This is a genomic window from Paraburkholderia rhynchosiae, assembly GCF_002879865.1.
Taxonomy (GTDB): domain Bacteria; phylum Pseudomonadota; class Gammaproteobacteria; order Burkholderiales; family Burkholderiaceae; genus Paraburkholderia; species Paraburkholderia rhynchosiae.
In genome coordinates, this window is sequence record NZ_PNXY01000001.1 from 1 (window position 1) to 56,630 (window position 56,630).

At 62.2% G+C, this 56,630-nt stretch carries 51 protein-coding genes, 1 tRNA gene and 1 pseudogene; 28 read left to right on the top strand and 25 right to left on the bottom strand.

What is annotated here, in order from left to right; genetic code table 11:
- The first annotated feature begins 277 nt into the window (after window positions 1–277).
- Complete coding sequence (locus C0Z16_RS00005) at window positions 278–541, top strand: hypothetical protein (RefSeq protein WP_102630202.1); 264 nt, start codon at window positions 278–280, stop codon at window positions 539–541.
- A gap of 144 nt (window positions 542–685) precedes the next feature.
- On the opposite strand, the gene htpG is transcribed toward C0Z16_RS00005, so the two are convergent.
- A complete protein-coding gene (gene htpG / locus C0Z16_RS00010; RefSeq protein ID WP_102630203.1) occupies window positions 686–2,584 on the bottom strand; it encodes a molecular chaperone HtpG in 1,899 nt (632 codons plus the stop codon).
- Between the two features lie 109 nt (window positions 2,585–2,693).
- The gene (locus C0Z16_RS00015) at window positions 2,694–4,145 is read right to left on the bottom strand and encodes an aminotransferase-like domain-containing protein (protein ID WP_102630204.1); all 1,452 of its coding nucleotides are present in this window, start codon (window positions 4,143–4,145) and stop codon (window positions 2,694–2,696) included.
- A 407-nt stretch (window positions 4,146–4,552) separates the two neighbouring features.
- On the opposite strand from C0Z16_RS00015, the gene C0Z16_RS00025 reads away from it, so the two are divergent.
- The 6 genes from C0Z16_RS00025 to C0Z16_RS00055 all read left to right on the top strand — a co-directional run bounded on the left by C0Z16_RS00025 (window position 4,553) and on the right by C0Z16_RS00055 (window position 12,453).
- The gene (locus C0Z16_RS00025) at window positions 4,553–5,260 is read left to right on the top strand and encodes a VOC family protein (RefSeq protein ID WP_102630205.1); all 708 of its coding nucleotides are present in this window, start codon (window positions 4,553–4,555) and stop codon (window positions 5,258–5,260) included.
- A gap of 75 nt (window positions 5,261–5,335) precedes the next feature.
- Window positions 5,336–6,532: an aminotransferase-like domain-containing protein gene (locus C0Z16_RS00030; RefSeq protein WP_102630206.1), complete on the top strand. Its 1,197-nt coding sequence runs from the start codon at window positions 5,336–5,338 to the stop codon at window positions 6,530–6,532.
- 55 nt (window positions 6,533–6,587) lie between these two features.
- Window positions 6,588–7,052 (top strand): RidA family protein, encoded by a 465-nt coding sequence (locus tag C0Z16_RS00035; protein ID WP_102630207.1) that lies wholly within the window; start codon window positions 6,588–6,590, stop codon window positions 7,050–7,052.
- Window positions 7,053–7,220: 168 nt separating this feature from the next.
- Window positions 7,221–8,123, top strand: coding sequence for a PhzF family phenazine biosynthesis protein (locus tag C0Z16_RS00040; RefSeq protein WP_102630208.1), 903 nt, complete (start codon window positions 7,221–7,223; stop codon window positions 8,121–8,123).
- Window positions 8,124–8,691: 568 nt separating this feature from the next.
- Complete coding sequence (locus C0Z16_RS00050) at window positions 8,692–11,046, top strand: bifunctional diguanylate cyclase/phosphodiesterase (RefSeq protein WP_102630210.1); 2,355 nt, start codon at window positions 8,692–8,694, stop codon at window positions 11,044–11,046.
- A gap of 198 nt (window positions 11,047–11,244) precedes the next feature.
- Window positions 11,245–12,453, top strand: a complete 1,209-nt coding sequence (locus C0Z16_RS00055) for a chromate transporter (protein ID WP_102630211.1) — start codon at window positions 11,245–11,247, stop codon at window positions 12,451–12,453.
- A gap of 49 nt (window positions 12,454–12,502) precedes the next feature.
- On the opposite strand, the gene C0Z16_RS00060 is transcribed toward C0Z16_RS00055, so the two are convergent.
- From C0Z16_RS00060 to C0Z16_RS00080, 5 genes are all read right to left on the bottom strand, one after another.
- Window positions 12,503–12,961, bottom strand: a complete 459-nt coding sequence (locus C0Z16_RS00060) for a CopD family protein (RefSeq protein ID WP_102630212.1) — start codon at window positions 12,959–12,961, stop codon at window positions 12,503–12,505.
- A 305-nt stretch (window positions 12,962–13,266) separates the two neighbouring features.
- Window positions 13,267–15,591 carry a DNA topoisomerase IV subunit A gene (gene parC / locus C0Z16_RS00065; protein WP_102630213.1) on the bottom strand — a complete coding sequence of 775 codons (2,325 nt, stop codon included), beginning with the start codon at window positions 15,589–15,591 and terminating at the stop codon, window positions 13,267–13,269.
- A 69-nt stretch (window positions 15,592–15,660) separates the two neighbouring features.
- Window positions 15,661–17,646 carry a DNA topoisomerase IV subunit B gene (locus tag C0Z16_RS00070; protein WP_102630214.1) on the bottom strand — a complete coding sequence of 662 codons (1,986 nt, stop codon included), beginning with the start codon at window positions 17,644–17,646 and terminating at the stop codon, window positions 15,661–15,663.
- Between the two features lie 413 nt (window positions 17,647–18,059).
- Entirely contained in the window at window positions 18,060–20,009 is a 1,950-nt protein-coding gene (locus C0Z16_RS00075; RefSeq protein ID WP_102630215.1) for an ATP-binding cassette domain-containing protein, read from the bottom strand.
- A 256-nt stretch (window positions 20,010–20,265) separates the two neighbouring features.
- Complete coding sequence (locus C0Z16_RS00080) at window positions 20,266–20,667, bottom strand: DUF4399 domain-containing protein (RefSeq protein ID WP_102630216.1); 402 nt, start codon at window positions 20,665–20,667, stop codon at window positions 20,266–20,268.
- Between the two features lie 233 nt (window positions 20,668–20,900).
- Here C0Z16_RS00080 and C0Z16_RS00085 point away from each other — a divergent pair, with 233 nt between their 5' ends.
- The 3 genes from C0Z16_RS00085 (at window position 20,901) to C0Z16_RS00095 (ending at window position 22,245) form a co-directional block, all read left to right on the top strand.
- The gene (locus C0Z16_RS00085) at window positions 20,901–21,080 is read left to right on the top strand and encodes a rubredoxin (protein ID WP_036024048.1); all 180 of its coding nucleotides are present in this window, start codon (window positions 20,901–20,903) and stop codon (window positions 21,078–21,080) included.
- A 413-nt stretch (window positions 21,081–21,493) separates the two neighbouring features.
- Window positions 21,494–21,916: a hypothetical protein gene (locus C0Z16_RS00090; protein WP_102630217.1), complete on the top strand. Its 423-nt coding sequence runs from the start codon at window positions 21,494–21,496 to the stop codon at window positions 21,914–21,916.
- Window positions 21,917–22,170: 254 nt separating this feature from the next.
- Window positions 22,171–22,245: transfer RNA gene (locus C0Z16_RS00095), tRNA-Arg, on the top strand.
- Window positions 22,246–22,302: 57 nt separating this feature from the next.
- Here C0Z16_RS00095 and C0Z16_RS00100 read toward each other — a convergent pair.
- The 4 genes and pseudogenes from C0Z16_RS00100 to C0Z16_RS00120 all read right to left on the bottom strand — a co-directional run.
- A pseudogene (locus C0Z16_RS00100) lies at window positions 22,303–22,729 on the bottom strand (YoaK family protein); the annotation flags it as partial.
- Between the two features lie 20 nt (window positions 22,730–22,749).
- Window positions 22,750–23,454 carry a glutathione binding-like protein gene (locus tag C0Z16_RS00105; protein WP_102630218.1) on the bottom strand — a complete coding sequence of 235 codons (705 nt, stop codon included), beginning with the start codon at window positions 23,452–23,454 and terminating at the stop codon, window positions 22,750–22,752.
- Window positions 23,455–23,625: 171 nt separating this feature from the next.
- The gene (locus C0Z16_RS00110; protein ID WP_102630219.1) at window positions 23,626–23,847 is read right to left on the bottom strand and encodes a hypothetical protein; all 222 of its coding nucleotides are present in this window, start codon (window positions 23,845–23,847) and stop codon (window positions 23,626–23,628) included.
- Window positions 23,848–24,082: 235 nt separating this feature from the next.
- The gene (locus C0Z16_RS00120) at window positions 24,083–24,274 is read right to left on the bottom strand and encodes a CsbD family protein (protein ID WP_102630221.1); all 192 of its coding nucleotides are present in this window, start codon (window positions 24,272–24,274) and stop codon (window positions 24,083–24,085) included.
- A gap of 179 nt (window positions 24,275–24,453) precedes the next feature.
- Between C0Z16_RS00120 and C0Z16_RS00125 the strand changes: the two genes are divergently transcribed.
- Both C0Z16_RS00125 and dcm read left to right on the top strand, forming a co-directional pair.
- Window positions 24,454–24,780, top strand: a complete 327-nt coding sequence (locus tag C0Z16_RS00125; RefSeq protein WP_102630222.1) for a hypothetical protein — start codon at window positions 24,454–24,456, stop codon at window positions 24,778–24,780.
- A gap of 330 nt (window positions 24,781–25,110) precedes the next feature.
- The gene (gene dcm, locus C0Z16_RS00130; RefSeq protein WP_102630223.1) at window positions 25,111–26,385 is read left to right on the top strand and encodes a DNA (cytosine-5-)-methyltransferase; all 1,275 of its coding nucleotides are present in this window, start codon (window positions 25,111–25,113) and stop codon (window positions 26,383–26,385) included.
- A 56-nt stretch (window positions 26,386–26,441) separates the two neighbouring features.
- On the opposite strand, the gene C0Z16_RS00135 is transcribed toward dcm, so the two are convergent.
- Window positions 26,442–27,137 carry an alpha/beta hydrolase gene (locus tag C0Z16_RS00135; protein WP_102630224.1) on the bottom strand — a complete coding sequence of 232 codons (696 nt, stop codon included), beginning with the start codon at window positions 27,135–27,137 and terminating at the stop codon, window positions 26,442–26,444.
- Window positions 27,138–27,287: 150 nt separating this feature from the next.
- On the bottom strand, window positions 27,288–28,214 hold the full coding sequence (locus C0Z16_RS00140) for a LysR substrate-binding domain-containing protein (RefSeq protein ID WP_102630225.1): 927 nt from the start codon (window positions 28,212–28,214) through the stop codon (window positions 27,288–27,290).
- Window positions 28,215–28,409: 195 nt separating this feature from the next.
- On the opposite strand from C0Z16_RS00140, the gene C0Z16_RS00145 reads away from it, so the two are divergent.
- The 6 genes from C0Z16_RS00145 (at window position 28,410) to C0Z16_RS00170 (ending at window position 34,271) form a co-directional block, all read left to right on the top strand.
- Window positions 28,410–29,732 (top strand): hypothetical protein, encoded by a 1,323-nt coding sequence (locus C0Z16_RS00145; protein ID WP_175130604.1) that lies wholly within the window; start codon window positions 28,410–28,412, stop codon window positions 29,730–29,732.
- 73 nt (window positions 29,733–29,805) lie between these two features.
- Window positions 29,806–30,741, top strand: coding sequence for a glutamate/aspartate ABC transporter substrate-binding protein (locus C0Z16_RS00150; protein ID WP_102630226.1), 936 nt, complete (start codon window positions 29,806–29,808; stop codon window positions 30,739–30,741).
- A gap of 65 nt (window positions 30,742–30,806) precedes the next feature.
- On the top strand, window positions 30,807–31,544 hold the full coding sequence (locus tag C0Z16_RS00155; RefSeq protein WP_102630227.1) for an amino acid ABC transporter permease: 738 nt from the start codon (window positions 30,807–30,809) through the stop codon (window positions 31,542–31,544).
- 1 nt (window position 31,545) lies between these two features.
- The gene (locus C0Z16_RS00160) at window positions 31,546–32,244 is read left to right on the top strand and encodes an ABC transporter permease subunit (RefSeq protein WP_102630228.1); all 699 of its coding nucleotides are present in this window, start codon (window positions 31,546–31,548) and stop codon (window positions 32,242–32,244) included.
- Between the two features lie 15 nt (window positions 32,245–32,259).
- Window positions 32,260–33,150: a LysR family transcriptional regulator gene (locus C0Z16_RS00165; RefSeq protein WP_102630229.1), complete on the top strand. Its 891-nt coding sequence runs from the start codon at window positions 32,260–32,262 to the stop codon at window positions 33,148–33,150.
- Window positions 33,151–33,320: 170 nt separating this feature from the next.
- Window positions 33,321–34,271: a LysR family transcriptional regulator gene (locus C0Z16_RS00170; RefSeq protein ID WP_102630230.1), complete on the top strand. Its 951-nt coding sequence runs from the start codon at window positions 33,321–33,323 to the stop codon at window positions 34,269–34,271.
- 117 nt (window positions 34,272–34,388) lie between these two features.
- Here the strand turns inward: C0Z16_RS00170 and C0Z16_RS00175 are convergent, their stop codons facing one another.
- Entirely contained in the window at window positions 34,389–34,964 is a 576-nt protein-coding gene (locus C0Z16_RS00175) for a hypothetical protein (protein WP_244201118.1), read from the bottom strand.
- 452 nt (window positions 34,965–35,416) lie between these two features.
- Between C0Z16_RS00175 and C0Z16_RS00180 the strand changes: the two genes are divergently transcribed.
- The 4 genes from C0Z16_RS00180 to C0Z16_RS00200 all read left to right on the top strand — a co-directional run bounded on the left by C0Z16_RS00180 (window position 35,417) and on the right by C0Z16_RS00200 (window position 39,183).
- On the top strand, window positions 35,417–35,680 hold the full coding sequence (locus C0Z16_RS00180) for a hypothetical protein (RefSeq protein WP_102630232.1): 264 nt from the start codon (window positions 35,417–35,419) through the stop codon (window positions 35,678–35,680).
- A gap of 796 nt (window positions 35,681–36,476) precedes the next feature.
- Window positions 36,477–36,923, top strand: a complete 447-nt coding sequence (locus C0Z16_RS00190; RefSeq protein WP_102630233.1) for a very short patch repair endonuclease — start codon at window positions 36,477–36,479, stop codon at window positions 36,921–36,923.
- Window positions 36,924–37,084: 161 nt separating this feature from the next.
- Window positions 37,085–37,588, top strand: coding sequence for a YbhB/YbcL family Raf kinase inhibitor-like protein (locus tag C0Z16_RS00195; RefSeq protein ID WP_102630234.1), 504 nt, complete (start codon window positions 37,085–37,087; stop codon window positions 37,586–37,588).
- A gap of 137 nt (window positions 37,589–37,725) precedes the next feature.
- Complete coding sequence (locus tag C0Z16_RS00200) at window positions 37,726–39,183, top strand: MFS transporter (protein WP_102630235.1); 1,458 nt, start codon at window positions 37,726–37,728, stop codon at window positions 39,181–39,183.
- A 129-nt stretch (window positions 39,184–39,312) separates the two neighbouring features.
- On the opposite strand, the gene otsA is transcribed toward C0Z16_RS00200, so the two are convergent.
- From otsA to C0Z16_RS00230, 6 genes are all read right to left on the bottom strand, one after another.
- Entirely contained in the window at window positions 39,313–40,740 is a 1,428-nt protein-coding gene (otsA, locus tag C0Z16_RS00205) for an alpha,alpha-trehalose-phosphate synthase (UDP-forming) (RefSeq protein WP_102630236.1), read from the bottom strand.
- Between the two features lie 225 nt (window positions 40,741–40,965).
- The gene (locus C0Z16_RS00210; RefSeq protein ID WP_102630237.1) at window positions 40,966–41,217 is read right to left on the bottom strand and encodes a hypothetical protein; all 252 of its coding nucleotides are present in this window, start codon (window positions 41,215–41,217) and stop codon (window positions 40,966–40,968) included.
- 155 nt (window positions 41,218–41,372) lie between these two features.
- On the bottom strand, window positions 41,373–41,600 hold the full coding sequence (locus C0Z16_RS00215) for a hypothetical protein (RefSeq protein WP_102630238.1): 228 nt from the start codon (window positions 41,598–41,600) through the stop codon (window positions 41,373–41,375).
- Between the two features lie 90 nt (window positions 41,601–41,690).
- Window positions 41,691–43,091: a sigma-54-dependent transcriptional regulator gene (locus C0Z16_RS00220; RefSeq protein WP_102630239.1), complete on the bottom strand. Its 1,401-nt coding sequence runs from the start codon at window positions 43,089–43,091 to the stop codon at window positions 41,691–41,693.
- Window positions 43,092–43,388: 297 nt separating this feature from the next.
- Complete coding sequence (locus C0Z16_RS00225) at window positions 43,389–43,655, bottom strand: hypothetical protein (protein WP_102630240.1); 267 nt, start codon at window positions 43,653–43,655, stop codon at window positions 43,389–43,391.
- A 115-nt stretch (window positions 43,656–43,770) separates the two neighbouring features.
- Window positions 43,771–44,088, bottom strand: a complete 318-nt coding sequence (locus C0Z16_RS00230; RefSeq protein WP_102630241.1) for a DUF883 family protein — start codon at window positions 44,086–44,088, stop codon at window positions 43,771–43,773.
- A gap of 308 nt (window positions 44,089–44,396) precedes the next feature.
- Between C0Z16_RS00230 and C0Z16_RS00235 the strand changes: the two genes are divergently transcribed.
- From C0Z16_RS00235 to C0Z16_RS00245, 3 genes are all read left to right on the top strand, one after another.
- A complete protein-coding gene (locus C0Z16_RS00235; protein WP_102630242.1) occupies window positions 44,397–45,455 on the top strand; it encodes a sigma-54 interaction domain-containing protein in 1,059 nt (352 codons plus the stop codon).
- Between the two features lie 243 nt (window positions 45,456–45,698).
- Window positions 45,699–46,313, top strand: a complete 615-nt coding sequence (locus tag C0Z16_RS00240; RefSeq protein WP_407070643.1) for a hypothetical protein — start codon at window positions 45,699–45,701, stop codon at window positions 46,311–46,313.
- A complete protein-coding gene (locus C0Z16_RS00245; RefSeq protein ID WP_102630243.1) occupies window positions 46,310–46,852 on the top strand; it encodes a hypothetical protein in 543 nt (180 codons plus the stop codon). Before C0Z16_RS00240 ends, C0Z16_RS00245 begins: the two co-directional genes overlap by 4 nt.
- Before the next feature lie 87 nt (window positions 46,853–46,939).
- On the opposite strand, the gene C0Z16_RS00250 is transcribed toward C0Z16_RS00245, so the two are convergent.
- Together C0Z16_RS00250 and C0Z16_RS00255 are read right to left on the bottom strand one after the other, a co-directional pair.
- The gene (locus C0Z16_RS00250; protein WP_102630244.1) at window positions 46,940–48,286 is read right to left on the bottom strand and encodes an ABC transporter ATP-binding protein; all 1,347 of its coding nucleotides are present in this window, start codon (window positions 48,284–48,286) and stop codon (window positions 46,940–46,942) included.
- A 19-nt stretch (window positions 48,287–48,305) separates the two neighbouring features.
- Window positions 48,306–50,057, bottom strand: a complete 1,752-nt coding sequence (locus C0Z16_RS00255) for an ABC transporter permease (protein WP_102630245.1) — start codon at window positions 50,055–50,057, stop codon at window positions 48,306–48,308.
- 736 nt (window positions 50,058–50,793) lie between these two features.
- Here C0Z16_RS00255 and C0Z16_RS00260 point away from each other — a divergent pair.
- Window positions 50,794–52,485: a sensor domain-containing diguanylate cyclase gene (locus C0Z16_RS00260; protein ID WP_102630246.1), complete on the top strand. Its 1,692-nt coding sequence runs from the start codon at window positions 50,794–50,796 to the stop codon at window positions 52,483–52,485.
- Between the two features lie 113 nt (window positions 52,486–52,598).
- Window positions 52,599–52,865 (top strand): double-stranded DNA-specific endonuclease, encoded by a 267-nt coding sequence (locus C0Z16_RS00265; protein ID WP_102630247.1) that lies wholly within the window; start codon window positions 52,599–52,601, stop codon window positions 52,863–52,865.
- Window positions 52,866–52,928: 63 nt separating this feature from the next.
- Here C0Z16_RS00265 and C0Z16_RS00270 read toward each other — a convergent pair whose 3' ends face one another.
- Complete coding sequence (locus C0Z16_RS00270; protein WP_102630248.1) at window positions 52,929–54,245, bottom strand: ATP-binding protein; 1,317 nt, start codon at window positions 54,243–54,245, stop codon at window positions 52,929–52,931.
- Window positions 54,229–54,954 carry a response regulator gene (locus tag C0Z16_RS00275; protein WP_013338547.1) on the bottom strand — a complete coding sequence of 242 codons (726 nt, stop codon included), beginning with the start codon at window positions 54,952–54,954 and terminating at the stop codon, window positions 54,229–54,231. Before C0Z16_RS00275 ends, C0Z16_RS00270 begins: the two co-directional genes overlap by 17 nt.
- Before the next feature lie 220 nt (window positions 54,955–55,174).
- On the opposite strand from C0Z16_RS00275, the gene C0Z16_RS00280 reads away from it, so the two are divergent.
- Window positions 55,175–55,711 (top strand): periplasmic heavy metal sensor, encoded by a 537-nt coding sequence (locus C0Z16_RS00280; protein WP_102630249.1) that lies wholly within the window; start codon window positions 55,175–55,177, stop codon window positions 55,709–55,711.
- A 204-nt stretch (window positions 55,712–55,915) separates the two neighbouring features.
- On the opposite strand, the gene C0Z16_RS00285 is transcribed toward C0Z16_RS00280, so the two are convergent.
- On the bottom strand, window positions 55,916–56,626 hold the full coding sequence (locus C0Z16_RS00285) for a pirin family protein (protein WP_102630610.1): 711 nt from the start codon (window positions 56,624–56,626) through the stop codon (window positions 55,916–55,918).
- Between the last annotated feature and the right edge of the window lie 4 nt (window positions 56,627–56,630).

Here is a 56,630-nt window from a genome sequence, read left to right on the forward strand (position 1 = left end):
GAACGCTCCACTCCATTGAGCATGTGATGTCGTGGTCAATCTGGCGGCGTCAACATCAATACCGCGCCCAGCAATGTCACTACCGGCGACGCGGTGGCGTGCCTCCGGCGTATCTACGGCTGTAGTACTAAGATAATGCCGCGCTTTGCATCTCATAAACCAATCTCAATTTATGGTTGTTGATTAGTTTTAGTTAGTTAACCATAATTAATTTCGCTCGACGTTGGGAAACGTCACAAGCATCGAGCAAATTTACAACTAGCAGCAGGGAGTCAGATTGAATAGTACTAACGTAAAGGAAACATCCGACCGCATCGCACATCTTGCGTCGGCCGTTTTGCATCGTCCGGGCGCCACGCATCTGGAGAAAGAGCTGGCCGGCTCCGCGCTGGCACAGCACCATACGTCGAAAGAAACCAGCACGGCAATCGGCAGCCTCGCGGCGAAAGTGCTTGGCGATCACGATCCCAGTTTCGAGGCCAAGGAACTGGCCGGCAGCGTGCTTGCGCAAGTGCGTCGTTTGCATGGGTTGACGCTCTAGCGCTGAAGTGCGTGGGAACGACGCATCGGGGTTTGTGTTCGTCGTGCCGCATGGCATCGCATAGTGCAAGGCTAAAAAAAATGCGCTGCCGAAGCAGCGCATTCTCACTATCCCATGCGTCGAAGTAACACTACGCGATCAAGCTCAATTCGCGCGCGCCAGCAACAACGCATTAGTACGCTTCACAAAGCTCGCTGGATCTTCCAGCGCGCCGCCTTCGGCCAGCAAGGCCTGGTCGAAGAGCAGGTGACACCAGTCGTCGAAATTGGCGCTGTCGGCATGCAGGCCCTTCACCAGCGCGTGCTCCGGATTCACTTCCAGAATCGGATGGAATGACGGCGCCTGCTGGCCCGCTGCCTTCAGCATGCGTTGCAGGTAGCCGCTCATTTCACCGTCGTCGGCAACGAGGCAGGACGGCGAATCGGTCAGGCGGAACGTGAGACGCACGTCCTTGGCCTTGTCCTTCAACGCTTCTTTCATCTTCTCGACCAGCGGCTTCAATTCTTCGCCGACCTTTTCCTGCGCCTCTTTTTCCTCGTCGTTCAGCGCGCCGAGGTCAAGGTCGCCGCGCGCCACGCTTTGCAGCGGCTTGCCGTCGAATTCGTTCAGGAACGACAGCATCCATTCATCCACGCGATCGGTCAGCAGCAGCACTTCGACGCCCTTCTTGCGGAACACTTCAAGATGCGGGCTGTGCGTTGCGGCCTGCCAGGTGTCGGCGGTCACGTAGTAGATCTTGCTTTGCTCGGGCTTCATGCGCGCGATGTAGTCGGCCAGCGACACAGTCTGCTCCGGCGTCTCCGTATGGGTGGACGCAAAACGCACGAGTTTCGCAATGCGCTCGCGATTGGCAAAGTCTTCGCCGATGCCTTCCTTCAGCACCTGGCCGAACTCTTTCCAGAAACCGGCGTATTTTTCGCGGTCGGCGTCGTTGTCCGAATTGGCCAACTCTTCCAGCATGGAGAGCGCGCGCTTGGTCACGCCCTCGCGAATCGCCTTGACGTCGCGGCTTTCCTGCAGGATTTCGCGCGACACGTTGAGCGGCAGATCGCTCGAATCGACCACGCCCTTCACGAAGCGCAGATACGCGGGCAGCAGTTGCTCGGCGTCGTCCATGATGAACACGCGCTTCACGTACAGCTTCAGCCCGCCGCGGTGATCGCGATTCCACAGGTCGAACGGCGCGTGGCTCGGCACGTACAGCAGCTGCGTGTATTCGCTGCGGCCTTCGACACGGTTATGCGTCCATGTGAGCGGGTCCTGATGGTCGTGCGACAGGTGCTGATAGAACTGCTTGTACTGCTCGTCCGTGATGTCGCTCTTTGCACGGGTCCACAGCGCGCTTGCCTGATTGACGGTCTCGTCCTCGTCCTTCGTGACCATCTCGCTTTTTTCCGCGTCCCACTCTTCCTTCTTCATCAGAATGGGCAGCGCGACGTGATCGGAGTACCGCTGAATGATCGACTTAAGCCGATGCAACGACAGCAGCTCGTCCTCATCCGCACGCAGATGCAGGGTGATGGTCGTGCCGCGCGCGGCGCGCTCGATCTGCTCGACCGCGAAATCGCCCTCGCCCGCGCTTTCCCAGCGCACGCCTTCCGACGCCGGCAAACCCGCACGGCGCGTTTCGACGGTGATCTTGTCGGCGACGATGAAGCCCGAATAGAAGCCCACGCCGAACTGGCCGATCAGCGCGGCGTCTTTCTGCTGGTCGCCCGACAGCCTGCCGAAGAATTCCTTCGTGCCCGAACGCGCGATGGTCCCGAGGTTCGCGATCGCTTCGTCGCGGCTCATGCCGATGCCGTTGTCGTCGATCGTGACAGTGCGCGCAGTCTTGTCGTACGACACGCGAATCCGCAGATTCGGGTCGTTCTCGTACAAGCCGCTGTTTTCAATGGCTTCGAAGCGCAGCTTGTCGGCCGCGTCGGACGCATTGGAAATCAGCTCGCGCAAAAAGATTTCCTTGTTGCTGTACAGCGAATGGATCATCAGGTGCAGAAGCTGTTTCACTTCTGCCTGAAAGCTCATGGTTTCTTGTGCCATGGTCGGACTTCCTCTCTGTTGCGAATGGGATTCGGGACAGGCGTGGCGCGGTCACCGCTATGCCGCGCCGCCGGTTTGTGCGCCTAAATGAGGGCGCCGCGGCGCGGTTTCAAGAGGCGCGCCGCGCGACGCCGTCGAGATAACGGCACAAAAACGTGGCGAGTTCGGGATCGCCGCAATTGGCGATATTGAAGCGCATCCACGTGGTGGGCGACTGCTGCGGCGAAAAAAGGCTGCCGGGCGTCAGCAGGAAGCCGGCTTCGTGAGCTGCTGCGGTCAGCCCGTCCGCGTCGACTCCGGTGTCTGCCCACACGAACATGCCGGCCGTGGGCGTCAGAAAGAGCTTGAGGCCGGTCTTTTCCAGCATCCGCACGGACTTTTCGCGCACACCGTCGAGCCGCGCGCGAAGCCGCTCGACGTGCCGCCGGTAATGGCCCTCAGTCAGGATCTTGTACAGCACGCGCTCGTTCAGCTCCGGGCTCGTCATGCCGACCAGCATCTTCTGGTCGCTGACCGCCTTCGCGACTTCCGGCGCGCACGCGATAAAACCGACGCGCAGATTCGGCGCGAGCGTCTTCGAAAAGCTGCCGAGGTAAATCACGCGCTTTAGCTGGTCGAGGCTCGCGAGCCGCGTGCCGGCATAGCTCGGCGGGCAGAGATCGCCATAAATATCATCTTCGACGACGATGAAGTCGTAGGCCTCGGCAAGCCGCAGAATGCGAAACGCCTGCGCGGCCGTCAGCGACGTGCCCGTGGGGTTCTGCAACACCGAGTTGATCACCAGCATCTTGGGCCGCCACGTTTGCACGAGCGTTTCGAGCGCGTCGAGGTCCGGACCGTCCGGCGTGTACGGCATGCCGACGAGCCGCGCGCCCTGCGACGCGAAACGCCCGAACATCTGGAACCACGCCGGATCGCCGACGATCACCGAATCGCCCGGCTTCACGTAAATGCGCGAGATCAGGTCGATGGCCTGCGTGATGCCCGACACCATCACGATCTGATCGGGCGACGCGCCGATCTCCAGTTCCTCGAGCCGCGTCTGCAACTGCTGACGCAGCGGCAGAAAACCGAGCGGCGTGCCGATGCCGAGCATCTGCGCGCCGCTTTGTCGGCCGAGCGTGCGCAACGCGTTGGTGATCAACTCGCCGTCGAGCCAGCGCGCCGGCAGATAGCCGAGCCCCGGACTGCGCTCCGGACGCGCGCCGGTGTGCAGCATATTGCGCAGCAGCCACACCACGTCGATGGTGGCCGGCGCGGGCGCCTGCATCACTGGACGAATTTCCGCAACGGGCGCGCCCGCGAGGCGCTCGCGCACGAAGAAGCCGGAACCGCGCCGCGACTCGAGATACCCCTGCGCGACCAGCCGCTCGTACGCCTCGACCACGGTGAAACGCGACACGCCTTTGTCGAGCGCGAGCTTGCGGATCGACGGCATGCGCATGCCGGGGCGAAACACGCGCTCCTCGATGCGGCGGCGGGCCCACTGGACGAGCTGCTCCACCAGCGTCAGCGACGCCGTGTCGTGCGGTGCGGGAATCTGCGTAAGCGGGACGGACATAGACGGGCTCCAACTGTACCGAACGGTATCGAGTCGATTGTACCGTTACTGTGCTGGTCGGCGCCGCTACATTTGAGACAGACAAAGCGCGCTCGCCGAAGGACGCGGCGTATTCGAGTTGGCGCACCTGGCGGCGGTGCCGCTCATCGGGTTGCCAGGGTCGCGGGCACTGTTTGCCGCGTTGCGGGCGAGCGAGCGAGCCGACAGGCGAGTCGGCGAGCGAACCCGCAAACAAACCCACGGCCAATCGCCGGCAACCAGCCGCAAATACGCCGCACCGCCTGGTAATCGCACGTTCGCGGGGCGCGGCCGACCCGCGAACGGTTATGCTTACGCCCCCGGCACCCGCATATCCTGCGCGCGCCGCGGTCCGGCTTACTGTAGAACCCCGTTTCCTCGATCCGCAAATGACCGCACATTCGCTGCATCTCGATCATCTCGTGATTTCCGCCCGCACGCTCGACGAGGGCACCCAGTACGTGGCCGACATTCTCGGCGTCGCGCCGGCCGGCGGCGGCGCGCATCCGCTGATGCGCACGCACAACCGCCTGCTGAACCTGTGGGGCGGCGTCTATCTGGAAGTGATCGCGATCGACCCGCATGCCGACGCTCCCCACGATTCCGCCGACGGCGCCGCGCCGCGCGCGCGCCTCTTTGCGCTCGACGACCCCGCGACCCACGCGCGCCTCGAAAACGGGCCGTACCTGTCGCATTGGGTCGTCCGGGTCGAGCGGCCGAAACACCTGCCGACGTGGCAAGCCCAGTACCCGCAGCGCATCCCGCCGATCGTGCCGATGACGCGCGGCGATTTAACATGGGGCCTGTCGGTCCCGGAAGACGGCACATTTCCCGCCTGGCAAGGCGCCGGCGACGGCGTGCTGCCCTCCCTGATCCAGTGGGACACGGCGCGCAATCCGTCGGCGGCCTTGCCGGAAACCGGCATCGCGCTGAAAGCGTTGAAAGCCGTGCATCCGCAAGCCGACACGGTGGCGGCGCAATTGCAGTGGCTGGGCGCGCGGCATCTGATCGAACTGCGGTCCACGGATGACGCCGCGGCCCCGGCGGCGCTCATTGCCGAGTTCGAAACACCCAACGGCCTACGGACCCTTAAATAACCAGCGCGCGCGGGTCGCCGACTCGCGCGATAATCGACGTTTTGACTCGTTCCAGAAATACCAGCAGAGGAGACCATGGACCAAAGCGACCTTAAAGCCCCCACGTGGCAGTTGTCCGAACGCGCACGCAAGCTCACGAGTTCGGCGATCCGCGAAATTCTGAAGGTCACGGAACGACCGGAAGTCATTTCGTTCGCGGGCGGCCTGCCCTCGCCGGCCACCTTCCCGGCTGAACGCATGCGCGAAGCGTCCGACCGTATTCTGCGCGACGCGCCCGCCGCGGCGCTCCAGTACAGCGCGACCGAAGGCTATTTGCCGCTGCGTGAATGGGTCGCGCAGCGCTATTCGGTGAACGGCGCGCAGATCCGTCCCACTCAGGTGCTGATCACCACCGGCTCGCAGCAAGCGCTGGATCTGCTCGGCAAAGTGCTGGTGTGCCCGGAGAGCCCCGTGCTCGTCGAAACGCCGACTTACCTCGGCGCACTGCAATCGTTCTCGATGTACGAGCCGCGCTACATCCAGGTGCCGACCGACGAGCAAGGGCTGATCCCCGAAGCACTCACGCCCGACCTCACCGCCAGCGCGCGCCTGTTGTACGCGCAACCGAACTTCCAGAATCCGACCGGCCGCCGCCTGCCGGTCGAGCGCCGCCGCGCGCTCGCCGAGTTCGCGAAAACCGCGCCGTTCCCCGTGATCGAAGACGATCCGTACGGGGCGCTCGATTACGCGGGCGAACCGCTGCCCACCATGCTGTCGATGGCGCCCGATCACATCGTGCACCTCGGTTCGTTCTCCAAGGTGCTGGCGCCGGGTCTGCGGGTCGGCTACATCATCGCGCCGGAAGAGCTGATCTTCAAACTCGTGCAGGCCAAGCAGGCCACCGATCTCCACACGCCGAGCTTCACGCAGCGCATCGTCCATGAAGTGATCAAGGACGGCTTTCTCGACGAGCACGTGCCGACCATCCGCGAGTTGTACCGCGACCAATGCGCGGCGATGCTGGCCTCGCTCGAACGCTATATGCCCGAAGGCGTGAACTGGAATCGTCCGGAAGGCGGCATGTTCGTCTGGGTGAATCTGCCCGCGCAGATCGACAGCATGAAGCTGCTGGAAGAAGCCGTCGCGCAGAACGTCGCGTTCGTGCCGGGCGGCCCGTTCTTCGCAAACGAGGCGCAGCACAACACGCTGCGTCTGTCGTTCGTCACGGTGCCGCCGGCGAAGATCGACGAAGGCGTGTCGCGTCTCGCGGCGCTGATTCGCGCAAAGCTTTAAACGCAGCCGGCCCGCTTTGCCGCTAGCGAACTCCACTACTGACCGAGGACACAACATGGCTCAAACGAATGTTTACGACAAGCTCAAGGAACTGGGCATCGAATTGCCGACCGCCGGCGCCCCGGCAGCCGCGTATGTGATGAGCGCGCAGAGCGGCAATACGGTGTACCTGTCCGGCCACATCGCGAAGAAAGACGGCAAGGTGTGGGCGGGCAAACTCGGCGCCGACCTCGGCACTGAAGACGGCAAGGCCGCGGCGCGTTCCATCGCCGTCGATCTGCTCGCCACGCTGCACGCGCATGTGGGCGACCTCAACCGCGTCACGCGCATCGTCAAACTGATGAGCCTCGTCAACTCCACGCTCGAATTCACCGAACAGCATCTGGTCACAAACGGCGCATCGGAATTGATCGCCGACGTCTTCGGCGAACGCGGCAAGCACGCGCGTTCGGCATTCGGCGTCGCGCAGATTCCGCTCGGCGCGTGCGTCGAAATCGAGATGATCGCGGAAGTCGAGTAACGCATCACGATGCAAAAAGGCCGACTCGTCCGGCCCGCTGCATGCAACGCGTCGCGAGGTGTCGATCACCCGCGGCGCGTTTTGCATTTGTGGCGAGGTGGATCGTTCCCTCGGCAGCGGATAGAATCCGCGAACCCATCAACCGCAGGAATCGCCGGACCTCGCCCGATGCCCGCCAACACCGTTCGTTTCAAACAGGTCGACGTATTCACGTCGGTGCCGTTCAAAGGCAATCCGCTCGCCGTCATATTCGACGCGGACGCACTCAGCGCCGATCAGATGCAGGCGATCGCGCACTGGACCAATCTGTCCGAAACAACGTTCCTGTTGAAGCCGACCGATGCGGCCGCCGACTATCGCGTGCGCATTTTCACGACTCACGGCGAATTGCCGTTCGCAGGACATCCGACGCTCGGCACCGCGCATGCGCTGCTCGAAAGCGGCTATCAGCCGAAGCAGCCGGGCAAGCTCGTTCAGCAATGCGGCGTGGGGCTCGTCGAATTGCAGGCCATTCACGAAGACTCCGGCGACGCACACGGCGCGTGGGCTTTCGCCGCGCCGCCCGCGCGCATCACACCGCTGCCGGAACAACAATACGCCGCGCTCTCTACGGCTTTACGTAGCGACGCCATTGACTTCAGCGCTCCACCGTGCGCCGTGGACAATGGCGCGCCGTGGCTCGTCGTGCGAGTCAATTCAGCGCGCGAATGTCTGGCACTCGAACCGGAGGCCGCCACACTAGCGGAACTCGTGCATTCCGTCGGCACGCACGGTCTTGCGGTCTATGGCCCGCACGACGCCGACGGCCCGGCCACTTTCGAAGTGCGGTGCCTGATGATGGGCGGCGGCTTCGGCGTCGGTGAAGATCCTGTCACGGGCAGTGCCAATGCGGCGCTCGCGGGCCTGCTCAGCGCCCAACATCTGCGCCCCGCTGCCCGCTACACAGCACGCCAGGGCACTGCCTTGGGGCGTGCGGGCAAGATCGTCGTGCGCTACGACGACACGAACGGCAAAACGTGGATCGGCGGCTCGTCGGTGACGGTCGTCGACGGCAGCTTCCGGATGCCGTAACCGGCCCGTCGTTTGCTTACACCTGGCCGCGTCTGCCGGGGCGATAGCAGGGCTGCCGCAACGCAGCCAGGATAAAAGCCGGACGCGACTCGTCCTGCTTGACCAGGTTGGCCACGTTTAACCACAAAATGCCGCTTTGTTCGCTAACCCCATGCGGTCGCATAACGAACGGCCTGTAAAAAGACCACGCACAGATCACGCACGTGAAAGCCGTCATGCCGGAGCGCCGAAACCCGATGGAATATTCAAAAACAATGACTGCGAGCGTACGATCCCACGCCTGCCCCGACTTGTGGCGGCACGGGCCACAAAACAGGCTGCAAAACCGCCCCGATAGGGCTGCGACCCACGCCCGCGTATACCCGATGCCGGGACTCTTCCTTAATCCAGTGGCATTAAGTAATATCGAAACGTCCCTGACAGATTGCGAACGATCAGGCACCAAGCCACGCCCCCTCTTCTTGCGCAGCAGTTCTGGCAACTTGGTCACCATGCAGCCATCCATGAAAACAGCGCAATCGATGCTCGCGCGTTCGCAACCGGCCGGCAGCTGGCTACGGGCCGCCTGATGAGCAAATCCCGCTTCTCCGATCAGCGCGAAGCCAGGAGCCGCCGCGATCCCGCCGTATCGCGACGGCGTGCTTTGCTCGCCATTCCCGCGCTCGGCGTATTGGTGTTGATCCTCCTCTGGACCGTGATCTTCGCGCGTCTTTCGGTCGAAAAAGAAGCTACTTATCGTGAAGCCATGGCGTCTGCCGCGATCCTCTCAGCGGCGCTCGAGCAGCATACGATCAAGGCGATTCACCAGGTGGACCAGATCACCCGGTTCGTCAAATTCGAGTTCGAGAAAACACCTGGCCGTTTCGATCTTGCCAACACGGTCGAAAAAGGCGTCGTGCAAAGCGAGACGCTCGTGCAGGTGTCGTTGATCGATGAGCGCGGCACGCTGATTGCCAACACGGCCGAGCTCAATCCGAAGCGCATTGATCTGTCGGACCGCGAACATTTCAAGGTCCACGAGCACGAAAACGACGACCAGTTGTATATCAGCAAGCCAGTGCTCGGCCGCGTATCGGGTCACTGGACCTTGCAGATGACGCGGCGCCTGAACCATCCGGACGGCTCGTTCGCGGGCGTCGTGGTGGTGTCGGAAGATCCGAGCTATTTCACGAGCGACTTTTACAACAATGCGGCCATCGGCCGTGAAGGCGTGATTGCGGTCATCTCCGACAACGGCGCGGTGCTCGCGCGGCGCACCGGCAGCACGGTGAACGCCAATGGCGCATTCTCGGCGAGCGGTTCTTATCCGACGTCCGAGCACGTGTCCGGCACGTATGTCGATTCGATCGACAACGTGACGCGCATCGTGTCGTACCGGCATATCGACGGTTATCCGCTCGGGGTGCTGGTGGGTCTGTCACAATCCGAAGAGTTCGCCGACTACAATCACACGCGCAACGTTTATCTGTTGATGGCGGGCTTCATCTCGCTCGCCATGCTGAGCTTTTTCGCGGTGGCGACGGGCCTGATCGGCAAACTGCTCGGCCGCGAGCGCGAAATGACGCATCTGGTCGAATACGATCTGCTGACCGGCCTGCGCAATCGCTATGCGACGCTGCGCACCTTGCGGCACGACGTAGCGCAGCCGGCCAACCTCGGCCACCTCGCGATTCTCTTCATCGACCTCGACAACTTCAAGACGGTCAACGACACGCTCGGTCATAACGCCGGCGACATCGTGCTGCAAATGACAGCCTCGCGGCTCGCCACGGCGATCGCCGAAGGCGGCGCGTTGAGCCGCATCGGCGGCGACGAATTCGTCGTCGTGATCAAGGGCGACGACGTCGAGAAGCGCGCCGTGGCGCTCGCCGAAGCGGCGGCAGAAGCGTTCGCGAAACCGTTCGAAGTGCGCGGCAGTTCGTTCGTGCTGCATGCGAGCATCGGCATTGCGCTTTACTCCGTGGCCAACGAGAGCGAGATCGATCTGCTGAAGAAGGCCGACCTCGCGATGTACAGCGCGAAAGACGCGGGCAAGAACTGCTACCAGTTCTATTCGCCGCAACTGTCGCATCGCGCGGACCATCTGATGAAGTGGGAACAGCAGTTACGAGTGGCGCTCGCCGAAGGCCAACTGTTTCTCGCCTATCAGCCGAAGATCGATCTCACGCGCCGCTGCATCACCGGTTTTGAGGCTCTGGTGCGCTGGAACCATCCGCAGCACGGTCTGATTCCGGCCAACGAATTCATTCCGGTCGCCGAGTCGACGGGCTTGATCGTGCCGATCGGCGACTTCGTGATAGAGACCGCTTGCCGTCAACTGGCGCAGTGGCAGCAGCAGGGCTACGACACGCTGTCGCTCGCGGTGAATATTTCGGCCGTGCAGTTCTGGCGCGGCGATCTGTACGAAACCATCTCGCACGCCATAGAGGAAAGCGGCATTTCCGCGCGCCGTCTGGAACTCGAAATTACCGAGACGGCGATGATGGAATATCCCGAACTCGTCTCCGAAAAAATCTTCGCGCTCAAGCGCCTCGGCGTGCGAATCGCGCTCGACGATTTCGGCACAGGCTATTCGTCGCTGTCGTATCTCAATCGTTTTTCCGTCGACACGCTGAAGGTGGACCGTTCGTTCGTGCAGGCCATTCCCGGCGACCGCAGCGTCTGCGTGATGGTCACCGCGATCGTCAACCTCGCGCGCTCGCTCGGGCTGACGGTGGTAGTCGAAGGCACGGAGACCGAAGAGCAGATTGCGTGGCTCGCCGCGCTCGGCCATATCGAGGCGCAGGGTTTCCTGTTCTCGCGTCCGGTGCCGGTCGACGCGATTCCGGCGCTGCTCGAACGCTTTGGCGTATGCGGCATGACGGGTGCGCGCGCCGCGCACGAAGCGGATAGCACGAGCGCCAGCACCAGCACGAATGGCTGAGTAGCTCAGGTGAAGACTCCGGCTGAGCGCTCACGCTGAACTTTGCGATTGAGCAAAGGCCGTCATATCGCAGCCGCCCAAAACGGGCTACATTCTCGCTGTATCGCATTACCGCGCCACGCCGCCGGACGGTCGGCCGCGCGCAACATCGAAATGATCCACAGGACGGGTGCCCGCTCAGCGGACGCCCGTGGCGCCATGCAAACGATAACAAGCCACGATTCTGCAAGACGAGGGGAACGAGAACCGCTATGGAAGCTGTTTCGGGTCGTATTCGGCCTGTCGGCGTTGTCATGGGGCGGCCTCGCGCTGATGGCGCAACTCGAGAACCACTACGTCGAGCGTGAAGGACGGCTTTCGCGGGTCGCGTTCTCCGATCTGATCGCGCTTGCATGGATGGTGCCCGGGCCGGTCGGCTGCAATGTCGCCGTGCAACTCGGACATGCGTTGCGCGGACGCGCCGGCGCGTGGGTGGCGGGCATTGCCAGCGTGCTGCCCTTCTTCATGCTGATGACGCTGTTCGCGATGTTTTATCGCACGCCGCTCGTGCGCGCCGCCGCGTCGCAAACTTTGCTCAATCACTTTAGCGTCGTGCTCGCCACACTGATCGGCATCACCTGGTACAAACAGACGCGCGCGCTCGTGCGCGGCAAGCTCGAATGGGCCGCGGCGCTGGTGGGTTGCGTCGCGCTCTTCTACGCGCACAGCCCCGCGGCCTATGTGCTGATGTTGAGCGCGGCCTTCGGCGCGGGGTGGGTCGTGAGCCCGGTGCGCCACACGCGGATTGTGGTGTCGTTCGCGCGCGGTGACTGGCAGATACTCGGCGTGCTGTGCGTGTTCGTGCTGCTGTTCGCGCTGCCGTTGCCGCATCGTTACGATCTCGCGCTGCTGTGGCCGCGGCTCGCGGGCGCTGGCATGACGCTGTTCGGCGGCGGTTTTTCCGCGTTGCCGGTGCTCAAGACGCTGTTCGTCACGCCGGCCATAGGCATATCGGACAACGACTTCACGCTGGCCTTTTCATTGTCGCCCTTATCGCCGGGACCGCTTTTGAACGTCGTGCCGTTCTTCGGTTACCTGATCGACGGCTGGGTGGGCGCGCTTATCGCCACGCTCGCGCTGTTCGTGCCGTCGGGCTGCCTCGTGGTGCTCGCGCAACGGCATCTGCATCAGTTAAAGATGAATCCGCGATTCGAGCATGGCATGCGGATTCTGCGCGCGGTCACCACCGCGTTTCTCGCGGTGGCGGTGCTGCGAATAGCCGGACGTGTGCCGATACAACCGGTCTATCTGATCACGGCGTTGTTTTCAGCCATGTGCTTCGCGAAACTCAAGGTGCCGGTGTACGTGGTGTACGGCACAGTGGCGGTGGGGTGCGGATTGTGGCTTGCGTATGGCGCGTTGCCTTAGCCACGCTTAGTCACGCTTAACCGCGCTTAGTGACCCGCAAGCGCCGCAATCAAAAGCCGCGCGAAAGCACCGCGACGCCGACCGTGACCACACCGAGCACGATATTGATCAGCACCAGACGCCGGATCGTACCGACCGCCTGCGCACCGTCAGGCCATTTCTGCGCCTGCACCGCGCGGCGAATGCGCGGAAATACAGCAAAGCGAATGTGCCCGAAGATCAGCATCATGACGATGCCGAGGCCGGCCATTGCATGCAGCGGCCATGTGGCGTGACCGCCGCCGAATTGCATCAGCAGGAAGCCGCCGGTCAGCAGAATCACCAGCACTGAGGCGGCGACCCAATTGAAGAAGCGGCCGAACACTGATTCCCACAACGGCAAGCGCAATTGCGGCGAAAGATCGGCAATTGCCGGACGCAAGCAGAAATGCGCGAAGACCATCCCGCCCACCCACACCGCGACCGCGAGCAGATGAAGAAAGAGCGCGAGTTCGATAGCCTTATTCATGTTGTTTTCCTCTCCCGACGACGCCGCACCGCTTATGACGAATGATATGAGCAGCGGCTATTGAGCGCGTTCGACCGCACGCCGTGCGTGCAGTTCCGGAACGCCTCAGGCTTTCCGTCGTTTTTCTTGTTGTTATTGCAGCGCGCCTGGTATCTCGACACAGTACCTCGATCAAGACCGCGGTACTCCGACTTGATACGGCAACGCCGCCCCCGAAATTTCCTACACAGTGCCCTACTGTTGCTGCGCACGGCCAGCGTCTTGCATGCTAGCAGACGCTTGCCGTGTTCCAACGTCAATCTTCGTCAAGCAGCCAGCACTGGACGCATGCTTTCGAGCTTCAGCTTGCTCTCAGGCGCGCGCCCCTTGCGTGCCCGCTTGCCGACATGCGGCGTAAGCGCGGCGCCGCTCAGCTTTTCTTCGTCCAGACGGCCGCCGCGACGCGCGCCGATCAGCATGACGCCCGCCGCGTTGATCGCCAACGCCTGCACCAGCGTTTCCTTATCGTCGAGCGCCATCAGCGTGACGCCGCGTCCGCCGCCCGAGAGCGTCTTCATTTCGTCGAGGCCAAACACAAGCAGGCGCCCGCCCGACGACAGACACGCGATCTGTTTCGCGTCCGGCAGCATCGGCATGGGCGCGAGCGGCGCGGCGCCGGCGTCGATCGTCATGAACGACTTGCCCGCCTTGACGCGGCTCACCATGTCGCCGACCTTCGCGATGAAGCCGAAGCCATTGCTCGACGCGAGCAACAAGGCCTGGTCCGCGGAAGCCGCGTAGTAATGCATCAGATGGCTGCCCGATTCGAGCTCGATCAGCGATGTAACCGGCACACCGTCGCCGCGACCGCCGGGTAGCAACGCCACCGCGACCGAATAGACGCGGCCATTACTGCCCCACGCGACGAGCGTATCCGGCGTGCGGCACTGGAACGCGGCGTAGAGACCGTCGCCGGCCTTGAAGGTGAAGCCGGCCGTGTCCAGCCCGTGACCCTTCAGCGCGCGCACCCAGCCCTTCTGCGACACGACCACCGTGACCGGTTCGTCGACCACGCGCGCTTCGTACGTTGCGCGCTTTTCCTGCTGGATCAGCGTGCGGCGCTCGTCGCCGTATTGCTTTGCGTCGCCTTCGATCTCCTTGATGAGCAGGCGCTTCATCGCCGATTCGCTGCCGAGCAGTTCTTCGAGCTTCGCCTTCTCGTCGCGCAGTTCGGCGAGTTCCTTCTCGATCTTGATCTTTTCGAGCCGCGCCAACTGACGCAGCCGGATTTCAAGAATGTCCTCGGCCTGGCGATCGGACAAGCCGAACGCGGCCATCAGCGCGACCTTTGGTTCGTCGGACTCTCGAATGATGCGGATGACTTCGTCGATATTCAAAAAGACGATCATCCGGCCTTCGAGGATATGGATCCGGTCGTCGACCTTCATCAAACGATGACGCGTGCGGCGCGTGACCGTCGCGAAGCGGAACGCGATCCACTCGTGCAGGATTTCGCTCAAGCCCTTCTGACGCGGCCGGCCGTCGCCGCCGACCATCACCAGATTGAGCGACGCATTCGATTCAAGACTCGTATGCGCGAGCAGCGTGGTGACGAACTCGGCCTGATCGATGCGGCTCGACTTCGGTTCGAACACGAGGCGCACCGGCGCGTCCTTGCCGGACTCGTCGCGCACGGCGTCGAGCAGTGCCAGCATGGTTTGCTTGCCCTGCAACTGTTCCGGCGTGAGCGCCTTCTTGCCGAGCTTGATCTTCGGATTGGTCTGCTCCTCGATTTCCTCGAGCACCTTTTGTGCAGCCGTATTCGGCGGCAATTCGGTGATGACCAGTTGCCACTGGCCGCGCGCGAGGTCTTCGATCTTCCAGCGCGCGCGCACCTTCAGGCTGCCGCGGCCGGTTTCGTAGGCCGCTGAGATTTCCGCTTCGCTCGAAATGATCTGACCGCCACCCGGGAAATCGGGACCGGGAATGTGCTGCATCAATTCCGCGTGCGTGATCTTCGGATTGCGGATTGTCGCGACCGCGGCGCCCGCGACTTCGCGCAAATTGTGCGACGGGATTTCGGTAGCGAGACCCACGGCGATGCCCGAAGCGCCGTTGAGCAGGACGAACGGCAAGCGCGCGGGCAAGAGCCTCGGCTCGTCGAACTCGCCATCGTAGTTCTTCATGAAATCGACCGTGCCCTGGTCGATTTCATCGAGCAGCAGCTTGGCGATCGGCGTGAGGCGCGCTTCGGTGTACCGCATTGCCGCCGCGCCGTCGCCGTCGCGAGAGCCGAAGTTGCCCTGGCCGTCGATCAACGGATAGCGCATCGAAAAATCTTGCGCGAGACGCACCAGTGCGTCGTATGCCGACTGGTCGCCATGCGGGTGATATTTACCCAGCACGTCGCCGACCACGCGTGCCGACTTGACCGGCTTCGCGTTGTCGGACAGCCCCATGTCGTTCATCGCGAAGAGGATGCGGCGTTGCACCGGCTTCTGGCCGTCGCACACATCCGGCAGCGCGCGGCCCTTGACCACGCTCACCGCATAGTCGAGATACGCACGTTCGGCATAGTTGCCGAGCGTCAAAAAATCGCCGTCCGGCGGCGGCGGCTCGGTGAAAAGGTCGAGAGTGTTATCGTCGTCCATCTAGATTCCGTATCGTGTTTGGCGTGAAGTTTCGTGCTTTCATGCGAAAAGCGAGCGCTGAAAAACCGCTCAGATATCCGCTTCCACTTCATTGCCCTTTTCTTCCAGCCAGCTGCGCCGCGATGCCGCTTCGCCCTTGCCCATCAGCATGGTCATGCGCGCGACCGTGGCGTCGTAGTCCAGTTCGCCGAGCGCCACCGGCGTGAGACGCCGCGTGTCCGGGTTCATCGTCGTGTCCCACAGTTGCTCGGCGCTCATTTCGCCGAGGCCTTTGAAGCGGCTGATCGACCATTGGGTATCGCGCACACCGTCCTTGCGCAATTTGTCGAGAATCGCTTCGAGTTCGCCTTCGTCGAGCGCATACAGTTTCTGCGCCGGCTTCTTGCCGCGCGCAGGCGCGTCGACGCGAAAGAGCGGCGGACGCGCGACGCACACATGCCCGCGTTCGATCAACTGCGGGAAATGCTTGAAGAACAGCGTGAGCAGCAACACCTGGATGTGCGAACCGTCCACGTCCGCATCCGACAAAATGCAGATCTTGCCGTAGCGCAGATTCGACAGATCGATCTTGTCGTCCGGACTATGCGGATCGACGCCGATCGCCACCGAAATGTCATGCACTTCGTTGTTCGCAAAGAGGCGGTCGCGCTCGGTTTCCCACGTGTTCAGCACCTTGCCGCGCAGCGGCAGGATGGCCTGATACTCCTTGTCGCGGCCCATTTTCGCTGAACCGCCGGCCGAATCGCCCTCCACGAGGAACAACTCATTGCGGCCGATTTCCGTCGACTCGCAATCGGTCAGCTTGCCCGGCAACACCGCGACGCCCGAGCTCTTGCGCTTCTCGACCTTTTGTCCCGCGCGCGTACGCGCCTGCGCCTGCTTGATGACGAGGTCCGCGAGCTTTTTGCCGTGCTCGACATGCTGGTTGAGCCACAATTCGAGCGCCGGCCGCGCGAACGACGACACCAGCTTCACCGCGTCGCGGCTATTCAGACGCTCCTTGATCTGCCCTTGGAATTGCGGATCGAGCACCTTCGCCGACAGCACGAACGACACGCGCGCGAACACATCTTCGGCGAGAAGCTTTACGCCCTTCGGCTGCAAGTTGTGCAACTCGACAAAGCTCTTCACCGCCTGATACAAGCCGTCGCGCAAGCCGGATTCGTGCGTGCCGCCCGCAGGGGTCGGAATCAGATTGACGTACGACTCGCGCGTGAGCGAGCCTTCTTCGCTCCAGGCGACGACCCACGCCGCGCCCTCGCCTTCGGCAAACGTCTCTTCGCTCGATCGCGAGTTTTCGGCGTAACGCTCGCCTTCGAATAGCGGAATCAGCAGGTCACTGCCGTTCATGCCTTCGAGCAGATAGCCGCGCAAACCATCTTCGTATTTCCAGCTTTGCTGTTCACCGGTTTTTTCGTTGATGAGCGTGACTTCGACGCCGGGCAGCAGCACTGCTTTCGAGCGCAGCAGCCGTTGCAATTCGCCGAGCGGCAGATTGGGCGAATCGAAGTACTTCGGGTCCGCCCACGCAGTGACGCGCGTGCCCGATTTCTTTTCGCCCTTCGCGGCGGCGCGCACTTCGAGCGGCTTCGCCACGTCGCCATGCGCAAAGCTCAGTGCGGCAACCTTGCCGTCGCGCCACACGGTGACGTCGAGGCGCGTGGACAGCGCGTTGGTGACCGATACGCCGACGCCGTGCAAGCCGCCCGAAAACGTGTAGGCGCCGCCGGCGGCTTTATCGAACTTGCCGCCCGCGTGCAACCGCGTGAACACGATTTCGACGACCGGCACGCCTTCTTCCGGATGCAGGCCGAAGGGAATGCCGCGGCCGTCGTCTTCGACCGACACCGAATGGTCCGGGTGCACCGTGACCGTAATTTGCCGGCCATGGCCGCCAAGGGCCTCGTCCGACGCGTTGTCGATGACTTCCTGAATGATGTGCAGCGGATTCTCAGTGCGGGTGTACATGCCGGGCCGTTGCTTGACCGGCTCGAGACCCTTCAACACCTTGATCGACGCTTCGCTATACGCGGCGCTTGGCTTTTTCGTAGACATGGTTGACTCGGGTGCGTCGGTTCATCGTTGTCCACAGCTCCTGTGGACAGGTCCGTGGACAATGCGTTGAGTTTTCAAAAAAAGCGAAACGAAACAACGTGGTTAGGTGGGGTGCCCGCAGCGCGGGCAAACTGTTTGTCGCATGGCTTGCGCGCGGTCCACTTAGTTTTCACGCGGGTTCTCGCACGCTTTCCCATTTAGGGCGCTCGACGGCGGCCCGTTGCCGGCACCTTGCCGGCACCTTGCCGGGCATTGTTGCCGCCGGTGCGAACGTCGGGGAAGCCTGTTCGCGGGGTATTTTACTGATTTCGAACCTGGCGGCAATTCACGACGCGCGCGATTGGCCATCCGGATAAGGCACGGCCCAGGCCGAGCGAAAGCGCCGACGGAACGAAACGCCGGCGCTTGCTGCCTCACTTGCGGCGGTTTTCGAGCTCGTCCCAGCGCTCTAGTGCGATAAGCAGCTCTGCGTCGATCGCGGCGTAGCGTTCCGAGAGACGCTTGCCTTCGTGCGCATCTTTGGCGAATACGGAGCCGTCTTCCAGTTGCGCACCAATGGCCTTCTGTTCGGCTTCCAACGCGGCGATCTTTTCGGGCAGCGCATCCAGCTCGCGCTGCTCCTTGAATGACAGCCTGGCAGCGCGCGGTGTATTGCGGCTAGCCGAACTGTCCTTGAGCGCCGCGGTGTCTTTGGCCGCCTCTTTGGCCGCGTCCTTGCTGGCTTCTTTTTGCGCTTCCTGCGCCAACTGCTGCGAGCGGTCGCTCTGGATCTGCCAGTCGGTAAAACCGCCGACATACTCGCGCCATTTGCCCCCGCCTTCCGCCGCGATCACCGACGTTGCGACGTTGTCGAGAAACGCTCGGTCGTGGCTGACGAGCAGCACGGTGCCGTCGTAGTCCGTGAGCAGTTCCTCGAGCAGTTCGAGCGTGGGAATGTCGAGGTCGTTGGTGGGTTCGTCGAGCACCAGCACATTCGCCGGCCGGGCGAAAAGACGCGCGAGCAGTAGACGGTTGCGTTCGCCGCCGGAGAGCGACTTGACCGGCGAACGCGCGCGCTCGGGTGCGAACAGGAAGTCGCCGAGGTAGCTCATCACGTGCTTCTTCTGGCCGTTGACTTCGACCCACTCGCTGCCGGGGCTGATCGTATCGGCGAGACTTTTTTCGAGGTCAAGTTGCGCGCGCATCTGGTCGAAATACGCGACCTGCAGATTCGTGCCAATGCGCACCGTGCCTTCGTCCGGCGGCAAATCGCCGAGGATCATCTTCAGCAGCGTGGTCTTGCCTGCGCCGTTCGGACCGACGAAGCCGATCTTGTCGCCGCGCATGACCGTTGCCGTGAACCGGTCGATCACCGTGCGCGAGCCGTAGCGCTTCGTGACGTCCGTCAGTTCGGCGACGATCTTGCCCGACTTCTCGCCTTGGCCGACGTCGAGCTTGACGTTGCCTTGCACATTGCGGCGTTCGGCGCGCTGGTTACGCATTTCCACGAGACGCGCAATACGGCCGACGCTGCGCGTGCGGCGCGCTTCGACACCCTTGCGAATCCACACTTCTTCCTGCGCGAGCAGCTTGTCGGCCTTGTCGTTTTCGACGCGCTCGATTTCCAGTTGCTGCGCCTTGCGCGTCCGGTAAGCCGAGAAATTGCCCGGATACGACAGCAGACGCCCGCGATCCAGTTCGACGATGCGCGTGGCAACCCGGTCGAGAAACGCGCGATCGTGCGTGATGAACAGCAGCGCCGCGCGCTGCGACACCAGAAGATCCTCGAGCCAGCGGATGCCGTCGAAATCGAGGTGGTTGGTCGGCTCGTCGAGCAGCAGCACGTCGGGCTGCACAACCAGCGCGCGAGCGAGCGCGACGCGCTTCTGCATGCCGCCCGACAGCGAACCGACGCGCGCTTCGCCATTCAGACCAATCTGCTGCAGCGTGGTGGCCACGCGGGTGTTCCAGTTCCATGCGTCCGCCGCGTCCAGCGACGATTGCAGCGTGTTCATCCGCGCCATCAGCGCGTCGTGTTGGGCGCCTTCGGGTTCGTCCGAGAGCTGATCGGCGACGACATCGAATTCATCGAGCAGCGCCCGAGCGTGCGTGAGGCCGGCGGCGACTGCGTCGAACACGGTGTCGTCGGTATCGAACTCCGGCTCCTGGGGCACGTACACCGTGGTCAGGTTCTGCTGGCGCGTGACGAGGCCGTCGTCGGGCTTCGCCAGTTCGGCGACGATTTTCAGCAACGATGACTTGCCCGCGCCGTTGCGGCCGATCAACCCGACGCGCTCCCCCGATTCGAGAGAGAAATCGGCGTGATCGAGCAACGCGACGTGACCGAACGCCAGTTGGGCTCCGGTAATGGTGTAAAGCGACATGGAGAATTGGAGAAAACAGCGATGGGTCGGAACTGCCCATTGTACCGGGCGCGCGAGCCGGTGCCTGTATGCCTGAAGAGATAGCGCCAGCAGCGGGCTTGCGAGGACCGGCGCACTGGCCGTTGTTCGGAGGATGCAAGCCAGAGACGAGCAGCGCCTGGCTCCTCTGGCTTGTATGGTTCATATGGCTTAGGCGAAAAGCGCGGCCGGGCACTGCCGATCGACGCCCGGCCATTTTCGATCTCGCGTGGCGCGCTTACTTCACGTGCACCGTGATGGTTTTGCTCAGCTCGGGACCATACGAACGATGCGCGCCGTCGCCGAATTGCAGCGTCAGCGTATGGTCGCCCGGCGGCAGCGTCAGATCCGTTTCGGTCTGGCCTTTGCCGAAGTGCAGCGACTTGTCGTTGGCGGGAATCACTTCGCCTTTGGGAAGCGGCTTGCCGTCCACCAGCAGATGATGATGGCCCGTGCCGTCCGCCATGGTGCCGGCCGGCGCGATCTTCATGCCGTCGAGAGCGAACACCACGTGAACGGGATTGCTGACGGTCGCGCCGTCCGTCGGCTTAACGAAGGATACGCTCGCCGCCTGCGCCACGCCTGACACCGCCAGCAATCCAGCCAGTGCCGCGCCGGTCAACCATTGGGTTTTAAACATCTTTTTCTCCTGGTTAGAAAGGGAAGCCACGCACGAAACGGAACGCCGATGCGAAGCAGAGCATACACGGTGTGTGTGACAAGGCTCGGGCGCCTCGCAATGTGGCGATATCGGCAATTTCAGGCGGATTTGACGAATTCCGGTAATATTGCGGCTCGCCGCCGTGCCCAAAAAAGGGGCAGACTGCGCGGATCATTGGATTGAAGAGAGAAGAGTGCGTCGTGAGCGAAGTAATGGAAGTCACTGAATACAAGAGCTGGGTTTGCCTGATTTGCGGCTGGATTTACAACGAGGAAGAAGGTCTGCCCGACGAAGGCATCGCGCCCGGCACCCGCTTCGCCGCGATTCCGGACGACTGGCGCTGCCCGCTGTGCGACGTCGGCAAGGCGGAATTCGCGGTCGTCGAGTTTTGACATTCTGAAGTGTTAAGGTTCCGAGCCGGCTCCTGTGAGCGCGACGCGCGAAGTCGATAATGCGTCCGTGGTTCGTACGGCCCAGCAGGTCTTGCCTGTTGGGCCGTTTGCTTTTTGGGGCTGGCTGAGAGAAGCGATCGCGCCTGATTCCTCGCGTTGACCGTGTTTCTGGGTAAGCACTCGCCTTCCTTTTCAAGTTCCCTTCCTTCCGGTTTCGCACCGCGCATGGGCATACGCCATGTGCCGGTTTGCCTATGTGGCGCACACCGCAGAGGTGGCGGACCGTTCGTGTTTGAGCGCACATCCCGATGCACGTCGCCTGCGTAAAACGTAGACCCATGGCGACGCATCGACGCGGATACCGGTCCGTGGGTGTCTCCATAAAAAAACGATAAACGAACGGGGATAACAACATGTCAACAACATGGAGACACGGCATTTGCGTTGCACTGATGCTGGCAGCGAGCACCGCCGCATATGCTGACGTGGACTGCGGCGGCGGCCGGGGCGGATTCCGGATGCAAACATCGGACGGCTGGTTTCAGAGTGACAAGGCGAAGCACTTCGCCGCCTCGGCGCCGTTCGGCGCGCTGGGCGCCTATCTCGCCCGCGACACCGCGCATCCGGTGATCTACGGCACGCTGATCGGCACGATACCGGGTCTGATCAAGGAAGGCATCGACGGTACCTGTCGAAGCAGCGGCTTTTCGTACAAGGATCTGGTCGCGGACGCCGCCGGCGCGCTCACGGGCGCGTTGCTTGGGAACTGGGCTATTACTTATAGCCGCGGTAGTCGGGGGCAGAGTGTGGGGATTGCTTATTCAGGGCGGTTTTGAGGGGTCGGCAGGGGTGATGTGTGGGAGATTGGGCCGGTGGGAGTTGGCGTTTGCCGGGTTTTACGGCGTTGCGCCGGTGACCGGCGGTTCGTCTCTTGCCTTTACACATGGGGCTTCGACGGCAGCGTTCGTTTCGAACGTTTTTGCTATACTCTTGCCCTCGCTCGCGTAGCTGAATACGCGAGCGGCTGCGGCGGAATTTTGGCGCAGTCATCGCAGATCAGGGGTCCGGTCCGCCCCGCTAAAGCTATCCTCTCCCTGTAGTTCAATGGATAGAACAAGTGCCTCCTAAGCGCTAGATGCAGGTTCGATTCCTGCCAGGGGGACCAACCAGCTTCCCGTCTTCCACGAAGCTTGCCGAAAAAAATCGCTGGCGAAATACGCCTCTAACGGCGCTCGCCTCGCATATCGTCGATCAGCGGTACAGCCGCCAGTATGAGCAGAACGATTGCGAGCGGCACCGTCGATACAAAGCCCAGTTTCTTGAAACCGATCGCGCCAGCCACGCCGCCGGCGACGAACGAAAGAAGCAGCGATCCAAGCAAAACAAGTTTTTCCCGATCCGCCTGGACGATGTCTTCGCCTGCAACCGGCCGCGTATTCCTGTTCCAATAGAACATCTTGCCGGGCTCGATTCCGACGTCCGTTACCAGACCGGTCACGTGAGTGCTGCGAATTTCCGCGCGCGATATCTTTGTGATCATCGCGTTCTGTAGCCCCATCACAAAGCAGAGCATGCAAACGGTCGTGGGCACAAACAGCACGCGATGATTGTTCGAGGCTTGAGCCGACAAGTCCAAAACAAAGCAGAAGAACCGTGCCGCAGTCCCGCCCTACCCCCGCTTCGGACTATCAAGCCCCCGAACCACCGCGGGACGCGCGACGAACGCCGCGAGCGCGCGCGTCACATTCGGAAAGTCCTCGATCCCCACCAGTTCCCCGGCCTCATAAAACCCGATCAGATTGCGCACCCATGGAAACGTCGCGATATCGGCGATCGAATACTTATCGCCGAGAATCCATTCGCGTCCTTCGAGCCGCTGCTCCAGTACGCCGAGCAGCCGTTTCGATTCGGCGACGTAGCGATCGCGAGGACGCTTGTCTTCGTACTCCTTGCCGGCGAATTTGTGGAAAAAGCCGACCTGGCCGAACATCGGGCCAATGCCGCCCATCTGGAACATTACCCACTGGATCGCTTCGTAGCGGCCGGCGGCGTCCTGCGGAATCAACTGGCCGGTCTTTTCCGCGAGGTAGATCAGGATCGCGCCGGATTCGAACAGCGGCAGCGGTTTGCCGTCAGGACCATTCGGATCGATGATCGCCGGAATCTTGTTGTTCGGACTGAGCGACAGAAATTCCGGCGTCAGCTGATCGTTCGTGTCGAAGCGCACCAGATGCGGCTCATATGGCAAGCCGGTTTCCTCGAGCATGATCGAGACCTTCACGCCGTTCGGCGTGGGCAGCGAATACAGCTGAATCCGGTCAGGATGCCCGGCAGGCCATTTCTTCGTGATGGGAAATGCAGACAGATCTGTCATGTGATGGTGTAGCCCCGTGGGTGTAGCCCTGTGCGGAATGGCGGATGGAATCGCATCGAGAGCCGCGAATCAGCCGGAGCCGGCGTCGCTGGCCCCAATGCGGACCGCCAAATATAAACCGAGTCGGCGCAACGCGTGCGGGCGCCGACACATCCGCGCGTCAGTCGTGGCTCACCACAAATCCTTCGTCGCGGTGCCAGCGCGCACGTTATAGCCTTCGCGCCACAGGGCAGCGCCGACCGTCAACAGCAACGTCCTGTGCTCGCCGTCGAGCTGCTCCCACGTCGACGCCAGCCAGCCCGCGAAATTCGCGCAAGTCTCTTCGAGATCGACGGGCGCTTTGCCCTCCAGGTACTGCCGTTCAAACATCGAAAGCATTTTTGCCGGTGTCATTGGCGCGGTCTCCATGTTGGATGTATTCAGTCTAAAGGTGCCGCTCCGCGCGCGGCACCTTCGACGCGCCGAACCCCGGGTTACTCCCAGGCGCCGCGGCGCTTGCACCGCGAATCGAACCGGACACCGGGAGGTCGGCGTGGTTCACCGCACCCGCGCCCGAACCGGCCTGGAACCGCACTGCAAACCAGAAAAGGCGCCGAAGCGCCTTTCCTTGAAACCGCATCAAGCCAGGTTACGGCGTATTGCGCTTGGCATCGTCCTTTGCGTCTTCTTTCGCGTCGCCATAGCCTTTCTGCACCTTGCCCGCGCCCTGCTGGAGATCGCCCTTCAGTTCCTTGCCAGGGTTATCGGTCGCCTTTCCCACGGCTTCGTTGACCTTCCCCTTCACCTGCTCGCCCACACCTTTGACCTGGTCCTTGTTCATGTTCGGCTCCGCTTATCTGGAATGCCGGCGCGACATTGCGCCAGTAATCGGATCGAGCAACGGTCATGCCCGCCATTTCGACGACTAGTTCACGCGACGGAACCCGCGGCGCCAAATTTTTTCCATGAAAAGCCTAAAGTTCCCCTTCAGCCTGCCGTAATAGCTGCCATGGAGGAGCCATGGACCGTAAACCCATCAACCTGTCGACATCATCGAAAGCTGCTTTCATCGACGGCGACATCACGCACATCGCCCGCGCGATGCGGCTGTCGTTGCAAGGCGATCTGGCCGGACCCATCCTGCCTGCGACCTACTGGCGCGAGCGTCTGTGGAAGCTGCTCGACAACAGCAGCCTGACGCATCCGCAACTGTGCGCGGTGGACAGTCTCCTGCTGCAGCTCGATCAGTTCGAGGCGCAGCCGCCGCTCGCGTGGGATGAACTCGCGCCCGCCACCGCCGCGCTTTTTCCGCCGACGCACGAGGCGGGCGCCGCGCATCGCGCGTAGCACGCCGTTCATCGCGGCGGGCGGTTAGCGGCCCTTAGGAGGGGTCCTAATGGCAAAAACTGGCGCGAAGTGACACCGAGCGGCACCAAGCCTCAATCCGCGCTCTGCCCTCATCGACATTGCCCCAAAAAACGGCCGCGAACCCTGTCGCGGCCTCAACACGTCGCAACGCAGGGACTTCGCGTCACACTGCAAGCGTACACATCCAACTGTGACAGGCGCATTTCGTCGCGAGCGGCTGCGACGCGACTATCGCGCCCCAAAATTCCTGGACAGGCGGTTATCGAACGGTCAAAATGTCCGCCAAAATTCCCAGCGAGAAAAAGCGACATGACAATGGCCCTCAGGCACGACCTGCTACTGCAAGCGTTGCAGGTTTACAGCCAAGGCGAAATCGCGGCACGCTGCGGAAAAAACGTCAGAACCATTCGCCGCTGGAAAACCGATCAGAGTTGCCCCCGAATTGCCGAAGCGGCCTTGCGTGAGATGCTGCAGGCGAAGGCCCGCAAGACGCTCGTCGGACGCCAGGCCGACTTCCGTTTCATCGACCTCTTTGCGGGCATCGGCGGCATTCGCCGCGGTTTCGAAGCGCACGGCGGACAGTGCGTGTTCACGAGCGAATGGAACGAGTTCTCCAAGAAGACCTACCAGCAAAATCATCAGGACGCCGATGACGCGCACGAGTTCGTCGGCGACATCGTTTCCTTTGCGGAAGATACCGTTCCGCCGCATGACGTCCTGCTCGCCGGCTTTCCCTGTCAGCCCTTCAGTATTGCGGGCGTGAGCAAGAAGAATTCGCTGGGCCGTCCGCATGGCTTCGAATGCACGACACAAGGCACGCTCTTTTACGACGTCGCGCGCATCATCGCCGCCAAGCGCCCGATTGCGTTCCTGCTCGAGAACGTCAAGAACCTGCTGTCGCACGATAAAGGCAACACCTTCAGGACCATTCTCGAAGTGCTGCGCGATGAACTCAAATACGACGTTCACTACAAGGTGATCGACGGGCAGCACTTCACGCCGCAGCATCGTGAGCGAATCGTCATTGTCGGTTTCCGGGAGAAAACCGGGTTTTCGTTCGATGATCTGCGCTCGCCCGAAAAAGGGCCGCGGCTGGCGTCGATCCTGCACAAGACCGACGGCACGGAGCCGGTGCTGCCGCACGACGGCGAGCGTTTCTTCGACCCTGTTCGTCGAAAGGTGCAGCCCAAGTACACGCTCACACCGAAGCTGTGGGCGTATCTGCAGGCGTACGCCGAGAAACATCGCGCCGCCGGAAATGGCTTCGGTTTCGGACTGGTTACGCCCGGGAGTGTCACGCGCACGCTCTCGGCGCGGTATCACAAGGACGGCTCGGAGATACTTCTGGCGCAAGGCAAAGGCGAGCGGCCGCGCCGCTTGACGCCCCGTGAATGCGCGCGCCTGATGGGTTTTCCCGACAACTTCGTGATTCCCGTAAGCGATACCCAGGCGTATCGCCAGTTCGGCAACAGCGTGGTGGTGCCGGTTATGCAGGAAGTGGCGCGCATCATGACGCCGCATATAAAAGCGCTGCTCGCGGAAGATGGTGAACCTCCGCGAGCAAAAATACTCTTACGCGCGTAATCATTAGAGTAACGAAGTTCCGGCGGGCAACGGCTTGCGCCAAGCTGTAGCGAGGATCAGCTCGCCGACGCGGTTGCCGCCTCATGAATTAGCGCCGCGACCTCCGCTGGGCGCGAAGCGAGCGACGCATGGCTTGCAGTCAGAGTAACAACCTTCCTGGCATTGAGCCGGGCAGACATCGTCTTCTGATTTTCTGGGTTAATCATCCTGTCTTCACTGGAGATCTGGTACCAGCATGGCTTATCGGCCCAGGCAGGAGAAGTAATTGGGTCTCCGAACGTTGTGGCGAGCGGCGCCTTCTGCGTCACCGCCATCACGAGCGCCTCATCAGGGCTCAGGTCCTGACAGAAGCTTTCATGGAACTTCCCGGCCTTAAGCCAAAGATAGCCGTCGCTGTCAGGCTCGAGATTGGGCGCCGCGTCCGGGAGATGCTGCTGCGTGATACCGCCGGGGCTCTCCCCCTTATCTGGAGCGAACGCCGCAATGTACACGAGCCCGATCACATTCGGCTGATTGCCTGCCTCCGTGATGACCGCACCTCCGTACGAATGTCCGACCAACAGAACCGGTCCGTTCAACTGCGCGATCATCTTGCGGGTACGTTCGACGTCATCCGCGAGGGATGTCAACGGCAATTCCACAGCGCGAATGGACTCGTGCCCCAGACGCGCCAGCTCGACGATGACCTTGCTCCAATGCGCGGCACCGCCCCAAAATCCATGCACCAGCAAAATTGTCGGCTGATTGCTCATTGCAGGACTCCTATTCTTTAAAAGGATTTTCCGTGGCTCACCGCAGCGTCGATCAGCCTGCGGCTTGCGCAACCGCGCTCCAACCGCTATAGCGAAAGAGACCGCGATCGCTATCATCCTAGGTGCAATAAGACGGAACAGCCAGAAAGATTATTGCTGCGGAGATACTTCAACCGCGGACGGACCGATTGCGTCCAGCTGTGACCGGAGAACCTCGATGAAATGGCGCGCCAATAACGAGGGCGCGGTGTGCGCGGGCATCGCCATGCGCACGGGCACATGGATCGTGGGTTCAAATGACTTCACCAGCAACTGCCCGGTAAAGGTACTCGCCACATACGGATTGACGATTCCGACGCCATTGCCCGCGCTCACCAGCGCACAGATCGTGATGGACGACGTGGTTTGAATCGCAAAGTCCGCCGGCATGTGGTGCGCATCCAGCACGGCCTTGATCGCGATGGTCAAGTCGTCCATTTCTCCGAGCGAGAGCAGACGCTCGTCGTGCAAAGCCTCCACGTGGACCGTGGACGCTGCTTCCAGCCGATGGCCGAATGGCAACACGCAGACAGCCGGCAGCGTCTTGATGATCTCCGTCTCGAAGTCCAGTTCATTGAGCTTGCCGGTGGTCAATATCAGGTCGAACAGATCCTGTCGCAGCAGATCGGTCAACTGCGGTGTGCCCGCCGTCTGCACGTTCAGATACGTTTGCGGGAAGCGGTTGCGGAACTCGCGAATGACATGCGGCAGCAGACCGATGCCGAGCGTGGGCGTGCAGCCGATTCGCAACGCCCCTGTGCCGGACTTACGCAGGATGGACACCACCGACTCGATGTTCTCCAAACCATTCAAGTGCTTCTGGACGGTCTTGTATAGCAGTTGGCCTTCGCTCGTAGGGCGCAGCCTCCCGTGGTGCATCTCGAACAGTTTCAGGCCCGTGAAGCTCTGCAGTTCCGCGAGGCGCCGGCTAATGGACGGCTGGGTCGTGTTCAGCACTGCCGCCGCGCCAGTTGTCGTGCCCATTTGCATGACGGCGCGAAACGCCTGGATCTGTTGAAAATTCAGTGGCCGGGTCATGGCGGCAAGTCCGTTCGGTATAAGCCAGAGAAGCACGACAAAGGAACGCGTTGTTGCGCGCGACTATATCAAACCTGAATAGCCATACCGCCACAATGAATTATCCTGCATTGGGGCGGAACGATATGCTTCAGTCATTGCTCGCGACGGCATCCCGCCGGCGCTGCCGTCGGCTCAAACAGAACCCGCCCGCTCATGACTGTTTCGTCCAGTTGCACCCTTCGCCGCCCAGCTCCGGCCGCGCGAACCATCAGCCGCCCGTGCCCCGTCCGCCGTCTAGGCTCACGCGAACAGCATCATTTCTTCGGCTACTACAACAAGACTGCCTGGGACCGAACTGGCCGCCGTGTGCTCGGCAACCACGTCGCGATGATGGATGCACGCCTTACGCCGGAATTGAAGGTGAATGTCGGCTACTTTGATCTTCAGGATAGCCAAACGTTCCGCGCCCTCGACACAACCACCGCATGGAACTGGCAAATGGGTTGCCAGTTGCAGTGGCTCGACGGCGAACCCGGCCGCAAGCTCATCTACAACACGCGCAGCGGCGACATGTCTGCGCGTTATCCCGGTTTCGGCTCGACCATCCTCGACGTCGACAGCGGCGCAAAAACGGCGCTTCCCATGCCGGTCTATGTCACTGCCCCCGATAGCCGCTACGCCCTTTGCGTCGACTACCGGCGCCTTTATGCGACGCACGAGACGATAGGTTATAGCGAGCACGGCGGCCCGTTCCCGTTGCCGCTCGCACCGGCGGACGACGGCATCAACCGCATGGACCTCGCCACCGGCGAAGTCACGCTGGTCGTGAGCTATGACGATCTGCGCAATTTCCAGCGCAAGGCGTCGATGGAGCGCGCCATCCACTGGGTGAGCCACATCGAGATCAATCCCGCGTCTTCGCGTGTGCTGTTTCTGCACCGCTGGACAGAGCGCACCGAAGACGAAACCTGCTTCCTGCACCGGCTCATCACAATGTACCCCGACGGGTCCGGCATGCGCCTGCTCGAATGCTCGGACCATCCGCTGCCGCAGCTAGCCGATGATTTCGATCCGTCCGCAGTCGGCACGTTCGATTACGAGAAGTCCGAATATCAGATCTCGCATCCGCTTTGGCAAGACGATTCGCACATCGTCGTCTGGGCTCCTCGCGCCGGCAGCATCCACTATCACCTGTATGAAGACCGCGATGACGGCCGCGTCGAGGCGATTGGCCGGGACGTGCTTACCGAGAACGGGCATATGAGCTTTTCGCCGGTCGATGCACGCTGGCTGTTGTCGGACACGTATCCCGACACGCGGACGAACACGCGCGCCCTTTTCCTGTACGACATGCAGGATGGCGTGCGCTATGACATCGGCGAATTCTATACACCGGCTGCGCTGAAAAAGGAGAACCGCTGCGATCTGCACCCTCGCTGGCGTCGCGACGGCCTTGCGGTGTGTATCGATTCCGTGCACGAGGGCGCGCGCCAGATGTATGTGATCGACGTCTCGACTATTACGGGTGCGCGCTGACGTTGGCGGCGCAATCCTTTCGCGGGGCCGGCCTTCGGGAAACCACAGAAAAACGCATCTTGTGGAGACAATCATGAAACAGCTGCATTCTTTACGATGCGCCACCACCCGCTCGGGGCTGATCGCCGCGGCCACGCTTATGGCCTTCGCTACGCTCGATGGCGCGAGCGCAGCGGAGCCCGAACTCACAGGCACGCTTCTCAAGGTGCGCGACGAACATGTGATCACCATCGGCTATCGCGACGCGTCGATACCATTCTCCTACTACGACGCGGACCAGAAGCCAATCGGCTATTCGATCGACGTGGCGAACCTGATCGTTGAACGCATCAAGGCGAACCTGAAGCTTGCGGACCTGAAGGTGCGCGCCATTCCGATCACCTCACAGAACCGCATCTCGCTGCTCCAGAACGGCACGATCGATTTCGAATGCACGAGCACGACGAACAATGCCGAACGTGCACAGCAGGTGTCATTCTCGAACAGCTTCTTTGTGATCGGCACGCGCCTGCTCGTCAACAGAAAGTCGGGCATCAAGGACTTCGCCGACCTCAAAGGCAAGACCGTGGTTGTCGGCGCGGGCACGACATCGGAGAAGATTCTGCGCCGGATGAACGTCGAGAAGTCGATGGGCATGGACGTCATCAGCGCGAAGGATCACACGGAATCGTTCCTCATGCTTTCGACCGGACGTGCAAAAGCGATGATGATGGACGATGCGCTGCTCGCCGGTGAACGCGCAAAAGCGCGCAATCCGGGCGACTACGAAATCGTCGGCACACCGCAGACCTACGAGGCTTATGGCTGCATGCTGCGCAGAAACGACGCACAGATGAAAGCGGCGATGGACGCCGCAATCGCCGACGCGCAGAAGTCCGGCGTCGCCGCGAAAATCTATCGGCGCTGGTTCCAGCAGCCGATCCCACCCAAGCACGTCAATCTCCATTTGCCGCTGTCGCCACGCATGGAGGCGCTGTTCGCCAATCCCGGCGATAAGCCGACATCCTGAGCAGCATTCCACCGGCATGCCATGCGTTGACACGCGTGCCGCGGCGCGCAGCCTAAAGGAATCTCATGGATTACAGATGGCACTGGGGCGTGCTTCTGCAGCCCGTTGCGACAGGCGAGCCCGCCATTTATGTCGATTGGCTGCTTTCAGGCCTCGCCAATACCGTCGAGCTGACGCTCTTCGCCTTCGCGCTTGCACTGGTGATCGGCACTGCCTTCGGCGTCATGCGCACCTTGCCTAACCGTATCGCAAACGCGGCGGGTACCGCCTATGTTTCGATTTTCCGCGGCGTACCGTTGATCGTGCAGTTTTTCATCTGGTTCTTCGTGGTACCGGAGCTATTGCCCACCGCAATGGGAGATTGGCTCAAGAGCCTGCCATCCCATCCGCAGTTTCTTATCGCGTCGGTGCTTTCGCTGGGCGTCTACACGGGCTCGCGAATCTGCGAGCAAGTGCGGGCAGGCATCCGGGCACGCCCACCAGGACAGATGCATGCGGCGTTCGCACTGGGCCTCACACGTGCACAGGCCTATCGCTATGTGCTGCTCCCGGTCACCTTTCGCACCATCTTAAGTCCGCTGACATCGGAGTTCCTGGTCATCTCGAAGAACTCGGCCGTCGCCTCCACCATCGGTCTGCTCGAACTGTCGGGGCAGGCGCGGCAACTCGTCGACTACACGGCGCAGCCGTATGAGTCGTTCATCTGCGTAACGCTTTCATATATGGCGCTGAACTTCGTGATTCTGCACGGCATGGGCTGGATTCGCCGCCGAACGGCTTTGCCGGGCATGATTGGAGACTGAAATGTTCGAGATGGATTGGCAAGCGCTCGTCGACTCGAGAGGCGTCCTGCTTTCAGGTATGCGAATCACATTGGAAATCACTGTTGTCGCGATTCTCTGCGGTCTCGCGTGGGGTACGGTGCTCGCGGTGTTCAGCTTGTCACCACATCGCGCACTGCGCCTCTTTACACAGGGATATGTGTCGCTGTTCCGATCGATTCCGCTCGTGATGCTGCTGCTGTGGTTCTTCCTGATTGTGCCGCAGTTGCTCAAGACGCTTTTCAATCTTCCTTCGACCGTCGACCTCCGGCTCATCTCTGCACTGACCGCCTACTCGCTGCTCGAGGCGGCATTCTTCTGCGAGATCATTCGCGCGGGCATCGCGAGTCTGCCACGCGGGCAGCTTCAGGCCGGATACGCGCTCGGCATGACATCCGCCCAGACGCTGCGCTACGTGATCCTGCCGCAAGCATTCCGCGCAATGGTGCCGCTTGGCCTTACGCAATGCATCGTCATTTTCCAGGACACCTCGCTCGTATATGTCATCGCTCTCGGCGATTTCTTTCGACGCGTGACGGCCATCGGCGAGCGCGACGGCACCATCGTCCCGATGCTGCTCGTTGCCGGCGCGGCTTACTGGGCAGTCACCAGCACGCTGATCGCGATCACCCATTGGGTTCGAACGAGGCTGGCAACGTCTCGCATTGAATACCTGGTGTAACCCGAAGCGCGCAAGATGACGACCAGCGCAAGCCACGACATGCAACTGCGCATGTTCGTCGCCGTTGCGAAATCCAATTCGCTGCGCATGGCGGCGGAAAGTGTCGGGATCACGCAACCGGCCTTGAGCAAACATATTCAGGCGCTCGAACTGAAACTGGGCCGCCGGTTATTCAGGCGGCATGGGCGCGGAATGCAGCTTACGGCCGACGGCGAAGCGCTATTCCGAACAATCGAACCACTCTTCGATGCGCTTGACGAGTCCGTCTCGCATGCTTCGGCGCATGGCTCCGGCTGGGGGCTTCCGCTGCGCATCGCCACTGTGCAGACGTTGGTTGGACATTTCGTGCCGAGCCTCAGCAAAGAACTGCTGGCAATCTATCCGCAGACGCGCCTGTCGCTGCAATGCGATAGTTCTAGCCATGTTGTGGAAATGGTCTTGCGCGGCATGGCCGACCTTGGACTGACCTATTCGACCGACGTCAACGCCGCCGAACTCCAAAGCGTGGACCTGCACGACGAGCGCCTCGCGCTCTACCACAGCAAACGATCCAACTTCAGCCGCGAAGCAATGGCGACCTTATCGCAGTTGAACCTGATTCTGCCGCCGCGTCATTTCGGTGTGCGCCGTTATGTGGAACGCGTGCTGGGTTGTGCCATCCAGCCGTTTATCGAATGCGACTCGCTCGAGCTTTCATTGCGATTGGCGTCTATTAGCGGCGGTATTGCGATACTGCCCGAACATGTCCCGGATGACCTGATAGAGAGCTGTGAGTTAACCCGCGTGATTCTGGCGGATATTGCGCCGCGCCGGCTCGTCGCATTCTGGCGAATTCAGAGCAGGAAGTCAGTCGTACTCGATACCGCGATTGAAATCGCACTGCGGACATCCGCCGCGAAGCGATAACGCCAGGTTAATTCAGAGTTATTTCTGGGACCATGGCCCCGTGTTGCGGCGACGCTCATAATTGCACGGCGTTGGAGAAAGCCACTGGTAAGCAACGTTATCAGAATACGCGCGATTGACAAGACGGCATTCACAAGCAGAAACACATACCTTGGAACGGTGGGGATACGATGAAAAATCATCAGCTTCGCGCGCTTGTCGCCATTGCAGACGCCGGTAGCGTCCGCGGCGCAGCACGGACATTGGGCCTGTCACCGTCAGCGATTACGCAGGCGCTAAAAGATCTCGAAGAGTGTTTGAATGCGCCTTTGATAAAGCGCGCATCGTCAGGGGCGACGTTGACTGAATTTGGCAACACCCTGCTTACCCATGCGAGACTTATCGTGTCGCAAGTGGAGCGCGCTCACGGTGCGCTCAATGAGATGCGAGGTGAACCGGGCGGCAAACTCTCGGTCGCCATTACGCCATGGATAGCGTTGTGCTTTCTCTCTGAAGTCTTCACGCAATTTCGAAAGAGAATGCCAAACGTCCAACTCGAGATTTTCGAAGGCTTTCTGTCGGTCGCGAATCCGCGTTTGCGCGATGGAAGCGCCGAAGTTTTCGTGGGTCGTCAGGCGCCCGATATCTCGAGCCCTGAATTCAATTTCCGTCCGCTTTTTTCTTCCGGCCTCACTGCTGTTGCGAGGCAGGGGCACCCGCTGGCGGAGTCGCGCTCGCTTGCCGACTTGATCGATGCGGACTGGCTCGTATCGCTCGATTCGGATATGGAATGCCGGCTCTTTAAGAAAATGTTCTATCGCAATGGGTTGCCGGAGCCACGTAACGTTCATTTCACTCACTCGTTGACGGTAGCTGCGTCGGTACTACAAAGAACCGACGCGGTCAGTATTTTTCCGTGGCCTCTGGCTGAACTTTGCGTGGCGCGCTATAAGTTCTGCGCGTTTCCCGTACGAGAAGAACTCGCCGATAGTTCCATTGGAATCGTCTCGCGCAGCGGACATCCGCTAAGTGCAGCGGCGAACTGCCTGATTGAGATACTCCTCGAGACCATCCGCAACAGCGACAAGACAGGCACGGCAGAAGCCAGACGAGCGCTGCAATCAACAGAGTTGCTGTTTTAAACGGGCCGGTTTCATGCAGCGAATAAACGCGCTGCATGTGGCCCAATCACTTGGCATGCGCTGCGGTCGAACATTGCGCCACGCCAGCAGGTGCGTGTGAGCGAGTTATCGCCATGACTAGCGGATGCGTTTCCCATCGCGAGTGATCACGAGAGCCGTTTCGGCGCGATAGCTCGCACGCACGCTGTCGCCCACTGCAATCTTATCCAACGGCACGTCCGGTGCAATTTGCAACAGCACGCTGCGCACCGGTCCGCGCAATACGATCTGGCGCTTCTTTCGATCGAGGCTCTGTACCGTTGCGACAACCTCGACGTCGCGAAGTTTGACCGATGCGCCGTTGGTTATCGGCGTGGTCGCCTCGCCTTCGACTCGTGAACGGACGCCTTTCGTATCCACCTTCTCTGCGGACAACAGCAATGCACCTTTATATTCGACATGAACTTCGTCTCCTACTTTTAGCAGCCTCACATCGCCAACTTCAGGATCCACATCGACGACGACCGTCTCTCCGCGAGATCCTTGAACCGTGATGCGACTTGTCTGCGGGTCGACATTGACGATGCGGCTGGTGAGCCGGGCGACAACTTCCGCGCCCGGCGCGCTCGCGGATGCCGGCGCGCGAACCTCCTGGGCATGACCGGTTGGCGAATGACCCAGCAATATCGTTCCGGCAAAGGCGAGGTGCAGCATAGTCGACGATCGCAGCGTAAATGCACGCATATCTGGCTCCCTGTTCGTGTCTGGTTAATGTGGGCGGCAGCCCTTACCGCACCGCCGGGGATTTGAAGGAATCAGTCCCCCGATCAGTGCCAGGAGCGAACGTATCGCAAGCCGATAACGCTTGTGAAGAAACGGAATCCTGAACGCGTTAATTACCTGCGAACAGTCGCGGGAAATGCATGTGGCCTGCTTATGACATCTGCCGCGCGGCTGCGATTTTATTCACGATGGTTTCCGACGAGCGGCGTTCGGTTTTGCTTTACGCGTACGCCATTCGCGTTCTTCCAGCGCAGTGTTGCTTGCGTTAACTTTTGAACACGTTGCAACGAGTAACGAATCCCCGATCCGCCACAGTTCAAGGTCAAGGTGGCGGACTTTTGCGGCCGCTTAGCGCGGCCGTTTTTTTCTGAGCAGGAAAGTCCATGAAAAAAATCTTCTCTACCTTGTTGTTCTGCGCGGCGACAGCGTCATCCGCATGTTGGGCACAGACGGACGCAGCTTCGTCTGCTTCGGGCGATCAGATCGTCCAGATGCATCAGCGGATTTCCGCAGCCAATCGCACCTATGACGCGAAGGTTGCCGCCGCGAAGCGAGTCTACCTACGGCAGAAAGCAGCCGCAGCGAAAGAGCGCGACGCGTCGGTTGCCGCTGCACGCGATGGTGTTCCGTCGGCCGAAAACCAGTGAACGATTGCCCAGGCGCGGCCGGCCAAAGACATGTTCCGGCCCGCGATGCGAGGGCGAATCCGCACTGACAAAAAAGAGGAAGAGGCGTCGAACATGAAAGCGGATCACACTCAGCGAGCATCGTCGTGCAATGAGGAGGCGGGCGCTGTGGAGCGCGCTGCCGTCGCTTCGGATAGCGAGGCTGCAACACGCAAAAGACTCAGCATCGCGAACATCGACGCTCTGATGACACCGGGGGTGCGGTACACATGCGGCGCGCGCGCAAAGCAATTGAACAGCAATACACGACAGGTTCGGGCCTCGCTGAGCCAGCTCGTGGACACCGGCGTGATCCGTCACGTACAGGAAGCTCGCACTGGCATCTACTGGGTTCCGACAAATGAAGAGAAGCACCAGTTGGAGCAGACACGCCGTGAACGCAGGAAGCCTCTTACTCACACGCTCGAAGGTTACGACTCGGAGCTCCGCAGAATACAAGCTCTTTGCATGCTGATACGTAGGTCCTGACGGCAGGCAGGAGAATTGCCCGGCACGCCACGAGCGCCGGGCAGACAACCTTGCGTAAACTGGCGAATGTTGGCATCAGCCGGCTCGCTTGCGCGCAATTGCGGTTAATGCCGCCGATGCCACGAAATGGCGCGCATCGGGCTCCCGCGTAGGCAGTCGCTGCTTACCGGGAACCTATGGCACGATGATCCCAAAGAAGTCCCTTCTCTCCTCGCCCGAGCATCGCGGTCGCGCAGCCTTGCTGCAGCCCGGCGCATCACGCAAAAAAAGGTGCAAGAATTCGCTAGAAATGGTCGATATCGTCGATAGTGCGACGCGCAGCCGGATGATGTCCGGCATTCGCGGCCGCAACACCAGGCCCGAAGTGCTGATCCGCAGCCTGCTGCATCGGCAGGGCTTTCGCTTTCGTCTCGATGCGCGAGATCTGCCTGGACGCCCGGACATCGTGCTGCCCCGCTATCGCGCCGTCGTGCTCGTGCACGGCTGTTTCTGGCACGGCCACGACTGCCATCTTTTCAAATGGCCGCAGACACGCCCCGAATTCTGGCGCGAAAAGATCGGCCGCAACCGCAGCAACGACGACAAGGTCCGCGCCGCGTTGCTCGCTAACGGCTGGCGCGTCGCCGTGGTGTGGGAATGCGCGTTGCGCGGCGCCAATCGCGATATCGAGGGCGTGCTGACGCGGCTCGTCGAATGGTTGAAGAGCGACGCGCCGAGCTTCGAAGAGCGCGCCTGAAAGCCTCCTGAAGCCACCGCCGCGCGAGCGAATCGCAAGCTCACGGTGATACACTCGACTGGCTAATCCGAAGCGCGTCGGCGCGTCGAGCGTAACACCGGCGCAACACTGAAACCGCCCGCTTTGGCCAGGCGAAAACCCACCAAGAAGGGAGGCACACTATGGCTGATTTCCGTCTCTGGTCCGACGATTTCCCCACCAACGGCTTCATGCCGAAAGCGCACGAATACGACGACAAAGCCTTCGGCGTGGATGGCGAAAACATCTCGCCCGCGCTGCAATGGGAAGGCGCGCCGGCCGATACCCAAAGCTTCGCGCTGACCGTCCACGATCCCGACGCTCCCACCGGCAGCGGCTTCTGGCACTGGGTGGTGGTGAACATTCCGGCCGATGCGCGTTCGCTGCCGCGCAATGCCGGCAAGGCCGACGGCTCGCTGCTGCCGCAAGGCGCGCTGCAGGTGCGCAACGATTACGGCACGCTCGGCTTCGGCGGTGCGGCGCCGCCGCGCGGCGACAAGACGCATCGCTACATCTTTCGCCTGCATGCGCTAAGGGTTCCGCATCTGCCGATCAACGCAGAGACCACCAACGCGGTCGCGCGCTTCATGACGCATATGAACGAGATCGACTCCACCACGCATACCGGGCTTTACGAGCTCAAGTAACGCCGAACATGCGATGCCGCGTCGCTTGAGCGGCGCGGGCATTGTGGCGGCTCGCGCTGGCCGTTTCCGCAACGGCGGCCAATACCCGCGGCTCGCCGTACGATCGGCGGGCCGTCCAAGGCAAAATCGAATAATCGATGCACGCACAACCACCGCGCAGTAGCGACGCCGTGCCGGCCGACGCCGCCGACACACTTGCTTCCGACAGCGCTCCCGCCCACAACGCAGAACACGGCCTGCCGGCACCGCAACGCTATTGGGCGATGCTGGTCATCGCGCTCGCCCTCACGTTGGCCGTGCTCGACAGCGCCATCGCCAATGTCGCCCTGCCGACCATCGCCCGGAATCTGCATGCGAGCGCGGCCGGCTCCATCTGGGTCGTCAACGCGTATCAGCTTGCCATCACGATTTCGCTGCTGCCGCTCGCGTCGCTTGGCGACCGCATCGGCTACCGGCGCATTTATCTGGCGGGGCTGATCCTGTTTACGGTGGCATCGTTCGGTTGCGCGCTGTCCACGTCGCTGCCGACGCTCGCCATCGCTCGCGTGGTCCAGGGCTTCGGCGCGGCGGGCGTAATGAGCGTGAACACTGCGCTCGTTCGCATGATCTATCCGCCGACGCAACTAGGGCGCGGCGTCGCGATCAACGCGATGGTGGTCGCCGTGTCGTCGGCGGTGGGACCCACGGTGGCCTCGGGCGTGCTCGCCGTCGCTTCGTGGCCGTGGCTGTTCGCGATCAATGTGCCGATCGGCATCGCGGCGATCGTCGGCGGCTTCAAGGCGCTGCCGATGAACCGCGGCCACGATTCGCCATACGACCTGTTGAGCGCGGTGATGAACGCGTTCGTCTTCGGGCTGCTGATTTTCGCCGTCGACGGTCTCGGCCACGGCGAACGGCTCGGCTACGTCGTCGTGGAAGTGATCGGCGCCGTGGTGATCGGCTATTTCTTCGTGCGCCGTCAATTGAGCCGGCCGGCGCCCCTGCTGCCCATCGACTTGCTGAGGATTCCAATCTTCGCGCTGTCGATCGGAACCTCGGTCTGTTCGTTCTGCGCGCAGATGCTCGCTTTCGTCTCACTGCCCTTCATGTTGCAGGACAGGCTGGGTTTTTCGCAGGTGGACACCGGCCTATTGATGACACCGTGGCCGGCGATCATCATCATCGCGGCGCCGATTGCCGGCGTGCTGTCGGACAAGGTGTCGTCGGGTTGGCTCGGCGGCGTCGGACTCGCCGCGATGACGGTGGGACTGCTGCTGCTCGCCACGCTCGGCGCCCATCCCGATCCTGTGGAAATCGCGTGGCGCATGGCCTTGTGCGGCGCGGGCTTCGGCATCTTCCAGTCGCCCAACAACCGCACGATGCTGTCAGCCGCGCCGCGCGAGCGCAGCGGCGGCGCGAGCGGCATGCTCGGCACCGCGCGCCTGACCGGGCAGACGCTCGGCGCGGCACTTGTCGCGCTGATCTTTGGGGTTGCGCCTCAGAGCGGGCCGGTCGTTGCGCTGTATGTGGCGGCGGGCTTTTCCGCGGTCGCCGCAGTGGTCAGCACGATGCGCGTGATGCCGCGGGTGGGCGCGCGGCCCGCGAGGCCGGGCTGACATTCGTGAATTCTCGAACGAAAGAAGGGCGCGCATCGCATCATGCGATCCGCGCCTCTTCTTTTTCCAACACCAGTCAGACGTGACGGACCCCGCGCGGCTCGGCGAGCCGCGCTGCCGTGGATCCGGCTACGACGATGCCGTCACGTCAGCGAGCTTTACCGCTTTGGCCGTCACGGAGGACGCCGTCGCCACGTTGCGCAGATCGCCGAGGAAGGTATCGCGCCACACGGACAGATTGTTTTCGCGCATCGGCGCCATCATGTCGGCGTGACGCGCCTGGCGTTCGGCGAGCGGCATCGAAAGCGCGCGCTCGAGAGCCTCGGCCATCTGCGAAAGATCGAACGGATTGACGACCAGCGCGCCCGGCAATTGCTCGGCCGCGCCGGCGAATTGCGACAGCACCAGCACGCCCGGATCGGCCGGGTCCTGCGACGCAACGTATTCCTTCGCCACCAGATTCATGCCGTCGCGCAGCGGCGTCACATAGCCGACCTGCGATTGACGGAACAGCGCCATCAGCAGATTGCGCTCGTATTTGCGGTTCAGGTATTGGATCGGCGTCCAGTCGAGCTGCGCGAAGCGGCCGTTGATGCGCCCCGCCTCGCCTTCCAGCGTCTGGCGAATCCGCTGATAGGTCTGCACGTCCGAGCGCGTCGGCGGTGCGATCTGCACCAGCGACACACGCCCATGCCAGCCCGGCGCATTCAGCAGCAATCGCTCGAACGCCTGAAAGCGTTCCACCAGGCCTTTCGAATAATCGAGACGGTCCACACTCATGATCAGCTTGCGGCCGCGCATGCCGTCACGCAGGCTGCGCACCGGCTTGCGGTCGGTGAACTGCTCGGCCGCCTTGGCGATCGCGTCCGGATAGATGCCGATCGGATAGGCGGCCACCTTGAGGAAGCGGTTATACGCGTGCACCATGCCGTCTTCGCTCGACATGCCGTGATGACCGCGCTCGATGAAGTCGACGAACGACTGGCGATCCGCCTCGGTCTGAAAGCCGATCACGTCGTAGCTGCACATGGCCTTGACCAGTTCCTCATGCGGCGGAATCGTCCGCAGTACTTCGGGCACCGGAAACGGAATATGCAGGAAGAAGCCGATCGGATTCTTCACGCCGAGATCGCGCAGGCAGCGCGCGAACGGCAGCAGATGATAGTCGTGGACCCAGATGATGTCGTCGGGCCTCAGCAGCTCCTTGAGCTGTTTCGCGAGCGTCGCATTGACGCGCTGATAGCCGGCGTACTCCTGCCGGTCGTAACGCGAGAGGTCATTGCGATAGTGGAACGTCGGCCATAGAGTCGCGTTCGAAAAGCCACGGTAATACTGGTCGTAGTCGCGTTTGGTCAGGCCGACCGTCGCGTAGGTCACGTTGCCTTGCTTCTCGATCAGCGGCGCGGACGGTTCGCTTACCGTCTCGCCGCTCCAGCCGAACCAGACCCCGCCGGTTTCCTTCAACGCATCCAGCACGCCGATCGCCAGGCCACCCGCTGCGGGCCGGCCTTCCTGGGTCGGCGCAACACGATTCGATACCACGATCAGTCTGCTCATTGGTGCTCCACCTAGTTCAGTTGTTTCGTTGCGTACGGACATGTGCCAGAAAGGGGCACGCAAATGCCGTGCCGCTTTGCCCGATGCCAGGAATAAAAATGTATGTAAATGTGACGAACGAGTGGAAACACGCAGCACCGGAGCACCGCGAAGAACTTCCTTCCGCTTTGTATGATGAAAACGGCGAACCTCGTGCTCGCCGGATGCGCGCAGATCCGAGCGACCTCACGCGTCCTGCTCGGAGCCAAGGTCACGCTGGTATTCGAGGCCCTCGGGGCGCACGCCGCCCTGGTTGTATTCCCCATCGGGTGGCGCATGGGGCGCCACGCGGTTCTGCGCGGACGGATCATGCGGGGTGGGAGCGGCGGGCGTGGCCGGCGCGTCGGGAGACAGCGGTGGCGGCCCGTTCTTGCTGGCAGCGGGACGGGCATCGCGCTTCGAATGGCGCGCCGAACGCCGCAGTGCTGGATGTCTCATGATCGATGCCTCCGAGCAAAGCCGCGCCGCCGTGCAAAGGCGGCATCAACATAGTCTAGGAACGACGACGACCAAGTGCCGGTAAAAGGTGCGTCGGATTTGTAACATGTACACAAATTTGCTACGCCTGCCTAGGGCGTAACGTGTAGGCCATGTCAGAGTTGCAGAGAGATTGGCGGACGCTGACTGGCTTGGGGAGTCTGAGTCGGCTGCGGCGGCGGATCGCCGATTGGCGGCTCAACCGGTTCGATTGGTTGAGGACTCGGATCGGGCACCGTGTCCGGCTCGCCAGGCGTCGGCGGCGCCGAGGGCGGCTCGATCGGCTCGGGACGATGGGCGTGCTTCCGAAGGGGCAGCGCGGGAGCGGCGGCGTATTCCGGCATGTCAGTGATCCTCGCTATGCATTCATTCAGAACGAAGCAAGGGCTGTGCCGTTGTACAAGCACTCCCGGCTAAAGCGCAGGCGGGCGGCGTTAAGCGTCCGCGCCGCCGAGCGCGCGTGATTCGTCGGCGGCGTCGCCGTCTTCGCGCGCGTCATTGCCGTATTCCACGAGGCGGTTGTAGAGCGTCTTAAGGCTGATGCCGAGAATTTCGGCGGCGCGCGTCTTCACTCCGCCACATTGCTCGAGCGTGGCCAGAATCAACTGACGGTCCGCTTCGGCGAGCGACGTGCCGAACGGAATCGTGATCGCCGTGCCGGCCGCGGGCTTTGACAACGTGATCTGCAACGGCACAGTGGCCGTGCTGTCTGAATCCGTGCCCGACATGATGTGCGCGCGCTGCACGTAGTTCTTCAACTCGCGCACATTGCCCGGCCATGGATACGACAGCAGCATTTCCTTCACGGCGGCGGGGAAATGCTTCCTGGTGCCGTGGCGCTCGTTGAGTTCGTCGAGGAACGCCTGAGCCAGCAATTCCACATCTTTGCCGCGGTCGCGCAGCGGCGGCAGGCTGATCGGAAATACATTCAGCCGATGGTACAAGTCGAGCCGCAGCTTGCCTTCGAGCACCGCCTGCTCGGGATCGCGGTTGGTCGCGGCGATGAGGCGCACGTCCGTCTCGATTTCCTTGGTGGTGCCTACTCGCATGAACATGCCGGTTTCGAGCACGCGCAGCAGCTTGACCTGCAGCTCGATCGGCATTTCGGTGATTTCGTCGAGGAACAGCGTGCCGCCGTTCGCGCGCTCGAAATAACCCTTGTGCTGACGGTCCGCGCCGGTGAACGAACCGCGTTCGTGGCCGAACATTTCCGACTCGATCAGGTTCGGCGAGATCGCGCCGCAGTTCACGGCGAGAAACGCGTGCTTGCGACGCAAACTGAGTTCGTGCAGCGTCTGGGCGGCGACTTCCTTGCCCGTGCCCGATTCGCCCACCAGCATCACCGAGGCCGCCGTCGGCGCGACGCGGCCGATCTGGTCGTAGACCTCCTGCATGGCCGGTGAATTGCCGAGCATCAAACCGAAGCGGCCCATGCGGCGCAATTCGCCGCGCAACGTGCCGATTTCCGCCTTCAGATCGCCAGCGCGCGGCAGGCGCGAAAGAATCGCTTTCACGCGCTGCATGTTGATCGGCTTCACCAGGTAGTCGGTGGCGCCCATTTTCAGCGCGTTCACCGCCGACTCGACTGTGGCGTGGCCGGTAATCACGATCACTTCCACGCCGGAGCGCGGATCGAGATCTTCGAACAGTTCGACCCCGCTGCCGTCCGGCAGCTTCAGATCGGTAAAGACAACGTCCGGCATTTGCCGGACCAGTTGAATGCGCGCTTCACGCAAATCGCCCGCGGTGGCGGTGGTCAAGCCGTCTTCCCCGATGATGGCGGAAAGCGCCTCGCGGGTACCTGCGTCGTCATCGACAATCAGTACATGTGGCATCGCGTCTCGAAAGCCTGCAAGCGTGGAAGGAGCAGCATGCGAGGGCGCACGCTGGAAAGCGGCGACGATCTCGCGCCGGCGGTGGGCGACTGCATCTCAATGTGAGCGCACGCCAACTTCCGCAAAGCGCTTGGCCATCGATTCCATTCAATATTGCAACAATACACGCGAAAACCGGGACGTGATCGGCACTATTGTTGTGTATTTACCTATTATAAGGCTTTAGCGACACAATTTAACAGTCCCGGCAGGACAGTGGGAGGACCGACTGCCTCGGCGCCCTGCGGGACAGCGGGTTCAGTGACTGTGCGGAAACGGCCACGCATCGGGATGCGCGGAGCCATTGGCGCCGTGCGCGCCCGAACTCGCGCTCGCCGCCGAAACGCTGCCGGACGGTGCGGACGACGGGGACGGTGTGGCAACGGCGCCGCCCTCGTCTTCCCAACGGCTCAAGTCACGCCCCGTCTGCGCCTGGGCGGCACGGTTGCGCTGCACGTAGCGCACCGCGAGAAAGCCGCCGAGTGCCATGAGCGCACCGAAGATGCCAATTTTGGGTCGAGCCATCGTGAACTCCTTGTAGTCGTGATTGGTGAAACGGAGAGACGTGCGGAGGGACGTGCGTTGCTGCCAGGACCGCCGGGACCGCCAGGACCGCCAGGACCGCTGATAAGCACCACGGTCAACGCGCAGTCAGTGCGCCCAGCACAAAGCCGACGCCGACTGCAATGGCAACCGAACTCCACGGGTTATGGCGCACGTAGCGTTCCGTGTTCACCGTCACCGAGCGGTAGCGCCGCTGTGCGTTTTCCTGCGCATCGCCAAGCGCGGATTGCAGCGTTTCCACATGCGTGCCCAATTTCTGGCGCAATGCGCCGACGCCCTCGCCCGGCACATTGGCGGCGAGCCGCAGCATTTCTTCTGAATCCTTGAGCAGCACTCGCAGATCCTCGACGATCTTCTGGCCGCCAAGTGCAAGCTGTTGCGTCGTGTCAGTCATCACTCACTCCTCATCCGGGTTCAGCGCTCGCGTGAGCCGCGGCATTCGCGGTCGAAGCGCACGCTGTCGGGTGCGAGCCGCAAAGCGCATGCCCGGTAACTTTTGTCATTGGTGATGCCGGAGCGGGTTCGCTCCTGGCACTTTCGACCGGCTCTTTACGCCACTTCCTCGATAGCTGTCACATAGATTGCAGGAAGCGCGGTCAAAGTGGTTAAATCGACCTTTGTGAGATGGGTCTTCCTGGCCGTCTCTTTCGCAGGCCTGCGCGCCGCAACAACGAACCTCAATTGCACAGGACTTCCCCGTTTATGGCGTCAATCGATCTGGACTCGCCCACTGTGTCCGCCGGCGGCAGCGCTTCCGCTCAGGCCAAGCAGCGCGTCGCGGACGGCGTCGCGGGACTGAAATCGTACGGCCTGCTGTACGGCTCGTCGCCGGTGATGCTGGATCTGTACGAGCAGATCGCCCGCGTCGCGAACACCGACGCGACCGCGCTGATCATCGGCGAATCGGGCACCGGCAAGGAGCTGATTGCCCGCACGATCCACGATCAAAGCAGCCGCAAGGAAGCGCCCTTCGTCGCCGTGAATTGCGGCGCGATTCCCGATGAACTTATCGAAGCCGAACTGTTCGGCCATGAGAAAGGCAGCTTCACGGGCGCGGTTCAAGGCCGCATTGGCTACTTCGAGCATGCGAACGGCGGCACGCTGTTTCTCGACGAAATCACGGAAATGGCGCCGGTGCGTCAAGTGAAACTGTTGCGCGCGCTCGAGACCGGTACGTTCTATCGCGTCGGTGGCAACGAATTGATCAGCGGCAATGTGCGTGTGATCGCGGCAACCAATCGCGACCCGGCGGTCGCCGTCAAGGAAAACGGTTTGCGCGAGGACCTCATGTACCGGCTCGCGGTATTTCCGTTGCGTGCGCCGCCGCTGCGCGAACGCGAGAACGATCGCGAACTGCTCGCGCAGCACTTTCTCGCACAGCTCAACCACCAGGAAGGCGCCAACAAGAGCTTCAGCAAACGGTCCATTGAAACGCTGCGCACGTGGTCGTGGCCGGGCAACGTCCGCGAGCTGAAGAACGCGGTGTACCGTGCGTTCATCCTCGCGGAAAAAACAGTCGAGTTGCCGCATCCGCATCTCGCGTCGAAGGTAAAACGGCCCGTCACGCAAGGCGACGCAATGAGCGTGTGGATCGGCACGCCGCTCGCGGACGCGCAAAAGCAGATCATTCTCGGCACGCTGAAGTATTGCGGCGGCGACAAACGGCGCGCGGCGAAAGCGCTCGGCGTCAGTCTGAAAACGCTATACAACCGCCTGAGCGCGTATGGCGACGAAGGCGCGGAAGAAGATACCGAACAATAGCGACGCGTCTCTCAAGGTTTCCGGTTCAATCAGTTCGCACCACCAATCAAACCGGGCTGCTGTCCAGCAGAAACCGGTTTGACGCGCATCATCTTTTGCAATTTCTTGCATTTTCCCTCTGCCATTTACAAAACGCATCCTGCAAAATGCAGCAGCCCATTTGCAACGATGGGAAAACGTGTCACTCGTTCGCCCGCTGCATTGGCACGCGAACGAAAGCACTTGTATGAGCAGAGACAGGGAATGCACAAGAAAATGGTGTGGGGCGAGTGGTTGAAACCGGGCTTGAAACCGCGTTTGAAGCCGCGTTTGAAGCATTGGGCAGCACGCGGTCGTCCTGATGCAATGGCGCTGGTTGCGGTGGCCCTGGCGGTTTCATCGGCATTGAGCGGCTGCAGTTCGCTCTACACAGAAGGCGCCACTGCCGGCGCAGGCATCGCCGGCGCCGCCATCGCGGCGCAAGTCACGCACAATGCCGCCGTCGCGACCGGCATCGGTTTGGGCGCGGTGGCCGCGGCCCGCGCCGGCGTGCAGTACTCGGAGCGCGTGGTCCACAAGAATACGCAGGACGGCATCGCGAAGATCGCTGGACCGCTCGACGTCGGCGCGGTGGCACCCTGGAGCGTCACGCACTCGGTCCCGATCGAAGACGACGAGCATGGCCGCGTCACCGTGAGCCGCAGCATCAGCGCGGGCGCACTCGACTGCAAGGAAATCGTCTTTTCGGTCGACCGCACCGCCACCCAGAACGTGCCGGCAAGCAGCGCCTTTTACGTCGCGTCGATCTGCCGCGATGGCGATAACTGGAAATGGGCATCGGCCGAGCCCGCCACCGAACGCTGGGGTGCCTTGCAATGACGGCGCGTGTGCTTCCGGCCGGCAAGCCGCTGCATCGTCTGAGCCTGAGCGCGCTCGCCGGCGCGCTGTGTATCAGCGCGATTCTGCTGATGAGCGGCTGCTCGTCGATTGGCGCCGCGAGCGGCGCGGCCGCCGGTGTCGCGTCCGGTCTCGTCACGTCCAATCCGGCGGTCGGCATCGGCGTCGGCATCGCGGTGCAAGCCGCGACAGACGAAGCCGTTGGACGCTACATGCGCAGCATGCACACCGACCAGCAGAATCTCATCGCGGCATTGGCGGGCGCAATGCCAGTCGGCGAAACGCGGCCCTGGGCCGTCAAACATACACTGCCGGTCGAGAACGGCCACGGCCAGGTGCGCGTCACACGCGCATTCGGTTCGACGCTGGCGCTGTGCAAGGAGTTCGTGTTCTCAGTGCAGGACGGCGACGGCCCGAACGCGCACGAAGACTGGTACACCGCGAGCGCGTGTCAGCAGGACAAGGGCTGGAAGTGGGCGTCCGCGGAGCCGGCGGTTGAACGTTGGGGCAATCTGCAATAAGCGTCGCAAGCATTGCGCGCTTCAAAAAAAACGGCAGGGTCTCCCCTGCCGTTTTTATTCAACGACGCGCAAGAAACGCCGATGCGCTCAAGACTCCACGTCTTCCAGACTGAAGATTTCGGTCTGGTCGTTGTACGAGAAAATCTCGCCATAACGTCCCCAGTTGATGACCGCGTCGAGCGTTTCTTCCGCGGCGCTGTCGGACAGAAAGTCCTCCAGTTCCTGCTCGAAGCGCACGCGCGGTGCACGGTGCCCCGGCCGCTCGTTCAACACCTTCTTGATTCGCGCGGCGAGCGGCACATGCCGCAGCAGATGCTCGGCGAACATCATCTTGCGTTCCTGCGTCCCGAATTCGGCGAACACGCGCGCGGGCGGCGTCAGGAAAATATCGCCTTCGCGCACGTCGGCAAAGCCCAGGTGCTGAAGCACTTCCGCCACCGGAAACAGATCGTCCACTTCCAGATGCAGCGAGCGCGCGATTTCCGGCATGTCCGCGCGGCCGTGGTACGGCGCGGCGGCGAGCGTTTCAATCAGACCGGCCATCAGGTTGGTCGACACATGCGGCAACCAGCTATGCAGTTCGAGGCCCTTCTTGGTTTTCTCGTCCGTCTGACGCGCGGTCATCTTCGCGTAGATCTCGTCGACCAGGCGGCGGAACGCCGGGTCCAGACGATTGCGCGGATGCTTGAACGGCACCTTGATTTCGGCGATCACGCGGCCTGGATTCGACGACAACACCAGAATCCGGTCGCACATGAACACGGCTTCCTCGATGTTGTGCGTGACGATCAGCACCGCCTTGATCGGCATGCGGCCTTGCGTCCACAGATCGAGGAGGTCGGTGCGCAGCGTTTCGGCGGTCAGTACGTCGAGCGCGGAGAACGGTTCGTCCATCAGCAGCAGCGTGGGGTCGACCACCAGCGCGCGCGCGAAGCCGACGCGCTGGCGCATGCCGCCCGACAACTCGCGCGGATAGGCGTTCTCGAAACCGTCGAGACCGATCAGATCGATCGCGGCGAGAGCGCGCGTGCGCCGTTCTGCGGCGCCGACGCCTTGCGCTTCGAGGCCGGCTTCCACGTTTTGCAGCACGGTGAGCCACGGGAACAGCGCGAACGTCTGAAACACCATCGCGACGCCCTTCGCGGGACCGTCGAGCGGCTTGCCCATATACGTGACTTCGCCGTCGGTCGGCTCGATCAGACCGGCGATGATGCGCAACAACGTGGACTTGCCCGAGCCGGAGCGGCCGAGCAGACCGACGATCTCGCCTTCGCGCAGCGACAGGTTCGCGTCGTCGAGAACGAGCAGTTCGCCCTGCGACTTGTTGAACCCGCGGCACACGTCCTTGACGCGCAGGATCTCTTCGCCGAGGCGCGGCGGCTTCGGCGGCGTCTGGATCGGCGCGGCGGTCATAGCAGCTTTAGGATTTTGCATCGCGTTATGCCTTTATTTCTCAATCCAGCCGAAGCTTGGCTTCGGCATAGGCGTACATCGGACGCCACAGCAGGCGGTTGAACAGCGTCACGAACAGGGACATCACAGCGATGCCCACAATGATCTTCGGATAGTCGCCCGCGGCGGTCGACTGTGCGATATAGGCACCGAGTCCGTGCGCCGCGACCTTCGTGTCGCCCCACTGCACGAATTCCGCGACGATGCTCGCATTCCACGCGCCGCCTGACGCGGTGATCGCGCCCGTCACGTAGTACGGGAAAATGCCCGGCAACATGGCCTGACGCCACCACTGCCAGCCGCGGATGTGGAAATTCTTGGCCGCCTCGCGATAGTCGTTCGGATACGAACTCGCGCCGGCAATCACGTTGAACAGGATATACCACTGGGTGCCGAGCACGATCAGCGGCGAGAGCCAGATATCCGGGTTCAGATTGAAGCGCACAATCCCGATCACGAACACGGGGAACAGCAGATTGGCCGGGAACGCGGCGAGAAACTGCGCGAGCGGCTGAATCTTCTCGGCGAGCGCCGGCCGCAAGCCGATCAGCACGCCGACCGGCACCCAGATCACCGACGCGATCGCGATCAGCAGCACCACGCGCAATAGCGTAATCAGGCCGAGCATCAGCACGTGGCCGACTTCGTCGAGCGACACGCCGGTGCGCACGTAGATGAACACGCGATACACGACATAGACGGTGCCGATCAGGACCAGCGCGCCCCACACGATGTCACCGAGGCGCGAGCTCTTCTGGATCTGCGGAATCTGGAAACGCGGCCTCTGCAACGCGGGCAGCCGAAACGGCACGCGCGCGGCCTTCGCGAACATCCAGCCGAGCGGCACCAGCAAGCGGTGAATCAGCCGCGTGCGACGGATCAGATCGAGCAGCCACGATTCCGGCGCGTCGCCCGAACTGGTGGTTTCCATGCGGAACTTGTCGGCCCATGCAACCAGAGGACGGAACAGCAACTGGTCATAGGCGAGAATCACGACCGTCATCGCGAGAATGACCCAGCCGATCGCGTGCAGGTTCTTGACGACGATCGCCTGCGCCAGGTAGGCACCGATGCCGGGCAACGTGATCGTATTGTTGCCGACGGTGATCGCTTCCGAAGCCACCACGAAGAACCAGCCGCCGGACATCGACATCATCATGTTCCAGATGAGGCCCGGCATCGAAAACGGCACTTCGAGCTTCCAGAAACGCTGCCACGAAGTGAGGTGAAAGCCGCGCGACACTTCGTCCAGATCGCGCGGCACCGTGCGCAGCGACTGATAGAAGCTGAACGTCATGTTCCACGCCTGGCTCGTGAAGATCGCGAAGATCGCCGCGAGTTCGGCACCGAGCACGCGGCCCGGAAACAGCGCGAGAAAGAACGTGACGGTAAACGAGATATAGCCGAGCACCGGCACCGACTGCAGGATGTCGAGAATCGGCACCAGCACGAGACCGGCCCGCCGGCTCTTCGCGGCCAGCGTGCCGTAGATCAGCGTGAAGATCAGCGACGCGACCATCGCCGCAAGCATGCGCAACGTGGTGCGCATTGCGTACTCGGGCAGGTTCGCCGGATCGAGTGAGATCGCCTGGGTCTTCAGGGTCGACATTGGCGCAAGCGTCTCGTGAAAACCGATTGCCGCCATGGCGATGATGCAGATGATCAGCGGGAACGCTACAAAGTCCCAGCGGTTGGGCAGCACCCGCCATGCCGAGGCATTGGCGGTTCGCTTCAGGTCAAAGCTGAAATCCATCAGACCCACTCCTCATTCATATAGGCGAAGCAACGCGCGAAGGAGGCCGCGACTTCGGCGCGGCGGTCTGACGATCGGTCCGGAAAGCGGAAATCAGGCATGGCAAAACGCGTGTGCGCGGTAAATCGTTAGCGTTGGAGACACGTGGACCGGCAACGGAAGTAGCCAGGACCAAGCCGCCCCGGAACCTCAACCGTCAAGCCAGAATCCTGTCGCCGCAGGCGCCGCCCGTAGGCTGGCGAGCTTTCCTTTGTTTTGGACGGCACGACACTACACCATCCTGTGTTTCAGGCACAACCTTTGATGGCAATTCGCGGTAACTTGCAGCCACCGCCTGACATTGGCCTGGCATTGGCCTTCCACCGAAGACGCCCGGCCGTGCCGCGCACCTTTTTTTGCCATTATCGATAAGACCGGCAGCCCCCGCTGACGCTCGAATCGTGGTGGACACGCCATGGAAAAGCCGTGCGCGCCATCAAGAAACCAGCGGCGCTGCCGTTAAAAGCCTGATGGGTGCGGTCCATGTCGCTGTCATTTCCGCAATAACGATGGCGTCAGGCCCCATGACGGTTAAAATCCACAAAGATACGCCTGTGTTAGTGGTTTTATCCCAGGCCACAGCGGCGGCACGGGGCCGGCCGCTTCCACAAGTGCGAAACGCGGGGCGACACAGCGCCGCGGCGCGCTGCCACGAATAAGCTAGTTGCATGTCACAGCCAGACGGATCAGAGGGTCGATGAACAGGACAACCTTGCGCCAGGCAACCGGCCCGATCGGCTTCGCGCTGATCATACTGGTTTGCTGGTTCGTGGCCGGCATGGTCGCGGACCGGATGGTACAGCAAGAACTCGGCGCGGCCTTGCACGCGCAGCGCCAGATGTCCGCGTCGATCGTCGACAACATGGCGGAGGTGGTCGCCAGCGACCTCGCGATGTCTCGGGCCATCCCCGCAACCATGGCCGAAATGGACGTGGTCCAGAACGCGCTGGTGCAATCCCAGAATTATGCCGCGAACGGCTCAGCGACGGAACCCGCCCTGCGCGAGGCGTTGTTAAAAGACTCGCGGATGTCCGCGGTGAGCACCTTCCTGCATCGCGCGCAAGGCTTCTCCGGGCTCGATCAGGTGTGGCTCGTCAACGCAAACGGCATCTGCGTGGCCTCGAGCGATGTCGGCAACGATTCCGCGGCGCCGCGAAGCGCGTTCGTCGGCGTCGACATGCGCGTGCGGGCGTATCTGGTCAACGCATTGCTCGGCGCGTTCTCGGAAGCGTATGGCGTCGGCCGTACGAGCGGTGAACCCGGCATCTTCATCGCCGTGCCGGTCTACGCGGACGGTCAGCTCGCGGGCGCGGTCGTCGCCAAGGTGGGGATAGCGCGGCTGCGCCACTGGGTCGCGCACGCCGGCACCTTCGTGGCCGACGAGAACGGCGTCATCATCATGGCGCACGACAGTACACTCGAAGGCCACGCGCTGCCGAACTCACGCGTCACGCGGATGAGCCTCGCGGACCGCAACATGACCTATCGACGCGACGCGTTCCCGGATATCCAGATTCACGTCGATGCTCAGGTGCGCGAGCAGGCACCATGGGTGCCCGCGGCCGTCGCCGGGCAACTGTTCGGCGCGTCCGGGCGGCCGGGGCCAGCGCTATATCAGACTCGCGGCGGCCTGAACTCGGGACTGTCGGCGCATCTCGTCGATCCGCTTTCCGCCTGGCCTGAACTGCTGCGCAATCACAGGCGCGATCATCTGCTGGTGTTTCTCACGTTGGCCGGCACCGTGGCGCTGGCGTGGGTGATCACCGTGTCCTATGTGCGCGAACGGCGTCACCACAGGGCCACGCGCGATCTCGCCGAACAGCTGCAATCGGCCAATACGCTGCTTTCCGCGGAGGCGCGCCACGACGCGTTGACGGGCGCGCTGTCGCGCCGCTATTTTCTCGACCTGCTGCGCCACGAGATCGACCGCGCGCATCTGGGCAACGAGCCGCTGTGCATGGCGATTGCCGACCTGGATCACTTCAAACAGATCAACGACCGCTTCGGTCACGCCGCTGGCGACCGCGCGCTCGAACATTTCGTCGACACGTGCCGCGCTGAACTGCGCGGCGCCGATGCGATCGGCCGGCTCGGCGGCGAAGAGTTTGGACTATTGCTGCCGGCCACCGATCTTGCCGGCGGCCGCGAAGTGGTCGAGCGCTTGCGGTTGCGCCTGAAAGCCGTACCGTCGTCGGAGCTGCCCGCATCCGTCTCGTTGAGCGTGAGCATCGGCATTACCGAACTCTCCGTGGACGACCTCCCAGAGCGGATCATGAGCCGCGCCGACACTGCGCTCTATGCCGCGAAAACCGGCGGCCGCGACCGCACCGAGGCGCTGCCGCCCGACGACACCGCGCCGCCCGCCCGCACGGTGGCCAACGTCTGGTGACGACGAGCCCGCTGTCTGACGCAACGCAAGCCCGGCCTCGTGCCTCCCGCAAGCAAGCAGGTATGATCGACACTGCTATCGAGTTGTCGCTACCGCTTTAACGGGAGATTCGCATGAAGGGAAATCTGGTGATCGTTTGTCGCGATCAGGATGCTGACGCATTCGACCATCTGCTGGCTGAATATGGCGCGTTCCAGACGCGCCTGTCGTCTACCACGTGGTATCTGAAGCTGGATGTCGCGCCCGAAGTGATTCAGGAAGAGATCCTCGCGCGTCTCGGCAAATACACGACACACTATATTTTCGAGGCCGAGACAGTGACGTGGAATACGGTGGACAGCGAAGCGGCGAATGCGCTGAACACGCTGTTCTCCCACTAGGCGGACTAGGCCGGCGCTTTTCCGAACATGAACAAGCGCGGCTCGACGCCGCGCCTTAACCGATTACCAGGCGCTTTCCGACGCCGTCCTGACCTCAGGCACCGCGGACAACGGAAAGCTCATCAAGACCCGCAAGCCACGTCCGTCGTGGTTGCCGATATGCCACTCCCCTCCCGCGCGCCGTACCAGCCGCTCGACGATTGCCAGCCCCAGGCCGCTATGCCCGTTGCCGCCACGCGCCGGATCGAGCCGCACGAAAGGGCGGCTTGCGTTGACGAGATCCTGAGCCGCGATGCCTTTGCCGTTGTCGCTGACCGACAGCGTGAAACCTTCAGCCGTGCGCGCGGTGGCAACGACGATTGGCGGCGCGCCGTACGCATGGGCATTGTCGAGCAGGTTCGACAGAATCCGGTCGAGTGTGGCGGCGGGCAACTGGAACGCGGGGCCCGCACGCAGATCGGTTTGCACGGCCGGCGCACCCGAGACCACCGCACGATAGCTGCGCACGACCCGCTCACATTGCGCGTCGACTTCGACCGGTTCGCTGCGATCGGCGCCGTCGTGCGCGAACACCAGGAACTGCTCGACGATGTGCGTCATCGAATCGACGTCGCGCACGACGCCGTCGCGCATCTTCACTTCTTCCATCATTTCGGCGCGCAGCCGCAAACGCGCGAGCGGCGTCTTCAGATCGTGCGCGACACCCGCGAGCATCACCGCGCGGTCGTTCTCCGTGCGCGCGACTTCCTGAACCATCTGGTTGAAGCCGTGCGTCAATTGCCTCAGCTCACGCGGTCCACGCTCGGGCACCGGCGGCACTGGCAGGCCGCGGCCAAAACGCGCGACCGCCTGGGCGAGCGAGCGCAACGGCTGCTGCAGCGCCCATGCGGCGAAGAGCGCAGCCATCACGGCGAACGCGAAAATGATGACGAGCCAAAGCACGGTGCGGTCGAGCGAGCGCGGCGTGCGTAGTGGCTGCACCGGCACGACGATCCAGCTGCGGTCGGAACTCGCGCGCACCCATAGCGTGGGCGGCCGGCCCGGCAAGCCGACGCGCACCTGGGTGCCGGACGGCATGCGCTCGCGCACGTCTTCGATAAACCGTTCGAGTGGCGGCGGCATGTCCGCAGTTTCGGGCGGTACTTCGGGGCTCGCTGGATCGACGAGTTTCACACGCGACGGCAGCGGCTGATCGGGGTTACGCACGACGTGCTGGCGCACTGCGTCGACGAGGAAAGTGGCTTCCTCCACGGCATAGCGCGTTTGCAACTGGCTGCGCTCGAGGCGCATGAGCGCGTACCACGCGAAGTGCGACAGCAGCAACACTGCGACGACCAGCAACGCCAGCCGCCCGAACAGCGAATCAATGGGCCGGCGCATGCTGTTCGCCGTCAGGCACGAACACGTAGCCCCGCCCGCGCACTGTCTGAATAAAGCGCGGCGTGGACGGGTCCGTTTCGAGAATGCGTCGCAGACGCCACACCTGGACGTCGATGCCGCGGTCGGTGCCGTCGTATTCGGGACCGTGCAGCAGTTCCAGCAGACGCTCGCGCGTCAGCGTGCGCATGGGGTGATTGACAAAAATCTTCAGCAACGCGAACTCGCTGCCCGACAGCGTGAGCGGCTTGTCTTCGAGATGCAGCGTGCGCGACTGAAAGTCCAGCGTGAAGCGGCCGAAGCTGAACGGCTCACGCTGCTCCGGCGCCGCCGCCGAGGGCAGCGTGCGGCGCCGCCGCAGCACCGCTTGCACGCGCGCCAGCAACTCGCGCGGATTGAACGGCTTGCCGAGGTAGTCGTCCGCGCCGAGTTCGAGCCCGACGATCCGGTCGACGTCGTCCGCACGCGCGGTCAGCATGATGACGGGAATGTCGTCGCCCGACGCGCGCAGCTTGCGCAATGCGGTGAGCCCGTCGACACCCGGCATCATCAGGTCGAGCACGATCAGATCGGGACGCTCGCGTTCGAGCCTGCGTTCGAGCGAGCCCGCGTCGTGCAGCACCGACACTTCGATGCCCTGGCGGGCCAGATAGTCGCGCAGAAGATCGCGCAATTCGACGTCGTCGTCGACAACAAGTATTTGAGTAGCCATGGAATGAAGTTTAACGCGGGGCAGGAAGGGTTTTCGATTTCAGAGAGGCCTCAAGGGTTACCGGGTGTTACGGTGAAAGCCACACGTAATCGCCCGTAACAGCGGTATGAAAGCGCGTAACACAGCGCCGGACACAGTTCTCTACGCTCTGTCTTACCGAATGCAGGCCGTCTGTCTTGATCGGTTGCATCGTCGGCTATTCCATTACAAGGAGCCTTACATGTCCACCAGAAAAATGTCGCGCGCCCTCGCCGTTGCCGCCACCGCTCTCGCCATCGGCGCGGGCGCAGCCTATGCCGCTCAACCCGCTCACGAGGCCCATGGCGGCGCCGGCGGATGGCATGGCCACTTCATGAAGGAACTCACGCAACTACATGACCAGTTGAAGCTGAACGGGGATCAGGAAAAGCAGTGGCAAGCCGCGCTCGACACCATGAAGCAGAGCCACGAGGCGATGCGCGCCAACCATGAACAGATGAAGAGCCAGTTCAAGTCGGCGCAGCAACAGCCGATTCTGGATCTGAACGCGATGGCCGCCGCCCATCAGCAGATCGAGCAGAAAGACGCGCAGTTGCGCCAGCAAACCACCGACGCCTGGCTCAAGTTCTATAACGGCCTGAACGATCAGCAGAAAACCACCGTCAGCACCGCGCTCAAGCAGCGCTTTGCGAAGATGGAATCGCGTCACGAGAAGATGCGCGAGCGCTGGCAGCATGGCCCGCAGGGCGCGGCGTCGGCGCCGGCTGCGAGTCAGTAAGCCACGGCAATAAGCCGCGCGGCCAGGCGCAGCCGAGCAGGTTTAACGATGGCGGCTCGCGCGGCCGCCTTCGCAAAGCAGAAACGCCACGGAGGTCGTCCGTGGCGTTTCTGCTTTCTATATAGCGGCCTCCGTAACCACCACCGTTGCGCTGTCGTTGCGCGCTCAACTAACTCCGGGTGAACGGCGCACGAACCATCCGCTTCAGCCTTCCAGCCGACCGAGGTCGAACAACAACACTTCGGCGTTATCGCCCTTCTCCAACGTGACCGTGTCCGTTTCGCTGAGCATGGCGGCGTCGCCCGCATGGAGCGCCTCGCCGTTTACCGTCAGCGAGCCGCGCGCCACGTGCACGTATGCGAGCCGTCCTTCGGGCAACTCGTGCGTGGCCTCTTCCGTGCCGTCGATCAGCGCCGCGTAAATCGATGCGTCCGCATGGATCGTCACCGAGCCGTCGCGGCCGTCGGGCGACGCGACGACGCGCAGGCGGCCACGCTTGTCGGCGGCCTCGAAGCGCTTTTCCTCGTAGCCCGGTTGATCGCCTGCGCGTCGCGGAATCACCCAGATCTGCAGCAAGTGCGCCTCTTCGTCCGGCGACGCGTTGAATTCGCTATGCATCACGCCGGTGCCGGCGCTCATGCGCTGCACGTCGCCCGGCCGGATGGTCGAACCGTTGCCCATGCTGTCGCGGTGCGAGAGCGCGCCCTCGAGCACATAAGTGACGATTTCCATATCGCGGTGTCCATGCGTGCCGAAGCCCTGTCCGCCCGCGATGCGGTCTTCGTTGATCACGCGCAACGGCCCGAAATGCACATGCTCCGCGTCGCGATAGTCGGCAAACGAGAAGCTGTGATACGAGTCGAGCCAGCCGTGGTTGGCGTGGCCGCGTTCTTCGGAACGGCGAATCTCGATCATGAAG

Excerpts from the sequence above, each read along its gene's own strand:
- C0Z16_RS00035 (WP_102630207.1), top strand. The coding sequence starts at position 6,588 with ATGGCTCAAACGAATGTTTACGACAAGCTCAAGGAACTGGGCATCGAA.
- parC (WP_102630213.1), bottom strand. The coding sequence starts at position 15,591 with ATGGACGACGATAACACTCTCGACCTTTTCACCGAGCCGCCGCCGCCG.
- C0Z16_RS00210 (WP_102630237.1), bottom strand. The coding sequence starts at position 41,217 with ATGAGACATCCAGCACTGCGGCGTTCGGCGCGCCATTCGAAGCGCGAT.
- C0Z16_RS00190 (WP_102630233.1), top strand. The coding sequence starts at position 36,477 with ATGGTCGATATCGTCGATAGTGCGACGCGCAGCCGGATGATGTCCGGC.
- C0Z16_RS00250 (WP_102630244.1), bottom strand. The coding sequence starts at position 48,286 with ATGCAAAATCCTAAAGCTGCTATGACCGCCGCGCCGATCCAGACGCCG.
- C0Z16_RS00140 (WP_102630225.1), bottom strand. The coding sequence starts at position 28,214 with ATGACCCGGCCACTGAATTTTCAACAGATCCAGGCGTTTCGCGCCGTC.
- C0Z16_RS00105 (WP_102630218.1), bottom strand. The coding sequence starts at position 23,454 with ATGACAGATCTGTCTGCATTTCCCATCACGAAGAAATGGCCTGCCGGG.
- C0Z16_RS00225 (WP_102630240.1), bottom strand. The coding sequence starts at position 43,655 with ATGGCTCGACCCAAAATTGGCATCTTCGGTGCGCTCATGGCACTCGGC.
- C0Z16_RS00175 (WP_244201118.1), bottom strand. The coding sequence starts at position 34,964 with ATGCTGCACCTCGCCTTTGCCGGAACGATATTGCTGGGTCATTCGCCA.
- C0Z16_RS00080 (WP_102630216.1), bottom strand. The coding sequence starts at position 20,667 with ATGTTTAAAACCCAATGGTTGACCGGCGCGGCACTGGCTGGATTGCTG.
- C0Z16_RS00260 (WP_102630246.1), top strand. The coding sequence starts at position 50,794 with ATGAACAGGACAACCTTGCGCCAGGCAACCGGCCCGATCGGCTTCGCG.
- C0Z16_RS00075 (WP_102630215.1), bottom strand. The coding sequence starts at position 20,009 with ATGTCGCTTTACACCATTACCGGAGCCCAACTGGCGTTCGGTCACGTC.
- C0Z16_RS00170 (WP_102630230.1), top strand. The coding sequence starts at position 33,321 with ATGAAAAATCATCAGCTTCGCGCGCTTGTCGCCATTGCAGACGCCGGT.
- C0Z16_RS00215 (WP_102630238.1), bottom strand. The coding sequence starts at position 41,600 with ATGCCGGAATACGCCGCCGCTCCCGCGCTGCCCCTTCGGAAGCACGCC.
- C0Z16_RS00235 (WP_102630242.1), top strand. The coding sequence starts at position 44,397 with ATGGCGTCAATCGATCTGGACTCGCCCACTGTGTCCGCCGGCGGCAGC.
- C0Z16_RS00040 (WP_102630208.1), top strand. The coding sequence starts at position 7,221 with ATGCCCGCCAACACCGTTCGTTTCAAACAGGTCGACGTATTCACGTCG.
- C0Z16_RS00220 (WP_102630239.1), bottom strand. The coding sequence starts at position 43,091 with ATGCCACATGTACTGATTGTCGATGACGACGCAGGTACCCGCGAGGCG.
- C0Z16_RS00180 (WP_102630232.1), top strand. The coding sequence starts at position 35,417 with ATGAAAAAAATCTTCTCTACCTTGTTGTTCTGCGCGGCGACAGCGTCA.
- dcm (WP_102630223.1), top strand. The coding sequence starts at position 25,111 with ATGACAATGGCCCTCAGGCACGACCTGCTACTGCAAGCGTTGCAGGTT.
- C0Z16_RS00165 (WP_102630229.1), top strand. The coding sequence starts at position 32,260 with ATGACGACCAGCGCAAGCCACGACATGCAACTGCGCATGTTCGTCGCC.
- C0Z16_RS00110 (WP_102630219.1), bottom strand. The coding sequence starts at position 23,847 with ATGACACCGGCAAAAATGCTTTCGATGTTTGAACGGCAGTACCTGGAG.
- C0Z16_RS00150 (WP_102630226.1), top strand. The coding sequence starts at position 29,806 with ATGAAACAGCTGCATTCTTTACGATGCGCCACCACCCGCTCGGGGCTG.
- C0Z16_RS00085 (WP_036024048.1), top strand. The coding sequence starts at position 20,901 with ATGGAAGTCACTGAATACAAGAGCTGGGTTTGCCTGATTTGCGGCTGG.
- C0Z16_RS00155 (WP_102630227.1), top strand. The coding sequence starts at position 30,807 with ATGGATTACAGATGGCACTGGGGCGTGCTTCTGCAGCCCGTTGCGACA.
- C0Z16_RS00050 (WP_102630210.1), top strand. The coding sequence starts at position 8,692 with ATGAGCAAATCCCGCTTCTCCGATCAGCGCGAAGCCAGGAGCCGCCGC.
- C0Z16_RS00230 (WP_102630241.1), bottom strand. The coding sequence starts at position 44,088 with ATGACTGACACGACGCAACAGCTTGCACTTGGCGGCCAGAAGATCGTC.
- C0Z16_RS00265 (WP_102630247.1), top strand. The coding sequence starts at position 52,599 with ATGAAGGGAAATCTGGTGATCGTTTGTCGCGATCAGGATGCTGACGCA.
- C0Z16_RS00090 (WP_102630217.1), top strand. The coding sequence starts at position 21,494 with ATGTCAACAACATGGAGACACGGCATTTGCGTTGCACTGATGCTGGCA.
- htpG (WP_102630203.1), bottom strand. The coding sequence starts at position 2,584 with ATGGCACAAGAAACCATGAGCTTTCAGGCAGAAGTGAAACAGCTTCTG.
- C0Z16_RS00255 (WP_102630245.1), bottom strand. The coding sequence starts at position 50,057 with ATGGATTTCAGCTTTGACCTGAAGCGAACCGCCAATGCCTCGGCATGG.
- C0Z16_RS00030 (WP_102630206.1), top strand. The coding sequence starts at position 5,336 with ATGGACCAAAGCGACCTTAAAGCCCCCACGTGGCAGTTGTCCGAACGC.
- C0Z16_RS00060 (WP_102630212.1), bottom strand. The coding sequence starts at position 12,961 with ATGAATAAGGCTATCGAACTCGCGCTCTTTCTTCATCTGCTCGCGGTC.
- C0Z16_RS00245 (WP_102630243.1), top strand. The coding sequence starts at position 46,310 with ATGACGGCGCGTGTGCTTCCGGCCGGCAAGCCGCTGCATCGTCTGAGC.
- C0Z16_RS00125 (WP_102630222.1), top strand. The coding sequence starts at position 24,454 with ATGGACCGTAAACCCATCAACCTGTCGACATCATCGAAAGCTGCTTTC.
- C0Z16_RS00195 (WP_102630234.1), top strand. The coding sequence starts at position 37,085 with ATGGCTGATTTCCGTCTCTGGTCCGACGATTTCCCCACCAACGGCTTC.
- C0Z16_RS00285 (WP_102630610.1), bottom strand. The coding sequence starts at position 56,626 with ATGATCGAGATTCGCCGTTCCGAAGAACGCGGCCACGCCAACCACGGC.
- C0Z16_RS00120 (WP_102630221.1), bottom strand. The coding sequence starts at position 24,274 with ATGAACAAGGACCAGGTCAAAGGTGTGGGCGAGCAGGTGAAGGGGAAG.
- C0Z16_RS00055 (WP_102630211.1), top strand. The coding sequence starts at position 11,245 with ATGCAAACGATAACAAGCCACGATTCTGCAAGACGAGGGGAACGAGAA.
- C0Z16_RS00025 (WP_102630205.1), top strand. The coding sequence starts at position 4,553 with ATGACCGCACATTCGCTGCATCTCGATCATCTCGTGATTTCCGCCCGC.
- C0Z16_RS00270 (WP_102630248.1), bottom strand. The coding sequence starts at position 54,245 with ATGCGCCGGCCCATTGATTCGCTGTTCGGGCGGCTGGCGTTGCTGGTC.
- C0Z16_RS00070 (WP_102630214.1), bottom strand. The coding sequence starts at position 17,646 with ATGTCTACGAAAAAGCCAAGCGCCGCGTATAGCGAAGCGTCGATCAAG.
- C0Z16_RS00240 (WP_407070643.1), top strand. The coding sequence starts at position 45,699 with ATGCACAAGAAAATGGTGTGGGGCGAGTGGTTGAAACCGGGCTTGAAA.
- otsA (WP_102630236.1), bottom strand. The coding sequence starts at position 40,740 with ATGAGCAGACTGATCGTGGTATCGAATCGTGTTGCGCCGACCCAGGAA.
- C0Z16_RS00015 (WP_102630204.1), bottom strand. The coding sequence starts at position 4,145 with ATGTCCGTCCCGCTTACGCAGATTCCCGCACCGCACGACACGGCGTCG.
- C0Z16_RS00145 (WP_175130604.1), top strand. The coding sequence starts at position 28,410 with ATGACTGTTTCGTCCAGTTGCACCCTTCGCCGCCCAGCTCCGGCCGCG.
- C0Z16_RS00200 (WP_102630235.1), top strand. The coding sequence starts at position 37,726 with ATGCACGCACAACCACCGCGCAGTAGCGACGCCGTGCCGGCCGACGCC.
- C0Z16_RS00280 (WP_102630249.1), top strand. The coding sequence starts at position 55,175 with ATGTCCACCAGAAAAATGTCGCGCGCCCTCGCCGTTGCCGCCACCGCT.
- C0Z16_RS00160 (WP_102630228.1), top strand. The coding sequence starts at position 31,546 with ATGTTCGAGATGGATTGGCAAGCGCTCGTCGACTCGAGAGGCGTCCTG.
- C0Z16_RS00275 (WP_013338547.1), bottom strand. The coding sequence starts at position 54,954 with ATGGCTACTCAAATACTTGTTGTCGACGACGACGTCGAATTGCGCGAT.
- C0Z16_RS00135 (WP_102630224.1), bottom strand. The coding sequence starts at position 27,137 with ATGAGCAATCAGCCGACAATTTTGCTGGTGCATGGATTTTGGGGCGGT.